This is a genomic window from Streptomyces sp. NPDC056628 (genome assembly GCF_042792555.1).
Lineage (GTDB): Bacteria > Actinomycetota > Actinomycetes > Streptomycetales > Streptomycetaceae > Streptomyces.
Genome location: NZ_JBHTWG010000022.1, coordinates 1 through 57290 on the forward strand (window position 1 = coordinate 1; position 57290 = coordinate 57290).

Annotated in this window: 50 protein-coding genes, 1 pseudogene and 1 riboswitch (1 of these 52 running past the window's edge); of the genes and pseudogenes, 39 read left to right on the forward strand and 12 right to left on the reverse strand. The window is 72.1% G+C overall.

What is annotated here, in order from left to right:
- Positions 1-70: 70 nt before the first annotated feature.
- Positions 71-574, reverse strand: coding sequence for a transcriptional regulator BldD (gene bldD / locus ACFRAC_RS24050; protein WP_004002691.1), 504 nt, complete (start codon positions 572-574; stop codon positions 71-73).
- Positions 575-827: 253 nt separating this feature from the next.
- Between bldD and pyrR the strand changes: the two genes are divergently transcribed.
- The 14 genes from pyrR to ACFRAC_RS24120 all read left to right on the forward strand — a co-directional run bounded on the left by pyrR (position 828) and on the right by ACFRAC_RS24120 (position 17467).
- Positions 828-1400: a bifunctional pyr operon transcriptional regulator/uracil phosphoribosyltransferase PyrR gene (gene pyrR / locus ACFRAC_RS24055; protein WP_382927213.1), complete on the forward strand. Its 573-nt coding sequence runs from the start codon at positions 828-830 to the stop codon at positions 1398-1400.
- Positions 1401-1499: 99 nt separating this feature from the next.
- The gene (locus ACFRAC_RS24060) at positions 1500-2531 is read left to right on the forward strand and encodes an aspartate carbamoyltransferase catalytic subunit (protein ID WP_382927216.1); all 1032 of its coding nucleotides are present in this window, start codon (positions 1500-1502) and stop codon (positions 2529-2531) included.
- Positions 2532-2536: 5 nt separating this feature from the next.
- Complete coding sequence (locus ACFRAC_RS24065) at positions 2537-3823, forward strand: dihydroorotase (protein WP_382927218.1); 1287 nt, start codon at positions 2537-2539, stop codon at positions 3821-3823.
- Positions 3820-4401 carry a hypothetical protein gene (locus tag ACFRAC_RS24070; protein WP_382927221.1) on the forward strand — a complete coding sequence of 194 codons (582 nt, stop codon included), beginning with the start codon at positions 3820-3822 and terminating at the stop codon, positions 4399-4401. Before ACFRAC_RS24065 ends, ACFRAC_RS24070 begins: the two co-directional genes overlap by 4 nt.
- Positions 4398-5540, forward strand: a complete 1143-nt coding sequence (carA, locus tag ACFRAC_RS24075) for a glutamine-hydrolyzing carbamoyl-phosphate synthase small subunit (RefSeq protein ID WP_382927223.1) — start codon at positions 4398-4400, stop codon at positions 5538-5540. The genes ACFRAC_RS24070 and carA overlap by 4 nt, the downstream gene beginning before the upstream one ends.
- Positions 5533-8841: a carbamoyl-phosphate synthase large subunit gene (gene carB, locus ACFRAC_RS24080; protein ID WP_382927226.1), complete on the forward strand. Its 3309-nt coding sequence runs from the start codon at positions 5533-5535 to the stop codon at positions 8839-8841. Before carA ends, carB begins: the two co-directional genes overlap by 8 nt.
- 52 nt (positions 8842-8893) lie before the next feature.
- Positions 8894-10000: a quinone-dependent dihydroorotate dehydrogenase gene (locus ACFRAC_RS24085; protein ID WP_382927230.1), complete on the forward strand. Its 1107-nt coding sequence runs from the start codon at positions 8894-8896 to the stop codon at positions 9998-10000.
- Entirely contained in the window at positions 9997-10836 is an 840-nt protein-coding gene (pyrF, locus tag ACFRAC_RS24090; RefSeq protein WP_382927234.1) for an orotidine-5'-phosphate decarboxylase, read from the forward strand. Before ACFRAC_RS24085 ends, pyrF begins: the two co-directional genes overlap by 4 nt.
- A 287-nt stretch (positions 10837-11123) precedes the next feature.
- Positions 11124-11447 (forward strand): integration host factor, encoded by a 324-nt coding sequence (locus ACFRAC_RS24095; protein WP_003977346.1) that lies wholly within the window; start codon positions 11124-11126, stop codon positions 11445-11447.
- 60 nt (positions 11448-11507) lie between these two features.
- A complete protein-coding gene (gene gmk, locus ACFRAC_RS24100) occupies positions 11508-12101 on the forward strand; it encodes a guanylate kinase (protein ID WP_382927235.1) in 594 nt (197 codons plus the stop codon).
- Positions 12102-12151: 50 nt separating this feature from the next.
- On the forward strand, positions 12152-12424 hold the full coding sequence (gene rpoZ, locus ACFRAC_RS24105) for a DNA-directed RNA polymerase subunit omega (RefSeq protein ID WP_382927238.1): 273 nt from the start codon (positions 12152-12154) through the stop codon (positions 12422-12424).
- 105 nt (positions 12425-12529) lie between these two features.
- Positions 12530-13741 (forward strand): bifunctional phosphopantothenoylcysteine decarboxylase/phosphopantothenate--cysteine ligase CoaBC, encoded by a 1212-nt coding sequence (gene coaBC / locus ACFRAC_RS24110; protein WP_382927241.1) that lies wholly within the window; start codon positions 12530-12532, stop codon positions 13739-13741.
- Positions 13742-13972: 231 nt separating this feature from the next.
- Complete coding sequence (gene metK / locus ACFRAC_RS24115; protein ID WP_361340346.1) at positions 13973-15181, forward strand: methionine adenosyltransferase; 1209 nt, start codon at positions 13973-13975, stop codon at positions 15179-15181.
- A gap of 135 nt (positions 15182-15316) precedes the next feature.
- Positions 15317-17467: a primosomal protein N' gene (locus ACFRAC_RS24120; RefSeq protein ID WP_382927245.1), complete on the forward strand. Its 2151-nt coding sequence runs from the start codon at positions 15317-15319 to the stop codon at positions 17465-17467.
- Between the two features lie 453 nt (positions 17468-17920).
- On the opposite strand, the gene ACFRAC_RS24125 is transcribed toward ACFRAC_RS24120, so the two are convergent.
- A complete protein-coding gene (locus ACFRAC_RS24125) occupies positions 17921-18463 on the reverse strand; it encodes a hypothetical protein (RefSeq protein WP_382927249.1) in 543 nt (180 codons plus the stop codon).
- A gap of 283 nt (positions 18464-18746) precedes the next feature.
- On the opposite strand from ACFRAC_RS24125, the gene fmt reads away from it, so the two are divergent.
- Together fmt and ACFRAC_RS24135 are read left to right on the forward strand one after the other, a co-directional pair.
- The gene (gene fmt, locus ACFRAC_RS24130; RefSeq protein ID WP_382927251.1) at positions 18747-19679 is read left to right on the forward strand and encodes a methionyl-tRNA formyltransferase; all 933 of its coding nucleotides are present in this window, start codon (positions 18747-18749) and stop codon (positions 19677-19679) included.
- A 74-nt stretch (positions 19680-19753) separates the two neighbouring features.
- Positions 19754-21172 carry an RsmB/NOP family class I SAM-dependent RNA methyltransferase gene (locus tag ACFRAC_RS24135; protein WP_382927255.1) on the forward strand — a complete coding sequence of 473 codons (1419 nt, stop codon included), beginning with the start codon at positions 19754-19756 and terminating at the stop codon, positions 21170-21172.
- A 400-nt stretch (positions 21173-21572) separates the two neighbouring features.
- On the opposite strand, the gene ACFRAC_RS24140 is transcribed toward ACFRAC_RS24135, so the two are convergent.
- From ACFRAC_RS24140 to ACFRAC_RS24155, 4 genes and pseudogenes are all read right to left on the reverse strand, one after another.
- Positions 21573-23915, reverse strand: a complete 2343-nt coding sequence (locus ACFRAC_RS24140; protein ID WP_382927258.1) for an ABC transporter permease — start codon at positions 23913-23915, stop codon at positions 21573-21575.
- Positions 23912-24604, reverse strand: a complete 693-nt coding sequence (locus ACFRAC_RS24145) for an ABC transporter ATP-binding protein (protein WP_382927261.1) — start codon at positions 24602-24604, stop codon at positions 23912-23914. The genes ACFRAC_RS24140 and ACFRAC_RS24145 overlap by 4 nt, the downstream gene beginning before the upstream one ends.
- Complete coding sequence (locus tag ACFRAC_RS24150; RefSeq protein WP_382927264.1) at positions 24601-25125, reverse strand: PadR family transcriptional regulator; 525 nt, start codon at positions 25123-25125, stop codon at positions 24601-24603. The genes ACFRAC_RS24145 and ACFRAC_RS24150 overlap by 4 nt, the downstream gene beginning before the upstream one ends.
- 192 nt (positions 25126-25317) lie before the next feature.
- A pseudogene (locus ACFRAC_RS24155) lies at positions 25318-26053 on the reverse strand (MMPL family transporter); the annotation flags it as partial.
- A 134-nt stretch (positions 26054-26187) separates the two neighbouring features.
- Between ACFRAC_RS24155 and rpe the strand changes: the two are divergent.
- The 9 genes from rpe to ACFRAC_RS24200 all read left to right on the forward strand — a co-directional run bounded on the left by rpe (position 26188) and on the right by ACFRAC_RS24200 (position 36240).
- The gene (gene rpe, locus ACFRAC_RS24160) at positions 26188-26874 is read left to right on the forward strand and encodes a ribulose-phosphate 3-epimerase (protein WP_382927266.1); all 687 of its coding nucleotides are present in this window, start codon (positions 26188-26190) and stop codon (positions 26872-26874) included.
- A gap of 79 nt (positions 26875-26953) precedes the next feature.
- Positions 26954-27997 (forward strand): sugar-binding transcriptional regulator, encoded by a 1044-nt coding sequence (locus ACFRAC_RS24165; protein ID WP_382927269.1) that lies wholly within the window; start codon positions 26954-26956, stop codon positions 27995-27997.
- Between the two features lie 71 nt (positions 27998-28068).
- Positions 28069-28386, forward strand: a complete 318-nt coding sequence (locus tag ACFRAC_RS24170) for a barstar family protein (RefSeq protein WP_382927272.1) — start codon at positions 28069-28071, stop codon at positions 28384-28386.
- 119 nt (positions 28387-28505) lie between these two features.
- The gene (locus ACFRAC_RS24175; RefSeq protein WP_382927275.1) at positions 28506-29957 is read left to right on the forward strand and encodes a GuaB1 family IMP dehydrogenase-related protein; all 1452 of its coding nucleotides are present in this window, start codon (positions 28506-28508) and stop codon (positions 29955-29957) included.
- Positions 29958-30261: 304 nt separating this feature from the next.
- Positions 30262-31734 carry an amino acid permease gene (locus ACFRAC_RS24180; RefSeq protein WP_382927278.1) on the forward strand — a complete coding sequence of 491 codons (1473 nt, stop codon included), beginning with the start codon at positions 30262-30264 and terminating at the stop codon, positions 31732-31734.
- A 10-nt stretch (positions 31735-31744) separates the two neighbouring features.
- Positions 31745-32197, forward strand: a complete 453-nt coding sequence (locus tag ACFRAC_RS24185) for an Lrp/AsnC family transcriptional regulator (protein ID WP_062674348.1) — start codon at positions 31745-31747, stop codon at positions 32195-32197.
- A gap of 124 nt (positions 32198-32321) precedes the next feature.
- Positions 32322-33512 (forward strand): MFS transporter, encoded by a 1191-nt coding sequence (locus ACFRAC_RS24190; RefSeq protein ID WP_382927284.1) that lies wholly within the window; start codon positions 32322-32324, stop codon positions 33510-33512.
- Positions 33513-33692: 180 nt separating this feature from the next.
- Positions 33693-34481, forward strand: coding sequence for a carbon-nitrogen hydrolase family protein (locus ACFRAC_RS24195; protein WP_382927287.1), 789 nt, complete (start codon positions 33693-33695; stop codon positions 34479-34481).
- A 43-nt stretch (positions 34482-34524) separates the two neighbouring features.
- A complete protein-coding gene (locus ACFRAC_RS24200) occupies positions 34525-36240 on the forward strand; it encodes a flavin monoamine oxidase family protein (protein WP_382927290.1) in 1716 nt (571 codons plus the stop codon).
- Between the two features lie 61 nt (positions 36241-36301).
- On the opposite strand, the gene ACFRAC_RS24205 is transcribed toward ACFRAC_RS24200, so the two are convergent.
- Positions 36302-36988 (reverse strand): DUF5995 family protein, encoded by a 687-nt coding sequence (locus ACFRAC_RS24205; RefSeq protein WP_382927293.1) that lies wholly within the window; start codon positions 36986-36988, stop codon positions 36302-36304.
- Between the two features lie 173 nt (positions 36989-37161).
- Here ACFRAC_RS24205 and ACFRAC_RS24210 point away from each other — a divergent pair, with 173 nt between their 5' ends.
- The gene (locus ACFRAC_RS24210; RefSeq protein ID WP_382927436.1) at positions 37162-38286 is read left to right on the forward strand and encodes a glycoside hydrolase family 6 protein; all 1125 of its coding nucleotides are present in this window, start codon (positions 37162-37164) and stop codon (positions 38284-38286) included.
- Here ACFRAC_RS24210 and ACFRAC_RS24215 read toward each other — a convergent pair.
- Positions 38268-39677, reverse strand: a complete 1410-nt coding sequence (locus ACFRAC_RS24215) for a uracil-xanthine permease family protein (protein WP_382927296.1) — start codon at positions 39675-39677, stop codon at positions 38268-38270. The genes ACFRAC_RS24210 and ACFRAC_RS24215 overlap by 19 nt on opposite strands.
- Positions 39678-39821: 144 nt before the next feature.
- Here ACFRAC_RS24215 and ACFRAC_RS24220 point away from each other — a divergent pair, with 144 nt between their 5' ends.
- Complete coding sequence (locus ACFRAC_RS24220) at positions 39822-40280, forward strand: acyl-CoA thioesterase (protein ID WP_382927298.1); 459 nt, start codon at positions 39822-39824, stop codon at positions 40278-40280.
- On the opposite strand, the gene ACFRAC_RS24225 is transcribed toward ACFRAC_RS24220, so the two are convergent.
- Complete coding sequence (locus ACFRAC_RS24225; protein ID WP_382927302.1) at positions 40240-41460, reverse strand: MFS transporter; 1221 nt, start codon at positions 41458-41460, stop codon at positions 40240-40242. The genes ACFRAC_RS24220 and ACFRAC_RS24225 overlap by 41 nt on opposite strands.
- A gap of 132 nt (positions 41461-41592) precedes the next feature.
- Between ACFRAC_RS24225 and ACFRAC_RS24230 the strand changes: the two genes are divergently transcribed.
- On the forward strand, positions 41593-42777 hold the full coding sequence (locus ACFRAC_RS24230) for an ROK family transcriptional regulator (protein ID WP_382927305.1): 1185 nt from the start codon (positions 41593-41595) through the stop codon (positions 42775-42777).
- 15 nt (positions 42778-42792) lie between these two features.
- Here ACFRAC_RS24230 and ACFRAC_RS24235 read toward each other — a convergent pair whose 3' ends face one another.
- Positions 42793-43542, reverse strand: a complete 750-nt coding sequence (locus ACFRAC_RS24235) for an SDR family oxidoreductase (protein ID WP_382927439.1) — start codon at positions 43540-43542, stop codon at positions 42793-42795.
- Positions 43543-43932: 390 nt separating this feature from the next.
- Positions 43933-44063: riboswitch (FMN riboswitch) on the forward strand.
- Positions 44064-44209: 146 nt separating this feature from the next.
- Here ACFRAC_RS24235 and ACFRAC_RS24240 point away from each other — a divergent pair.
- The 9 genes from ACFRAC_RS24240 (at position 44210) to ACFRAC_RS24280 (ending at position 51662) form a co-directional block, all read left to right on the forward strand.
- Entirely contained in the window at positions 44210-44827 is a 618-nt protein-coding gene (locus ACFRAC_RS24240) for a riboflavin synthase (protein WP_382927307.1), read from the forward strand.
- Positions 44824-45465 carry a nicotinamide mononucleotide transporter family protein gene (locus ACFRAC_RS24245; protein WP_062674373.1) on the forward strand — a complete coding sequence of 214 codons (642 nt, stop codon included), beginning with the start codon at positions 44824-44826 and terminating at the stop codon, positions 45463-45465. The genes ACFRAC_RS24240 and ACFRAC_RS24245 overlap by 4 nt, the downstream gene beginning before the upstream one ends.
- A complete protein-coding gene (locus tag ACFRAC_RS24250) occupies positions 45462-46826 on the forward strand; it encodes a bifunctional 3,4-dihydroxy-2-butanone-4-phosphate synthase/GTP cyclohydrolase II (RefSeq protein ID WP_382927310.1) in 1365 nt (454 codons plus the stop codon). Before ACFRAC_RS24245 ends, ACFRAC_RS24250 begins: the two co-directional genes overlap by 4 nt.
- Before the next feature lie 25 nt (positions 46827-46851).
- Positions 46852-47337: a 6,7-dimethyl-8-ribityllumazine synthase gene (gene ribH / locus ACFRAC_RS24255; protein ID WP_004002733.1), complete on the forward strand. Its 486-nt coding sequence runs from the start codon at positions 46852-46854 to the stop codon at positions 47335-47337.
- A gap of 34 nt (positions 47338-47371) precedes the next feature.
- Positions 47372-47644, forward strand: coding sequence for a phosphoribosyl-ATP diphosphatase (locus tag ACFRAC_RS24260; RefSeq protein ID WP_003988914.1), 273 nt, complete (start codon positions 47372-47374; stop codon positions 47642-47644).
- A 45-nt stretch (positions 47645-47689) separates the two neighbouring features.
- Positions 47690-48541: an ATP phosphoribosyltransferase gene (hisG, locus tag ACFRAC_RS24265; protein ID WP_382927314.1), complete on the forward strand. Its 852-nt coding sequence runs from the start codon at positions 47690-47692 to the stop codon at positions 48539-48541.
- A 30-nt stretch (positions 48542-48571) separates the two neighbouring features.
- Positions 48572-49027, forward strand: coding sequence for a PH domain-containing protein (locus tag ACFRAC_RS24270; protein ID WP_382927317.1), 456 nt, complete (start codon positions 48572-48574; stop codon positions 49025-49027).
- Positions 49028-49251: 224 nt separating this feature from the next.
- The gene (locus tag ACFRAC_RS24275; RefSeq protein WP_382927321.1) at positions 49252-50577 is read left to right on the forward strand and encodes a hemolysin family protein; all 1326 of its coding nucleotides are present in this window, start codon (positions 49252-49254) and stop codon (positions 50575-50577) included.
- Positions 50574-51662 (forward strand): hemolysin family protein, encoded by a 1089-nt coding sequence (locus tag ACFRAC_RS24280; RefSeq protein WP_382927323.1) that lies wholly within the window; start codon positions 50574-50576, stop codon positions 51660-51662. Before ACFRAC_RS24275 ends, ACFRAC_RS24280 begins: the two co-directional genes overlap by 4 nt.
- A 24-nt stretch (positions 51663-51686) precedes the next feature.
- On the opposite strand, the gene ACFRAC_RS24285 is transcribed toward ACFRAC_RS24280, so the two are convergent.
- Together ACFRAC_RS24285 and ACFRAC_RS24290 are read right to left on the reverse strand one after the other, a co-directional pair.
- Positions 51687-53546, reverse strand: a complete 1860-nt coding sequence (locus ACFRAC_RS24285; RefSeq protein ID WP_382927326.1) for an AAA family ATPase — start codon at positions 53544-53546, stop codon at positions 51687-51689.
- Positions 53547-53977: 431 nt separating this feature from the next.
- On the reverse strand, positions 53978-54655 hold the full coding sequence (locus ACFRAC_RS24290) for a uridine kinase (RefSeq protein ID WP_382927329.1): 678 nt from the start codon (positions 54653-54655) through the stop codon (positions 53978-53980).
- A gap of 194 nt (positions 54656-54849) precedes the next feature.
- Here ACFRAC_RS24290 and ACFRAC_RS24295 point away from each other — a divergent pair, with 194 nt between their 5' ends.
- Entirely contained in the window at positions 54850-55803 is a 954-nt protein-coding gene (locus ACFRAC_RS24295) for a hypothetical protein (protein ID WP_382927330.1), read from the forward strand.
- Between the two features lie 123 nt (positions 55804-55926).
- Positions 55927-57290, forward strand: partial view of an amino acid permease gene (locus tag ACFRAC_RS24300; protein ID WP_382927442.1) — the 5' portion only. It continues 91 nt past the right edge of the window; only the first 1364 of its 1455 coding nucleotides appear in the window; its start codon is at positions 55927-55929; the stop codon falls past the right edge of the window.

Consider the following 57290-nt stretch of genomic DNA (forward strand, 5'->3'; position numbering starts at 1 on the left):
GGCCGGAACCACTGGTTCCGGCCACCCCGGCGGCACGTTTCTGCTGAGAGAACCCAACCCAGGGAAGTGCTCAGCTCTCCTCGGCGTGGGAGACCGCGCGGCGCGCGTCCGCGTCGAGGACACCCCAGCTGATCAGCTGCTCGGTGAGGACCGAGGGGGACTGGTCGTAGATGACGGCGAGTGTGCGCAGGTCGTCCTGGCGGATCGACAGCACCTTGCCGTTGTAGTCACCGCGCTGCGACTGGATCGTCGCCGCGTACCGCTGGAGCGGACCCGCCTTCTCGGCCGGCACGTGCGCCAGCCGCTCCAGGTCCAGGACCAGCTTCGGCGGCGGCTCGGCGGCCCCGCCCGGCGTCGTCCCCGGCAGCAGCTCCTGCACCGGAACGCCGTAGAAATCCGCCAGCTCTGCGAGCCGCTGCACGGTCACGGCGCGGTCGCCGCGCTCGTACGAACCGACCACGACGGCCTTCCAGCGTCCCTGGGACTTCTCCTCGACACCGTGGAGGGAAAGGCCCTGCTGGGTGCGGATGGCCCGGAGCTTGGCCCCGAGCTGTTTGGCGTATTCGCTGGACATATAGCTCCCCGGCACTGGGTCGACGCGACTGGCTTGGCTTCCATGCCGCGCAGTTGGTAACTCACTGTGAGGTTACGCAGCGTTACTCTCATGCGTCAAGCCGAATGGTCCACACCGACGCTTCCGCTTCCGGCGTGGCCGATTGGGCCAGGCGGGTGACAGGAGGTGTACCGGCGGCCTGCTACGGTGGATGGCGCAAACCAGACATCCTTTAAGGTCCGTCCCGTGAGGCGGAGAAGGAGGTCCCTTTCGTATGGACAGGCAGCAGGACACCTCAGCGTCCGACGCCCGGCCCGTGCTTGAAGGCCCTGACATCGCGCGGGTGTTGACCCGCATCGCCCACGAGATCGTCGAACGCGCCAAGGGCGCCGACGACGTGGTGCTCCTCGGCATTCCCACCCGGGGGGTCTTCCTCGCCCAGCGGCTCGCCGCCAAGCTGGAGGAGATCACCGAGCGCAAGGTCCCGGTCGGCTCGCTCGACATCACCATGTACCGGGACGATCTGCGCATGCACCCGCCGCGTGTGCTGGCCCGCACCGAGATCCCCGGTGACGGCATCGACGGCCGCCTCGTCGTCCTCGTCGACGACGTGCTCTTCTCCGGCCGTACCATCCGGGCCGCCCTCGACGCCCTGAACGACATCGGCCGCCCGCGCGCGGTCCAGCTCGCCGTTCTCGTCGACCGCGGTCACCGCGAGCTTCCCATCAGGGCCGACTACGTCGGCAAGAACCTCCCCACGTCGTTGCGGGAGACGGTCAAGGTCCAGCTCGCCGAGGAGGACGGTCGCGACACCGTCCTGCTCGGTGCCAAGCAGACCCCCCAGTAGCGCCGGACGGCGTACGCCGCCGCCGTACGCCCGCTCAGTGCGCCCAGGCGCACCCGTCTGCCCGAAATCCTTCATGAACTGCCTTACGGAGCCTGACAGATGCAGCGTCATCTCATCTCGGCCGCCGACCTCACCCGCGACGACGCCGTCCTGATCCTCGACACCGCCGAGGAGATGGCCCGGGTCGCCGACCGGCCGATCAAGAAGCTGCCGACCCTGCGCGGCCGCACCGTCGTCAACCTCTTCTTCGAGGACTCCACGCGCACGCGTATCTCCTTCGAGGCCGCCGAGAAGCGCCTGTCCGCGGACGTCATCAACTTCACCGCCAAGGGCTCCAGCGTGTCCAAGGGCGAGTCCCTGAAGGACACCGCCCAGACCCTGGAGGCCATGGGCGTGGACGCCGTCGTCATCCGGCACGGCGCCTCCGGGGCGCCGTACCGCCTGGCCACCTCCGGCTGGATCGACGCCCACGTCATCAACGCCGGCGACGGCACCCACCAGCACCCCACCCAGGCCCTGCTGGACGCCTTCACGATGCGGCGCCGGCTCGTCGGCCGGGACGCCGGGATCGGCCGCGACCTCGAAGGGCGACGCATCACGATCGTCGGGGACGTCCTGCACAGCCGGGTCGCCCGTTCCAACGTCGACCTGCTGCACACGCTCGGCGCCGAGGTCACCCTGGTCGCCCCGCCCACCCTGGTGCCGGTCGGCGTCGGGACCTGGCCCTGCGAGGTGTCGTACGACCTCGACGCCGTGCTCCCCAAGTCCGACGCCGTGATGATGCTGCGTGTGCAGCGCGAGCGCATGAACGCCGCCTTCTTCCCGACCGAGCGCGAGTACTCGCGGCGCTACGGCCTCGACGGCGACCGCATGGCCCGGATGCCGGAGCACGCCATCGTGATGCACCCCGGCCCGATGGTCCGCGGCATGGAGATCACCGCCGAGGTCGCCGACTCCGACCGCTGCACCGTCGTCGAGCAGGTCGCAAACGGAGTCTCCATCCGCATGGCCGTCCTGTACCTGCTGCTCGGCGGCAACGAGCCGGCCGTCACCCACACCCGCCCGCCCGTCTCCCTCCACCCTTCCGACGAGCGCTCCGCGCGCACCCTTTTCACGGCCGAGGAGAAGTGAAGACCATGAGCAAGACCCTGATCCGTGGTGCGAGGGTGCTGGGCGGCGAGCCGCAGGACGTGCTGATCGACGGCGGGATCATCGCCGAGGTCGGCAGCGGGCTGAGCGCCGAGGGCGCCGAGGTCGTCGAGGCCGGCGGCAAGGTGCTGCTGCCGGGCCTGGTCGACCTGCACACCCACCTGCGCGAGCCCGGCCGCGAGGACTCCGAGACCGTGCTGACCGGCACCCGAGCGGCTGCCTCCGGCGGCTACACGGCCGTCTTCGCCATGGCCAACACCTTCCCCGTCGCCGACACCGCCGGCGTGGTCGAGCAGGTGTACCGGCTCGGCCAGGAGCACGGCTACTGCGACGTGCAGCCCATCGGCGCCGTCACCGTCGGCATGGAGGGCAGGAAGCTCGCCGAGCTCGGCGCCATGCACGAGTCGGCCGCCGGCGTCACCGTCTTCTCCGACGACGGCAAGTGCGTCGACGACGCCGTGATCATGCGCCGGGCGCTGGAGTACGTGAAGGCCTTCGGCGGCGTCGTCGCCCAGCACGCGCAGGAGCCCCGGCTGACCGAGGGCGCGCAGATGAACGAGGGTGTCGTCTCCGCCGAGCTGGGCCTCGGCGGCTGGCCTGCGGTGGCCGAGGAGTCGATCATCGCCCGGGACGTCCTGCTCGCCGAGCACGTCGGCTCCCGCGTCCACATCTGCCACCTGTCGACCGCCGGGTCCGTCGAGATCGTCCGCTGGGCCAAGTCCCGGGGCATCGACGTCACCGCCGAGGTCACCCCGCACCACCTGCTCCTCACCGACGAGCTGGTGCGCACCTACGACCCGGTCTACAAGGTGAACCCGCCGCTGCGCACCGAGCGGGACGTGCTGGCGCTGCGCGAGGCGCTGGCCGACGGCACGATCGACATCGTCGCCACCGACCACGCCCCGCACCCGCACGAGGACAAGGACTGCGAGTGGGCCGCCGCCGCCATGGGCATGGTCGGCCTGGAGACCGCGTTGTCGGTGGTGCAGGAGACCATGGTGGACACCGGGCTCCTCACCTGGGCCGGGGTCGCCGAGCGCATGTCCGTCAAGCCCGCCGAGATCGGGCGGGCGACGGGCCACGGCCGGCCCGTCTCGGCTGGTGAGCCCGCCAACCTCACGCTCGTCGACACGGCATACCGTGGGTCCGTGGACCCCGCGGGCTTCGCCTCGCGCAGCCGGAACACCCCGTACGAGGGGCGTGAGCTGCCGGGTCGTGTCACCCACACCTGGCTCCGGGGCAAGGCCACGCTCGTCGACGGGAAGCTCACGTGACACCTGCAACACTCCTCGCAGCCGGACTCGCCGCGGACCAGAAGTCGGCCGAGGTCACCGACTGGGCCGCCCGCGTGGGCTGGGTCGTCGGACTCGCCCTCTTCGTGGCGCTCGTCTATTGGCTGATGCGCGAGGGCTGGAAGTGGCGCGGCACGCTCCAGAGCGACCTGCCCGCGCTGCCCAGCGCGCCGGACGACCCGGGCCCGGTGAGACTGAGCATGAGCGGCCGCTACCACGGTTCCACCACCGCCGGTCAGTGGCTCGACCGCATCGTGGCGCACGGCCTCGGCACCCGGAGCCGGGCCGAGCTCACGCTGACGGACGCGGGACTGGACGTCGTACGCCCCGGCGCGGCCGACTTCTTCGTCCCCGCGGACCGGCTGCGCGGGGCGCGGCTCGACAAGGGCATCGCCGGCAAGGTCCTCACCGAGGGCGGCCTGCTCGTGGTGACCTGGGCGCACGGCGACCGGCTGATCGACTCCGGGTTCCGCTCGGACCGGGCGGCGGAGCACACCGCGTGGGTCGACGCCCTCAACTCCATGACCAACGACACCAGCACGGAAGGCGCCGAACGATGACCACCTCCACAAGGGGAGCCGACAAGGTTCCCGCGGTACTCGTCCTGGAGGACGGCCGGATCTTCCGCGGCCGTGCCTATGGGGCCGTGGGGGTGACCTTCGGCGAGGCCGTGTTCTCCACCGGCATGACCGGCTACCAGGAGACCCTGACCGACCCGTCGTACCACCGCCAGGTGGTCGTGATGACCGCCCCGCACGTCGGCAACACCGGCGTCAACGACGAGGACGCCGAGAGCAGGCGGATCTGGGTCGCCGGGTACGTCGTCCGCGATCCCGCCCGCACCCCGTCCAACTGGCGCTCCCGGCGCTCCTTGGACGACGAGCTGCGCGGCCAGGGCGTCGTCGGCATCTCCGGCATCGACACCCGCGCGCTCACCCGCCATCTGCGCGAGCGCGGCGCCATGCGCGTCGGCATCTTCTCCGGCAACGCCCTGCCCGACGACGGCACCATGCTCGCCGAGGTCCGCCAGGCCCCCGAGATGGAGGGCGCCGACCTCGCCGCCGAGGTCGCCACCAAGGAGGCGTACGTCGTCCCCGCGATCGGCGAGAAGAAGTTCACCGTCGCCGCGGTCGACCTCGGCATCAAGGGCATGACCCCGCACCGGATGGCCGAGCGCGGCATCGAGGTGCACGTGCTGCCCGCCACGGCCACCGTCGAGGACGTCTACGCCGTCGCACCGGACGGTGTGTTCTTCTCCAACGGACCCGGCGACCCGGCCACCGCCGACCACGCCGTCTCCGTGATGCGGGGCGTGCTGGAGCGCTCGACCCCGCTGTTCGGGATCTGCTTCGGCAACCAGATCCTCGGCCGCGCCCTCGGCTTCGGCACCTACAAGCTGAAGTACGGCCACCGCGGCATCAACCAGCCCGTGCAGGACCGCACCACCGGCAAGGTCGAGGTCACCGCGCACAACCACGGGTTCGCCGTGGATGCCCCGCTCGACCAGGCGTCCGACACCCCCTACGGCCGCGCCGAGGTCTCCCACGTCTGCCTGAACGACAACGTGGTGGAGGGCCTCCAGCTCCTGGACCGCCCGGCCTTCAGTGTCCAGTACCACCCCGAAGCGGCGGCCGGCCCGCACGACGCCGCCTACCTGTTCGACCGCTTCGTTTCCCTGATGGAGGGCCAGCGTGCCTAAGCGCACCGATATCCAGTCCGTCCTGGTCATCGGCTCCGGCCCGATCGTCATCGGCCAGGCCGCCGAGTTCGACTACTCCGGCACGCAGGCGTGCCGCGTGCTCAAGGCCGAGGGCCTGCGCGTCATCCTGGTCAACTCCAACCCGGCGACGATCATGACCGACCCGGAGATCGCCGACGCCACGTACGTCGAGCCGATCACCCCGGAGTACGTCGAGAAGATCATCGCCAAGGAGCGCCCGGACGCGCTGCTGCCGACCCTGGGCGGCCAGACCGCCCTCAACACGGCCATCTCGCTGCACGAGGCCGGCACCCTGGAGAAGTACGGCGTCGAGCTGATCGGCGCCAACGTCGAGGCCATCAACAAGGGCGAGGACCGCGAACTCTTCAAGGAGGTCGTCGAGGCCGTCCGCGGCAAGATCGGCCACGGCGAGTCCGCCCGCTCGGTGATCTGCCACTCGATGGACGACGTCCTGGCCGGCGTCGAGACCCTCGGCGGCTACCCGGTCGTCGTCCGCCCCTCCTTCACCATGGGCGGCGCCGGCTCCGGCTTCGCGCACGACGAGGAGGAGCTGCGCCGCATCGCCGGCCAGGGACTCACGCTCTCCCCGACCACCGAGGTGCTCCTGGAGGAGTCCATCCTCGGCTGGAAGGAGTACGAGCTGGAGCTGATGCGCGACCGGAACGACAACGTCGTGGTCGTCTGCTCCATCGAGAACTTCGACCCGATGGGCGTGCACACCGGCGACTCCATCACCGTCGCCCCGGCGATGACGCTCACCGACCGCGAGTACCAGACCCTGCGCGACGTCGGCATCGCCGTGATCCGCGAGGTCGGCGTCGACACCGGCGGCTGCAACATCCAGTTCGCGGTGAACCCCGAGGACGGCCGGGTCATCGTCATCGAGATGAACCCGCGCGTGTCCCGCTCCTCGGCGCTCGCGTCCAAGGCGACCGGCTTCCCCATCGCCAAGATCGCCGCCAAGCTGGCCGTCGGCTATACGCTCGACGAGATCCCGAACGACATCACGCAGGAGACCCCGGCCTCCTTCGAGCCGACGCTCGACTACGTGGTCGTGAAGGCGCCCCGGTTCGCCTTCGAGAAGTTCCCGAGCGCGGACTCCACCCTCACCACCACCATGAAGTCGGTCGGCGAGGCCATGGCCATCGGCCGCAACTTCACCGAGGCCTTCCAGAAGGCGCTGCGCTCGCTGGAGAAGAAGGGGAGCCAGTTCACCTTCGTCGGCGAGCCCGGTGACAAGGACGAGCTGCTGCGTGAGGCGGTCCGGCCCACCGACGGCCGCATCAACGCGGTCATGGGGGCCATCCGCGCGGGCGCCACTCCCGAGGAGGTCTTCGACGCCACGAAGATCGACCCGTGGTTCGTCGACCAGCTCTTCCTCATCAAGGAGATCGCCGACGAACTCGGCGCGGCCCCCGAGCTGACCCCGGACCTGCTGGCCGAGGCCAAGCGGCACGGCTTCTCCGACACGCAGATCGCCGAGATCCGCGGCCTGCGCGAGGACGTCGTCCGCGAGGTGCGGCACGCGCTGGGCATCCGCCCGGTCTACAAGACGGTCGACACCTGCGCCGCCGAGTTCGCCGCGAAGACCCCGTACTTCTACTCGTCCTACGACGAGGAGAGCGAGGTCGCGCCGCGCGAGAAGCCGGCCGTCATCATCCTGGGCTCCGGCCCCAACCGCATCGGCCAGGGCATCGAGTTCGACTACTCCTGCGTCCACGCCTCCTTCGCGCTCAGCGACGCCGGGTACGAGACCGTGATGGTCAACTGCAACCCGGAGACCGTCTCCACGGACTACGACACCTCCGACCGGCTGTACTTCGAGCCGCTGACGCTGGAGGACGTGCTGGAGATCGTCCACGCGGAGCGGCAGGCCGGTCCGGTCGCCGGTGTCCTGGTCCAGCTCGGCGGCCAGACCCCGCTGGGCCTGTCGCAGGCGCTGAAGGACAACGGCGTGCCGATCGTCGGCACGTCCCCCGAGGCCATCCACGCCGCCGAGGACCGCGGGGCGTTCGGCCGCGTCCTCGCCGAGGCGGGCCTGCCCGCCCCCAAGCACGGCACCGCCACCACCTTCGCCGAGGCCAAGGCCATCGCCGACGAGATCGGCTACCCGGTCCTGGTGCGCCCGTCGTACGTCCTCGGCGGACGCGGCATGGAGATCGTCTACGACGAGACCCGGCTGGAGTCCTACATCGCCGAGTCCACCGAGATCAGCCCGTCCCGGCCGGTCCTGGTCGACCGGTTCCTCGACGACGCCATCGAGATCGACGTCGACGCCCTGTACGACGGCGAGGAGCTGTACCTCGGCGGCGTCATGGAGCACATCGAGGAGGCCGGCATCCACTCCGGCGACTCCGCGTGCGCGCTGCCGCCGATCACGCTGGGCGGCTTCGACATCAAGCGCCTGCGCGCCTCCACCGAGGCCATCGCCAAGGGCGTCGGGGTGCGCGGCCTGATCAACATCCAGTTCGCGATGGCCGGCGACATCCTGTACGTCCTGGAGGCCAACCCGCGCGCGTCCCGTACGGTCCCCTTCACCTCGAAGGCGACCGCGGTGCCGCTGGCCAAGGCCGCCGCCCGGATCTCGCTGGGCGCCACCGTCGCCGAGCTGCGCGCCGAGGGCCTGCTCCCGGCGAGCGGCGACGGCGGCGAACTCCCGCTCGACGCGCCGATCTCCGTCAAGGAGGCCGTGATGCCGTGGTCGCGCTTCCGCGACATCCACGGGCGCGGCGTCGACACCGTCCTCGGCCCGGAGATGCGCTCCACCGGCGAGGTCATGGGCATCGACAGCGTCTTCGGCACGGCGTACGCCAAGTCGCAGGCGGGCGCGTACGGCCCGCTGCCCACCAAGGGCCGCGCGTTCATCTCGGTCGCCAACCGCGACAAGCGCTCGATGATCTTCCCGGCGCGCGAGCTGGTCGCCCACGGCTTCGAGCTGATGGCAACCTCCGGCACCGCCGAGGTCCTCAAGCGCAACGGCATCAACGCCACCGTCGTACGCAAGCAGTCGGAGGGCACCGGCCCGAACGGCGAGAAGACCATCGTCCAGCTCATCCACGACGGCGAGGTCGACCTCATCGTCAACACCCCGTACGGCACGGGCGGCCGCCTCGACGGCTACGAGATCCGCACGGCGGCCGTGGCGCGCTCGGTGCCGTGCCTGACGACGGTCCAGGCGCTCGCCGCCGCCGTCCAGGGCATCGACGCCCTCACCCACGGGGACGTGGGCGTCAGGTCGCTCCAGGAACACGCCGCACACCTGATCGCGGCCCGCGACTAGCAGCCGACGAGGGGGACACCGGAAACGGTGTCCCCCTCTTCATGAGGGAATCATGTACAAGATCTTCTTCACCTGCTTCTTCCAGCGGATGGACCCGGAGCAGGCCCACCACCTGGCCTTCCGGTGGATCCGCCTCGCCGCCCGCGTCCCCGTGCTGCGCACGTTCGTCGCCGCCGCGCTCGCGCCCCGCTACAAGGAGCTGCGCACGGAGGCCCTCGGGCTGCGCATGCACGGGCCGTTCGGGCTCGCCGCCGGCTTCGACAAGAACGCCGTCGCGATCGACGGCATGGCGATGGCCGGCTTCGACCACGTCGAGATCGGCACGGTCACGGGGGAGCCCCAGCCCGGCAACCCGAAGAAGCGGCTGTTCCGGCTCGTGCCGGACCGCGCGCTGATCAACCGCATGGGGTTCAACAACGACGGCTCGCTGGCCGTGGCCGCCCGTCTGGCGTCCCGCACGCCGGTCTTCCGGACCGTCGTGGGCGTCAACATCGGCAAGACGAAGGTCGTGCCCGAGGCCGAGGCCGTCGGCGACTACGTGACGTCGGCCGAGCGGCTGGCGCCGTACGCCGACTACCTGGTCGTCAACGTGTCGTCGCCCAACACCCCCGGCCTGCGCAACCTGCAGGCCACCGAGTCGCTGCGGCCCCTGCTCACGGCCGTCCGCGAGGCCGCCGACCGCGTGGTGCCCGGCCACCGTGTGCCGCTGCTCGTCAAGATCGCGCCGGACCTCGCCGACGAGGACGTGGACGCCGTGGCCGACCTCGCCGTGGAGCTGGGCCTGGACGGCATCATCGCCACGAACACCACCGTCGCCCGCGAGGGCCTGGGCCTGACCTCCGAGCCCTCCCTGGTCAAGGAGACCGGCGGGCTCTCCGGAGCGCCGCTGAAGGCACGCTCGCTTCAGGTGCTGAGGCGCCTCTACGCGCGCGTGGGCGACCGGATCACCCTCGTGGGCGTCGGCGGCATCGAGAACGCCGAGGACGCCTGGCAGCGCATCCTGGCGGGCGCCACCCTGGTCCAGGGCTACAGCGCCTTCGTCTACGAGGGCCCCTTCTGGGCCCGCGCCGTCCACAAGGGGCTCGCCGCGCGCCTGCGCACCAGCCCCTACGCCACCCTCGCCGACGCGGTCGGCGCCGACGTGAGGAAGACGGCATGACCGAGCCCTTCGGAAGTCGCCTGCGCCGTGCGATGGACGAGCGCGGTCCCCTGTGTGTGGGCATCGACCCGCACGCCTCCCTGCTCTCCGAGTGGGGCCTGAACGACGACGTGGCCGGCCTGGAGCGGTTCAGCCGCACCGTCGTGGAGGCGACGGCCGACCGGGTCGCCGTGCTCAAGCCGCAGAGCGCGTTCTTCGAGCGCTTCGGCTCCCGCGGCGTCGCCGTCCTGGAGAAGTCGGTCGAGGAGGCGCGGGCGGCCGGCGCGCTCGTCGTCATGGACGCCAAGCGCGGCGACATCGGCTCCACGATGGCCGCGTACGCGGAGTCCTTCCTGCGCAAGGACTCGCCGCTGTTCTCCGACGCGCTGACGGTCTCGCCGTACCTCGGCTACGGCTCGCTGTCCCCGGCGGTGGCGCTCGCCCGTGAGAGCGGCACCGGACTGTTCGTGCTCGCGCTCACCTCCAACCCGGAGGGCGGCGAGGTCCAGCACGCGGTCCGGGCGGACGGCCGGGACGTCGCCGCGACGATGCTCGCCCACCTCGCCGCGGAGAACGCGGGGGAGGAGCCGCTGGGCTCCTTCGGGGCGGTCGTCGGCGCCACGCTCGGTGACCTGTCGTCCTACGACCTCGCCATCAACGGCCCGCTGCTCGCGCCCGGCATCGGCGCGCAGGGGGCCACGCCCGCGGATCTCCCCAGGGTGTTCGGCGCCGCGGTGCGCAATGTCGTCCCGAACGTCAGCCGGGGTGTGCTGCGGCACGGCCCCGACGTCGTGACCCTGCGTGATGCCGCGTCACGCTTCGCCGACGAGGTGCGCGAGGCGGTCGCGGGCGCCTGAGGGCCGGTGACGGCATCGATGTCGGCCGCGGAGTCCTCCGTTGAGCGGTCCGCGGCCGACTTGAGTCTGGATACATCCTCAAATCCGGGGCAGTATGTCTTAAATGTCTGGCCTGACGGAGGCTGACCAGGACTTTTCCGCTGTTCTCGCTGACTCTTGCGGACTTGCCCGCTAGTCTCCGACGAGAGTCAGTGGGCAAGCGTGTTGCTCGTGGCTCCCCAGGTGTGGGGCGACTAGGTTCCTCACCGGTCCGTATCCGACAGTTCGACATCCGAGGTGACGTAGGCGTGGCTCTTCCGCCCCTTACCCCTGAACAGCGCGCAGCCGCGCTCGAAAAGGCCGCCGCGGCTCGCCGGGAGCGGGCCGAGGTCAAGAATCGACTCAAGCACTCCGGCGCCTCCCTTCACGAGGTCATCAAGCAGGGCCAGGAGAACGACGTCATCGGCAAGATGAAGGTCTCCGCGCTGCTCGAGTCCCTGCCGGGCGTGGGCAAGGTCCGCGCCAAGCAGATCATGGAGCGACTCGGCATCTCCGAGAGCCGCCGCGTGCGGGGCCTCGGCTCGAACCAGATCGCTTCCCTTGAGCGTGAGTTCGGCAGCACCGGCTCCTGAGTCCCGGTTCTCCGGGACCTCGGGTCCCGGGCGGTCCGCGATTGCTGGAATAATCGCTGCATGGCTGTAACACCCCGGGGGACGACCCCCGAGCCCCCGGACGCAGGTCCGCGGCTGACCGTGCTCTCCGGCCCCTCAGGGGTCGGCAAGAGCACGGTCGTCGCTCATATGCGCAAAGAACACCCCGAGGTCTGGCTCTCCGTGTCGGCGACGACGCGCAAGCCCCGCCCCGGCGAGCAGCACGGAGTCCACTACTTCTTCGTCACCGACGAGGAGATGGACAAGCTGATCGCCAACGGCGAGCTGCTGGAGTGGGCCGAGTTCGCCGGCCACCGCTACGGCACACCGCGCGCGGCCGTGCTGGAGCGGCTCGAGGCGGGCGAGCCCGTGCTCCTGGAGATCGACCTCCAGGGCGCCCGGCAGGTCCGTGAGTCGATGGCCGAGGCCCAACTGGTCTTCCTGGCCCCTCCCTCCTGGGAGGAACTGGTGCGCCGGCTCACCGGACGGGGTACCGAGCCGCCCGAGGTGATCGAGCGCCGGCTGGACGCGGCGCGGATCGAGCTGGCGGCCGAGCCCGAGTTCGATGTGACCTTGGTCAACACCTCCGTCGAGGACGTGGCGCGCGAGCTGCTAGCCTTGATGGACGTTGTGTGATCGTGTCCGGTCGCCTGACTGAATCTTTCCCATCCATCGGAAGGTAGAGCGTGTCCTCTTCCATCTCCGCGCCCGAGGGCATCATCAACCCGCCGATCGACGAGCTCCTCGAGGCCACCGACTCGAAGTACAGCCTCGTGATCTACGCGGCCAAGCGGGCCCGCCAGATCAACGCGTACTACTCGCAGCTCGGTGAGGGTCTCCTCGAGTACGTCGGTCCGCTCGTGGACACGCACGTCCACGAGAAGCCCCTCTCCATCGCCCTGCGTGAGATCAACGCGGGTCTGCTGACGGCCGAGGCCGTCGAGGGCCCGGCGCAGTAAGTGCGATCTTCAGCTTGCAGCTGACTTTTCCACAGGCCCGGCGGCGCGTCCGCCGGGCCTGTGGTGTGTAGTGGAGTCGTACGCAGCCGAGTGCGGGGAGAGACGGTGGACAAGCCGAAGGTCGTTCTGGGGGTCAGCGGCGGCATCGCCGCCTACAAGGCCTGTGAGCTGCTGCGCAGACTCACGGAGTCCGGCCATGACGTACGCGTCGTGCCGACCGCCTCCGCTCTGCACTTCGTCGGTGCCGCCACCTGGTCGGCCCTGTCCGGCAACCCGGTCTCCACGGAGGTCTGGGACGACGTCCACCAGGTGCCGCACGTCCGCATCGGCCAGCACGCCGACCTGGTCGTCGTCGCCCCGGCCACGGCCGACATGCTCGCCAAGGCCGCCCACGGGCTCGCCGACGACCTGCTGACCAACACCCTGCTCACCGCCCGGTGCCCGGTGGTGTTCGCCCCCGCCATGCACACCGAGATGTGGGAGCACCCCGCCACCCAGGAGAACGTGGCGACCCTGCGCCGGCGCGGCGCCGTCGTCATCGAGCCCGCCGTGGGCCGTCTCACCGGCGTCGACACCGGCAAGGGCCGGCTGCCCGACCCCGCGGAGATCTTCGAGGTCTGCCGCCGGGTGCTGGCCCGGGGCGTCACCGAGCCCGACCTCACGGGCCGGCACGTCGTGGTGAGCGCGGGCGGCACCCGCGAGCCCCTGGACCCCGTGCGCTTCCTCGGCAACCGCTCCTCGGGCAAGCAGGGCTACGCCCTCGCCCGCACCGCCGCCGCGCGGGGCGCCCGCGTCACGCTGATCGCCGCGAACACCCAGATAGCCGACCCGGCCGGCGTCGACGTGGTGCGTGTCGGCACGGCCGTGCAGTTGCGGGAGGCCGTCGTGAAGGCCGCCGCCGCCGCGGACGCGGTGGTCATGGCCGCGGCCGTCGCCGACTTCCGCCCGGCCACGTGCGCGACCGGGAAGATCAAGAAGAAGGACGGCCAGGAGCCCGAGCCCGTCGTCCTGGTGCGCAACCCGGACATCCTGGCGGAGATCGCGGGCGACCGGCCCCGGGAGGGCCAGGTGGTCGTCGGCTTCGCCGCCGAGACGGACGACGTCCTCGCCAACGGCCGCCGCAAGCTGGAGCGCAAGGGCTGCGACCTCCTCGTGGTCAATGAGGTGGGCGAGCGCAAGACGTTCGGCTCCGAGGAGAACGAGGCGGTCGTCCTGGGCGCCGACGGCAGCGAGACCCCCGTGCCGCACGGGCCGAAGGAGGCCCTCGCCGACACCGTCTGGGACCTGGTCGCGCGCCGTCTGGACGGCGCCGTCTGACCCATCCGGGAGGGTGCCCGCCACCCGCCCGATTCGGGCGTGGCGCCTCTGGCCACCGCCGTGTGCGATTGGCAGAATGCCCGTGCCGCAGGTCACAGCCCTCCCGAGAGGCGAGACAGGGGGGTCCGTGACCGGGCACGACAGATAAACTGTCCACGGACGACGCCGGGCGCAGCCCCCGTCCCGTCCGCCAATGATCAGCCAGCAGCCGCTGCAACCCCAGGGAGCGTTGTGTCCCGTCGCCTGTTCACCTCGGAGTCTGTGACCGAGGGTCACCCCGACAAGATCGCTGACCAGATCAGCGACACCATTCTCGACGCGTTGCTGCGCGAGGACCCCTCGTCCCGCGTCGCCGTCGAGACGCTGATCACGACCGGCCTGGTGCACGTGGCCGGAGAGGTCACGACCAAGACGTACGCGGACATCGCGACGCTGGTCCGCAGCAAGATCCTCGAGATCGGCTACGACTCCTCGAAGAAGGGCTTCGACGGCGCCTCCTGCGGTGTCTCCGTCTCCATCGGCTCGCAGTCGCCCGACATCGCGCAGGGCGTGGACGCGGCCTACGAGGCGCGGGTCGAGGGCGACGAGGACGAGCTCGACCGTCAGGGCGCCGGTGACCAGGGCCTGATGTTCGGCTACGCCACCGACGAGACGCCGACCCTGATGCCGCTGCCGATCTTCCTGGCGCACCGGCTGTCCAAGCGCCTGTCCGAGGTCCGCAAGAACGGCACCATCCCCTACCTGCGCCCCGACGGCAAGACGCAGGTCACCATCGAGTACGACGGCGACAAGGCCGTCCGCCTCGACACCGTGGTCGTGTCCTCGCAGCACGCCTCGGACATCGACCTCGACTCGCTCCTCGCTCCCGACATCCAGGAGTTCGTGGTCGAGCCCGAGCTGAAGGCCCTCCTCGACGACGGCATCAAGCTCGACACCGAGAACTACCGCCTGCTGGTCAACCCCACCGGCCGCTTCGAGATCGGCGGCCCGATGGGTGACGCCGGCCTCACCGGCCGCAAGATCATCATCGACACCTACGGCGGCATGGCCCGCCACGGCGGCGGCGCGTTCTCCGGCAAGGACCCGTCCAAGGTGGACCGCTCGGCCGCCTACGCGATGCGCTGGGTCGCCAAGAACGTCGTGGCGGCCGGTCTGGCGTCCCGCTGCGAGGTGCAGGTCGCGTACGCGATCGGCAAGGCCGAGCCGGTCGGTCTGTTCGTCGAGACCTTCGGCACCGCCAAGGTCGAGGCCGAGCGGATCGAGAAGGCCATCGACGAGGTCTTCGACCTCCGTCCGGCCGCCATCATCCGCGACCTGGACCTGCTCCGCCCGATCTACGCCAAGACCGCGGCGTACGGCCACTTCGGCCGCGAGCTTCCCGAGTTCACCTGGGAGCGCACGGACCGCGTGGACGCGCTCCGCAAGGCCGCCGGGCTGTAGGCAGGCGCGCGGTTTCGTCAGGCCGAGGCCCGGTGCCCTTTTCTGGGGGACCGGGCCTCGGCGCGTGCGCGGGGGCGGCCCCGAGGGTGACGGGGGCGCCGCCGGATGTCAGTGGCGTTTGGTAGGAATGCAGGCGTGAGCAGCGAGGACGAGCAGCCGGGAGGCGGCGCCGACGGGGCGCCGCCCGAGCAGCTTGCCCTCATCCGCGAGAGCGTCCGCAAGGCCAAGGTGCCCCGCGCCAAGCCGCGGACCTGGCGCGGCGCCCGGCTCGCCAAGGAACTGCCCGTGGCCCGGGTGCTGGTCGACAAGGGCGTGCTGCACCTCGACCGCTACTTCGACTACGCCGTGCCCGAGGAGCTGGACGAACAGGCGCAGCCCGGGGTCCGGGTCCGGGTGCGGTTCGGCGCCGGGGCCCACCAGGTGCGCGAGGGGCGCCGCGAAGGCGGCGGGCTGCGGGACGGGTTCATCGTCGAGCGCCTTGCCGAGAGCGACTACCAGGGCCCGCTGGCCGCCCTCGCCCAGGTGATCTCGCCGGAGCGCGTCCTCGACCCCGACCTGCTCGCCCTCGCCCGCGCCGTCGCCGACCGGTATGCCGGCAGTCTCGCCGATGTGCTGCAGCTGGCCATTCCGCCCCGGCACGCCCGGGCCGAGGCCCGCACCCTGCCGCCGCCCCCACCGCCGCCCCAGGCGCCGGACCCCGGCCCCTGGCAGCGTTACGAGCACGGGCCGCGCTTCCTGGAGGCGCTGGCGTCGGGGCGGTCGCCGCGTGCGGTGTGGACCGCGCTGCCCGGACCGCAGTGGGCCCAGGAGATCGCCCTGGCGGTCCGCGCGACCCTGGCGTCCGGGCGTGGCGCGCTGGTCGTCGTGCCGTCCGGCCGCTCGGCCGCACGGGTGGACGCCGCGCTCACGGAGACCCTGGGGGAGGGGCAGCACGCGCTGCTCACCGCCGACGCGGGCCAGGAGCGCCGGTATCTCGAATGGCTGGCCGTGCGCCGCGGCTCCGTCCGGGCCGTGGTCGGCACCCGCGCCGCGATGTTCGCCCCGGTGCGCGACCTCGGTCTCGTGGTGATCTGGGACGACGGCGACTCCAGCCACAGCGACGACAATGCCCCGTTTCCGCATGTGCGGGAGGTGCTGGAGCTGCGCGCCGCAGGCGGCAAGTGCGGCTTTCTGCTGGGGAGTTGGGGCTGCACCGTGGAGGCGGCACAGCTCGTCCGCAGCGAGTGGGCCGTCCCGCTCACCGCGGACCGCGAGCGCGCCCGGCGGCTCACCCCGCTGGTGCGGACCGTCGGCGACGGGGACCTCGCCCGCGACGAGGCCGCCCGGGCCGCCCGGCTGCCCTCCCTGGCCTGGCAGGCCGCCCGGGAAGGGCTGCGGCACGGCCCCGTCCTCGTGCAGGTCCCGCGGCGCGGCTATGTCCCCCGGCTCGCCTGCGACCGGTGCCGGGAGCCGGCCCGGTGCCGGCACTGCGCGGGGCCGCTGGAGGCGAGTGGCGGGAGCGGTGCCCTGACCTGCGCCTGGTGCGGGCAGGACACCCCCGACTGGCACTGCCCCGAGTGCGGCGGGTTCCGGCTGCGGGCCCAGGTCGTCGGTGCGCGCCGGACCGCCGAGGAGCTGGGGCGGGCGTTCCCGGCTGTCCCCGTGCGCACCTCGGGGCGGGAGCATGTGCTCGACACCGTGCCGGGGGCGCCCGCGCTGGTCGTGAGCACACCGGGCGCGGAGCCGGTGGCCGAGGGCGGGTACGCGGCGGCGCTGCTGCTGGACGGCTGGGCGATGCTCGGCCGGGCGGACCTGAGGTCCGGCGAGGAGGCGCTGCGGCGCTGGATCACCGCCTCCGCGCTGGTCCGGCCGCAGGAGGCGGGCGGCACCGTGGTGATCGTCGCCGAGGCGACGCTGCGTCCGGTGCAGGCGCTGGTGCGCTGGGACCCGGCGGGGTTCGCCGTACGGGAACTGGCCGAGCGCGCCGAGCTGGGCTTCCCACCCGTGTCGCGGATGGCGGCGGTGTCCGGGCCGCCCGAGGCGCTCGCGGAGTTCCTGGCGGCCGTCGAACTGCCGGGTGACGCCGAGGTGCTGGGCCCCGTGCCGCTGCCGGTCACCCCCGCCGGACGTCCGCGGCGCCCCGGCGGCCCGCCGCCCGGCGAGCAGTGGGACCGCGCCCTGATCCGGGTGCGCCCTGGCAGCGGGGCCGCCCTGGCGGCGGCGCTGAAGTCGGCACGGGCGGCACGGATGGCCCGCGGGGGCGGCGAGACGGTGCTGGTGCGGATCGATCCGCTGGACATCGGCTGAGCGATGGCGGCGGTGGCTGCCGGGCTTGTGCGCCTGAGCCCGGCGCGGGGAGCGTGGTGCTGTCGGCGGGACGGCGAGATGGTGCCGGTGCGGATCGACCGGCTGGACGACGGCTGAGCGATGGCGGCGGGAGGCTGCGGGTCCGTGGGTCCGCGCCCGGTGAGGCGGGGGGCCATGGCACCGTCGGCAGGGCGGTGAGACCGCTCTCGTGCTCATCGACCCGTGGGGTGTCGGCTGAGCGACCGCGGGCGGGGGCGGCGCCGTGCCCGTGTGTCCGCCCCCGGCGGGAAGGCGATCATGAGCACCGGGAAGGCAGGGGAGGCGGCGCTGGCCGACCGGTCGGACATCGGCCGAGCGTCGGCGGCGGCGGGGAACCCGCGCGCCCTGGGGCTCCCGGCCAGGAAGAGGTCTGCCCTCCCGGGTGCGCGCCGGGAGGGCAGAGTCGAGGGGGTGTCAGCCGTTGCGGGGGCCGGGGAACGCCGTGGGCCGGGCCTCGTCGCGCAGGGCGGGGCTCCCGGCCGTCGGCTGGGTCGGCATGGAGCGGGCGGCCGGGACCGTCGGCACCGCCGGCAGGGCGGTGGAGACGTTGACCGTGCGGGTGCCGGCCGCCTCGGCCGTGCGCTCGGCCTCGGCCGCGGCCTGGGCGGCGGCACGGCGTGCGCCGTAGCGGCGGTGGACGGCCTGCTTGGTGACACCGAGGGCGGAACCGACCGCGTCCCAGGAGAAGCCCAGCGAGCGGTCGAAGTCCACGGCTGCCGTGACCAGGGTCTCGACGCTGTCCCGCAGCTCCTGCGCGAGGCGGACCGTCGGCGCGGGGGCGCGCCCGTAGACGACGAAGCCCGTGGACGGGCCCGAGCGGCGCGGGCGGTAGACGTTGCCCAGCTGGGCGGTGAGGGTGCGCAGTGCGTCCACCTGCCGGCGGACCCGCTCGATGTCCCGCACCAGCAAGTGCAGGCTGGCCCGAGCCTGGGCGTCGTGGGTTGCGTGGTCGGCCATGAACAAGCCTCTCGAACCGGCGTGAAAAGGAGAGGGCCGCGATGTCGGCGTCGGCGGCCCGAAGGGGTCAACTCTTTCTTGACCAACGCGGCAGGGCGCCGCTGGTCACGCTGTGGGGGCGTGTGGGCATATGCCTGCGCCCGGCGGAGGGGTGCGCGCCACGGCAGGCCGCAGGCGGAACCGGCTTCCCGAACGGCCGGTGCTCCGGCGTGAGTCAGCGGCCCCCGCACCCATAGACTGGTGCGTCGCCCAGCCGCCCCCGTCCGAGAGGCCCCGCCCACCCATGAAGCTCGTCTTCGCCGGCACCCCCGAGGTCGCCGTTCCCGCTCTGGACGCTCTGATCGCCTCCGGGCGGCACGAGGTGGCCGCCGTCGTCACCCGGCCCGACGCGCAGGCCGGGCGGGGACGGCGGATGGTCGCGAGCCCCGTGGCCGAGCGGGCCGCCGAGGCCGGGATCGAGGTGCTCAAGCCCGCCACGCCGCGGGACCCCGAGTTCCTGGAGCGGCTGCGGGAGATCGGGCCCGACTGCTGCCCCGTCGTCGCCTACGGCGCCCTGCTGCCGCGTGTCGCCCTCGACGTGCCCGCCAACGGCTGGGTCAACCTGCATTTCTCGCTGCTGCCCGCCTGGCGCGGCGCCGCCCCCGTGCAGCACGCCATCATGGCCGGTGACGAGATCACCGGCGCGTCCACCTTCCTCATCGAGGAGGGCCTGGACTCCGGGCCGGTCTACGGGACGGTCACGGAGGAGATCCGGCCCACCGACACCAGCGGCGACCTGCTGACCCGGCTGGCCTTCGCCGGCGCGGGGCTGCTCTCCGCCACCATGGACGGCATCGAGGACGGCACCCTGAAGGCCGTGCCGCAGCCCGCCGACGGCGTCACCCTCGCCCCCAAGGTCAACGTCGAGGACGCGCACATCGACTGGACCGCCCCGTCCCTGCGCGTCGACCGTGTGGTGCGCGGCTGCACGCCCGTGCCCGGCGCCTGGACCACGTTCCGCGGCGAGCGCCTGAAGCTGATCCAGGTGCAGCCGGTGCCGGGCCGGGACGACCTCGCGCCCGGTGAGCTCGCCGCCGGGAAGAACAACGTGTACGTCGGGACCGGCTCCTACGCCGTCGAGCTGCTGTGGGTGCAGGCGCAGGGCAAGAAGCCCATGCGGGCGGCGGACTGGGCGCGCGGCGCGCGCATCGCCCAGGGCGAGCGGGTCGGGGCCTGACCGGGGCACGCCGGGCCCGCGACGGGACGTAGGCTGGTCGTATCTCTCGTCCAGCAATCCGGAGCACCTTTTTCGTGAGTGACACCTCTCGTCGGCCCCGCAGGCCCGGCAAGCCCTACCGTCGGCCTCAGAAGGACCCCGTCCGCATCCTCGCCTTCGAGGCGCTGCGCGCCGTGGACGAGCGGGACGCGTACGCCAACCTCGTGCTGCCGCCGCTGCTGCGCAAGGCGCGCGAGAAGGGCGACTTCGACGGACGGGACGCCGCACTCGCGACCGAGCTGGTCTACGGGACACTGCGCCGGCAGGGCACGTACGACGCTGTCATCGCCGCCTGTGTGGACCGGCCGCTGCGTGAGGTCGACCCGCCGGTGCTCGACGTGCTCAGCCTCGGCACCCACCAGCTTCTCGGGACGCGCATCCCGACCCACGCGGCCGTGTCCGCCTCGGTGGAGCTGGCCCGGGTCGTGCTCGGCGACGGGCGGGCCAAGTTCGTCAACGCCGTGCTGCGCAAGGTCGCCCAGGACGACCTGGACGGATGGATCCAGCGGGTTGCCCCGCCCTACGACGAGGACCCCGAGGACCATCTCTCCGTCGTGCACTCGCACCCGCGCTGGGTCGTCTCGGCGCTGTGGGACTCGCTCGGCGGCGGTCGCGCCGACATCGAGCGCCTGCTCGAGGCCGACAACGAGCGGCCCGAGGTGACGCTGGTCGCGCGCCCGGGGCGGGCCACCACCGAGGAACTGCTGACCGAGGAGGCCGCCGTGCCGGGGCGCTGGTCCCCGTACGCCGTGCGGCTCGCCGAGGGCGGGGAGCCCGGCGCGATCGAGGCCGTGCGCGACGGGCGCGCGGGCGTGCAGGACGAGGGCAGTCAGCTCGTCGCGCTCGCCTTGGCCAACGCGCCGCTGGAGGGTCCCGACCGGCACTGGCTCGACGGGTGCGCGGGACCCGGCGGGAAGGCGGCGCTGCTCGGCGCGATGGCCGCCCAGCGGGGCGCGATGCTGGTCGCCTCCGAGAAGCAGCCGCACCGGGCCGGGCTCGTGGCCCGGGCGCTGGCCGGCAACCCGGGGCCGTACCAGGTGATCGCCGGCGACGGGACGCGGCCCGCGTGGCGGCCGGGCAGCTTCGACCGTGTGCTGGTGGACGTGCCGTGCACGGGGCTGGGCGCGCTGCGGCGCCGGCCCGAGGCGCGCTGGCGCAGGCGGCCGGAGGATCTGGACGGGTTCGCTCCGTTGCAGCGGGGGCTGCTGCGCAACGCGCTGGACGCCGTGCGGGTGGGCGGGGTCGTCGGGTACGCCACCTGCTCCCCGCACCTCGCCGAGACCCGGGCCGTCGTGGACGACGTCCTCAAGCAGCGGCCCGGGGTCGAGCTGATCGACGCGCGCAGCCTGCTGCCGGGCGTGCCCGAACTGGGGGAGGGGCCCGATGTGCAGCTGTGGCCCCATGTGCACGGTACGGACGCGATGTACCTGGCGCTGATGCGGCGCGTGGACTGACACGGAGCGCGCTGTAGCGTCTCGGAGTGAGTGACCGAACTCGCTCGTGGACATGAAGTCCGACGCTCCATCTGTACGGGTAGGTGTCCCCGTGTGACCTTCGGATGGAGAGTTTGCGGCTGCTGCTGAACTCATCGCTCCGTGTTCACGGGGGTCACTGGCCTGGTGCAGTCGAGTCCTGGGCTGACAGGCCGAACAAGTCAGTCACCCCCTGGCAGATCAGCGGCCCTTGACGGAGCCGATGCCGGTCCGGGAGCGCCTGCACGAGGCGCTGACAGTCCACCGACAGCACCGACCGGGCCAGCCCCTCACGCGCGATGCTCGATGCCTGCTCCGGGTGACTCAGCAGGGGTGGGCTCCTCCCGACGGGAGGAGCCCACCTCGGGGGACGTGTGAGGGGTTATTCCGTGCGCAGGCCTTCCGGGCGCATCATCCGCAGCAGCGGCGCCAGGCTGAGCAGTGTGACCACGCCGACCACGGCCGCGCCCACGCCGGTCATGGTCAGGACGCTCGCCCAGTCCATGGCCACCGGCGTACGGGTCATCTTCAGCAGCGCCGAGCCAAGGGTGATACCCACCGATGTGGCCAGGACGAGGCCGAGTCCGACCGGGAGGGCCGTCTGCCACAGCACCGACAGGGTCAGCGTGCGGCGCCGGGTGCCGAAGGCGACCAGCGCGGAGAGCAGCTTCCTGCGCTCGCGCAGTTGCTCCAGTTGGGAGACCAGCAGGCTCGCTCCGATCAGTGCCAGCACGAAGGCGGAGCCGACGAACAGGCCGGTGCGGATGGAGGTGTACTTGACGTCCTCCTGGGTCGCCACCCAACTGTAGGTGTGTGCCAGGGGGTCGATGCGGGCGACGACGTTGCGTACGTACTCCCGTGAGTCCGGCACCGACGGGTCCAGACGCAGGTAGACACCGTCCGAGAACACCGCGGGCGCGGCCTTCTGGGGCAGGGCGGCGGGGGTGACCAGCAGAGTGGTGTAGTCCTGCAGTGAGTCCTTGCGCGCGTTCACCTGCCGAATGTTCGCCGGAACGGTCCAGGGCACCTCGAGGCGGCGCTCGGCGTCGCCGTACGACGGGTCGAGGTAGAGCTGCCGCCCGGGCTTCACCAGGGCGATCTCGGATGCGTTGCTGGGGTCCGAGTAACCGCTCCGCGTTCGCGTGATGAACACGTCACCGTCCTGGCAGGAGGGCAAGGTGGCGAGTTCACGCAGGGCGGCGCAGTCACCCACGGTCAGGTCGTTGCTGTTCTCCGGGTCGCGACGTGCGTCCCCGTACTGGGAGCGGGCCAGGGCCACCGCGGCCAGGACCCCCTTGGTGCCGGTGAATTCGCGCTCGATGCCGGGCAGCGGCTTGGGGCCGAAGTCGACCTCCATCTGGACTCGGCTGGGGTCCTGGCCGGTGCTCTTGGTGTACTGGCTCTGCGTTCCCGCGAAGAGCATCTGCAGCGCGATGGCCCCGGCCACCGCCACGGCGATGCCGTTGACCATGCGGGCGGCAGTGCCGCTGCTCAGCTGCAGTCGTCGCACGGCCAGCTGCCAGGACAGCGGGCCCTTGCCGAGCCGGACGACGACTGCTTCCACGGCCCAGGGCAGCAGGGCGGTGATGCCGATCAGCAGCATCAGGACGCCGCCGATGACGGGGTACTGGTTGAAGTTCCCGTTCTCGTGGCCTTGGCCGATCATCGGGTAGAGCATGGCGACGCCTGCGAGCGGCGGCAGCAGCCGCCACCACAGCCGGCGGCGGCGCTGCTTGGCCGCGCGCACGACCCCGAGGGGTTCGACGGTCACGCCGCGCATCGCGAGGAGTGTGACCAGCACCGCGGCGACCGGCACCGCGACCGCGACCAGCGCGGCAAGTGCGGGAGCGGGGTTGAGGTAGCTGGGCCAGACGCTCACGCCCAGCAACTCGCCGGCGCCCAGCTTCTGGCGGCCGAGCAGGAAGAAGCCGGTGCCCACCGCCAGCCCGAGCAGGGCTCCTGCCAGCGCCTCGCCCGCGGCGATCCGCCGGGTCATGTGGCTGTCGGAGCCGACCAGGCGCAGCGCGGCGAGGCGCCGGTCGCGGCGCTCGCCGCCGAAGCGGACGGCGGCGGCGATGAACACCGCGACCGGCGTCAGCAGTACCACGAACACGACCAGGATCATGAGCAGCAGCACAGGATCGGTCTTCTCGGGCGGCGCGTCCGGTTTGCCGAACTCGGCCAGCCGTGTCACCAGGGAGGAGTCCGTGAGCTTCAGCCCCGAGGCGCCCGCGTAGTAGACCAGTTCGTGCGAGCCGATCAGCCCGCTCTCGCCGATCGTGCCGGTGATCTTGTACGGCAGGCGCTCCCGCAGCAGTTTCGCTTCGTCCGAGGCGAGGAGGTCCTTGAGCGCGGGGGAGACCACCATCTCGCCCTTGCCCGGGAAGCGGTCGACACCGGGGGGCAGCGGCGCCCGCCTGCCCTCGGGTTCGACGAACCGGCCCAGGATGTCGTCGTCGTGCCAGGTGGTGTCGGCGTCGGCGATCAGAAGAGTGTTGTCGGCCCTGGGCGGGACCTTCCGGGCGTACACGTTGGCGTAGCGGGCGTCCTCCACCTTGCTGCGGGAGGCGAACACGTTGGGCATCGCGGTGCACAACAGGAGCAGAGCCACGCCGAGGCCGACGCCGACCGCTGTCAGCGTCAACCGGATCCAGCCCTCGCGGCCGCCGGTGACGGCGAACCGAGCTCCCATGGCCAGGTCTCTGGACCACTGGCGCGAACTCATATGGCACGCTCCATGTCCCGGGACTTGCCGTCGCGTACGACGACCTCGCGGTCGGAGTAGGCGGCCACCCGTGCCTCGTGGGTGACGAGGACGACGGCGGCGTTGGTGGAGCGGGCAGCGCCGGTGAGCAGTTCCATCACGCGCTCGCCGTTGTGGGAGTCGAGCGCGCCGGTCGGTTCGTCGGCGAACAGCACCCGCGGGCCGGTGACCAGCGCGCGGGCCACGGCGACGCGCTGGCCCTGGCCGCCGGAGACCTCGCCGGGCCGCTTGCCCTTCAGGTCGTCGACCTCCAGGCGTTCCATCCAGCCGAGCGCCGCCCGCTCGGCTTCCTTGCGGGAGGTGCCGTTCAGCCTGAGCGGCAGAGCGACGTTCTCCACGCAGGTCAGTTCCGGCACGAGCTGCCCGAACTGGAACACGAAGCCGAACTCGGAGCGGCGTAAGGCGCTGCGCTGGGCGTCGCTCATCGTCGTCACCACGCGCCCGTTGTAGGTGATCGACCCCGAGTCGGGCGGCAGGATGCCCGCGAGGCAGTGCAGCAATGTCGACTTGCCGGAGCCGGAGGGGCCCATGACGGCGACGACCTCGCCGGCGTGAAGGGAGAACTCGGCGCCGTCGAGAGCGTGGGTGTGCCCGTAGGTCTTGCGCAGGTCCTGAGCGGTGAGCAGGGAACCAGGGGGAGAAGTCGTCATCGAGCTACAGCCTCACGGAGTTTGTCGAGTCGGGCGGCGGTCAGCTCCAGCCAGCGCAGGTCCGCTTCCAGGTGGAAGAGGGCGTGGTCGCAGATCAGCTGGTCCGCCAGATCGCCCTTGCGCTTGCGGTCGGTCAGGATGCGCATGCTGCGCAGGTGTTCGGAGCGTTGGGCGTCCAGGATGTCGGCGGCGTCCCGGTGGGTGAGCAGCGCGAGGAGGACTTTGGTGTAGAGGGCCGACTGGAGGTACTCCTCCGGCTTCTGCGGGGTCGCGAGCCACCGCTCTACGTCGGTGATGCCGGCGTCGGTGATCGCGTAGCGCTTGCGCTCCGGGCCGTCGCCGGCCTCGATTCCGTCGACCTCGACGAGGCCGTTCTTCAGTAGCCGGGACATCGTCGAGTAGACCTGGCCGTAGTGCAGCGGGCGGTCGTGACCGAACGTCTCGTCGAAGGCCCGCTTCAAGTCGTAACCGTGTCGCGGGCCGGACTCCAGGAGCCCCAAAAGGGTGTGACCGATGGACATGATCCGCACTCTACACGTCGTGTATACGCGGCGCGTATACGCAGAGTGTGTAGTTCATGGTGAGGGGATACGACGGCGCAGGTGAGGGAGCCGGGCCTTCCGACCGTCACGGTTTGGAAACGGGTCGTCAGCTGCCTCGACTGCGGCACTGTCGCGGAGCAGCGCGAACAGCACGCTGCTCACGTTGTTCCGTGCGAGCAGCACCAGCATGCTCACCACCGCGGTCGCGCCGGACGCGATCACCGCCGGGCCGGCCCGGTGCAGGGCGCGCGCCATCGCCTCGTGGCGGTCGTCGGGGCGGCGCAGTTCCTCCCGGTCACGGGCGACGGGCAGCAGGGCGTAGGCGGTCCCCGCGCCGAACACGAGCACCGTCAGGATGCCCGAGCTCTGGCCGTTCACGGTCGGGCCCCCGAGCCGCCCGAGCAGATGGATGAGGGTCTGCGCGGAGAACACGGCGACGATCACGGACACCAGGGGGACCAGCAGCAGGGACGGACTCCGGTAGATGATCAGCAGCATCACGATGACGACCGTCGTCGCCGCGAACAGCAGTGTCGAGTCGATCCCCTCGAACGCCTCCGCGAAGTCCGCCGAGGTGCCGCCGGGGCCCGTGATGCGCCGGTCAGCCGTTTGAGCTCGGCCGCGTCCTCGGCGATCTCCGCCCGGTCCCGGGCCGTCGGACCGCCGTCACGGGCGGAGACCACGACCGCGGGGATCTGCTCCGGCCGGAAGTTCTCGGACAGGTGCGGGACCTGGGTGGCCTCGGCGGAGCCAGCCCTGCAGCCAGGAGGCCGCGTCGTGTCCCGCGCGTCCGTCGGCCTCTGCGCCAGGGGGCCGTCACGAACAGCACCACCAGCCAGAAGATCAGCACGACCCCCTTCGAACGCCGTCCGCACACCAGGTGCGCCACGCCCCGCGTCCCGGTGATGGCCACCCCCGCAGTCCTCCGACGACCCGGTCGGCCGCCCTGCACGGCACGCGCGGCCCGCCCCCGGCATCCGCCGATCGCCTGAGGTCTGGACCGGGGGTAACAATCGCGCCCGGGCATGGCAGGCTTGGGTCATGGCCGCGCAGATCAACCCCAGCATCCTGTCCGCCGATTTCGCCCGCCTCGCGGACGAGGCGAAGGCGGTCGAGGGAGCCGACTACCTCCACGTCGACGTCATGGACAACCATTTCGTCCCGAACCTCACGCTCGGCGTGCCGGTCGTCGAGTCACTGGCCCGTGCGACGGACACACCGCTGGACTGCCATCTGATGATCGAGGAGCCCGATCGCTGGGCGGCCCGGTACGTCGAGGCGGGTGCCTCCTCCGTCACCTTCCATGTCGAGGCCGCCGCCGCTCCCGTCCGGCTGGCCCGGGAGATCAGGGCCAAGGGCGCCCGTGCCTCCATGGCGCTCAGGCCCGCGACGCCCATCGAGCCCTACGAGGACCTGCTCCCGGAGCTCGACATGCTGCTGATCATGACCGTCGAGCCCGGCTTCGGCGGGCAGGCGTTCCTCGACATCATGCTTCCGAAGATTCGTCGCACCCGTGAGTTGATCGCCAAGCACGGTCTGCAGCTCTGGCTCCAGGTGGACGGCGGCGTGTCCGAGTCCACGATCGAGCGATGCGCCGAGGCGGGCGCCGACGTGTTCGTCGCCGGTTCGGCGGTCTACGGGGCCGACGACCCGGCGGAAGCGGTCCGCGCGCTGCGGGCCCAGGCCGACGAGGCCACCAGGACGGCCGCCTGGGCGTGCGGCCACTGAACCAAGGGAACGTGAACGCCCGCCCATCGGGGCGGATCAAGTGCGCCGGATCTGCAAGGATGAACGGCGAATCCAGAGTGTGAACAGCAGTGAGGAGATCGCCGTGTCGGGTATGTCGGCGGGCCGGTCAGCCATGCGGATGGGACCCGCTGAGCTGGTGCAGGCGGCGGCCATGGCCCGCCGCTTCTACCTCGAGGGGAAGTCCAAGATCCAGATCGCGGAGGAGTTCGGCGTCAGCCGCTTCAAGGTGGCCCGGGTCCTGGAGACCGCTCTCGAACGGGATCTGGTGCGCATCGAGATCCGCGTGCCGGCCGAACTGGACGCCGAGCGCTCGGACGCGCTGCGCGCCCGGTACGGTCTGCGGCACGCCGTGGTCGTGGAGTCCCCGGCCGACGCCGAGGAGACGCCCGACCCGGAGAACCTGGGAGAGGTGGCCGCCGACCTGCTCGGCGAGCTGGTCGACGAGGGGGCCGTGCTGGGCCTGGCCTGGGGCCGGTCCACCATCCACATGGCCGCCGCCCTCAACCGGCTGCCACCGTGCACAGTGGTCCAGCTGACGGGCGTGTACGACGCCGGGACCGCCGAGCGCGGCTCGGTGGAGGCCGTCCGGCGGGCCGCGCAGGTCTCCGGCGGCGACGCGCACCCCATCTACGCGCCGATGCTGCTGCCGGACGCCGCCACCGCGGCGGCGCTGCGGCACCAGACGGGGATCGCCCGGGCCTTCGAGTACTTCGACAAGGTCACGGTCGCCTGCGTCTCCATCGGCTCCTGGGAGCCGGGCATCTCGACGGTGCACGACATGCTCAGCGACGAGGAGCGGGCGCACTACGCCTCGCTCGGTGTCGCCGCCGAGATGTCCGCGCACCTCTTCGACGCCCAGGGGCGCCGGGTCGGCCGGGACCTCGGCGAGCGGTGCATCACCGTCAAGGCCGACCAGCTCCGCCGTATCCCCGAGGTCGTCGCGATCGCGGGCGGGGCGCGCAAGGCGGCCGCGATCGACGCGGTGCTGCGCTCGGGGCTCGTCACCAGCCTGGTGACGGACACCTCCGCGGCGGACGTGCTGATGGCGGCCGGCCCGACGCCGAAGCCGGCGCTCAGCAGGACGGACCCGGACGGGAACTGACAACGCGTCGGAGAGGGGGCGGCCAGGTGCCGCCCCCTCTGCGCATCGACGAACACCGGAGCGGCACTCGTATGACGGAGCTCGTGGTCACGCTCGACCTCGACGGGGTCACGGACAAGGCGGCGCTGATGGACCGCTGCGCCGAGGCGCTGCGGCTGCCGGACTGGTTCGGGCGCAACTGGGACGCGCTGGCGGACTCCCTGTCCGACCGCACCGTCTGGCCCGAGGCCGGCCGGGAGCGGGGCATGTGGCTGGTCGTACGCAACTGGCGGGCCTTTGAGGACGCCCGGCCCGACGAGTGGCGGCTGGCCCGGGAGGTGTTCGCCGAGGCGGCGGACGGCACCCGGGACCTCACCGTGCTGCTCGACCTCGGAGGTTCCTCCAAGTAGGGGTCTGACCTGCTTGGACGATGTGACCGTTCAGGGCGTTCCGGCCCGCATGGGACAATGAAGTACGTGCTCTTCCCCCTGGCTGACCTGTCCGGGGGCCACCTCTGATCGACTGGGATGTGCAGCACGTGCGTTTCCTCAACGACATCCAGCCCCCGTACGACCTGACGTACGACGACGTCTTCATGGTGCCGAGCCACAGCGCGGTCGGCTCGCGGCAGGGAGTGGACCTCGGCGCCCCGGACGGCACGGGCACCACCATCCCGCTGGTCGTCGCCAACATGACCGCCGTCGCCGGGCGCCGTATGGCCGAGACGGTGGCCCGGCGCGGCGGGCTGGTGGTCGTCCCGCAGGACATCCCCATCGAGGTCGTCACGGACGTCGTCTCCTGGGTGAAGAGCCGCCACCACGTGCTCGACACCCCGATCGTGCTGGCCCCGCACCAGACCGTCGCCGACGCGCTGGCCCTGCTGCCCAAGCGCGCCCACAACGCCGGTGTGGTCGTCGACGAGGACCGGCGGCCGGTCGGCGTGGTCACCGACAGCGACCTGTCCGGCGTGGACCGCTTCACGCAGCTCGAGGTCGTCATGTCCCGCGACCTGCTGCTCCTGGACGCGGACATCGACCCGCGCGAGGCCTTCAACAAGCTCGACGCCCACAACCGGCGCTACGCCCCCGCCGTCGACGCCGACGGCCGTCTCGCGGGCATCCTGACCCGCAAGGGCGCCCTGCGCGCCACCCTGTACACCCCGGCCGTCGACGCCGCCGGCAAGCTGCGCATAGCGGCCGCCGTGGGCATCAACGGCGACGTGGGCGGCAAGGCGAAGCAGCTGCTCGACGCGGGTGTGGACACCCTGGTCATCGACACCGCCCACGGCCACCAGGAGTCGATGATCGCCGCCATCAGGACCGTGCGGGCACTCGACCCCCAGGTACCGATCGTCGCGGGCAACATCGTGGCCGCCGAGGGCGTGCGCGATCTGATCGAGGCCGGCGCGGACATCATCAAGGTCGGGGTCGGCCCCGGCGCCATGTGCACCACCCGCATGATGACCGGCGTCGGCCGCCCGCAGTTCTCCGCCGTCCTGGAGTGCGCGGCCGAGGCCAGGAAGTACGGCAAGCACGTGTGGGCCGACGGCGGTGTCCGGCACCCGCGCGACGTCGCCATGGCGCTCGCCGCCGGCGCGTCCAACGTGATGATCGGGTCCTGGTTCGCCGGCACCTACGAGTCGCCCGGCGATCTGCAGCAGGACTCGAGCGGGCGGCTGTACAAGGAGTCGTTCGGCATGGCGTCCGCGCGGGCCGTGGCCAACCGCACCTCCGACGAGTCGGCGTACGACCGGGCCCGCAAGTCCCTGTTCGAGGAGGGCATCTCCACCTCGCGGATGTTCCTCGACCCGGCCCGTCCCGGCGTGGAGGACCTGATCGACTCGATCATCGCGGGCGTGCGGTCCTCCTGCACCTACGCGGGCGCCGCCTCGCTGGAGGAGTTCGCCCAGAAGGCCGTCGTCGGCATCCAGAGCGCCGCCGGCTACGCCGAGGGCAAGCCGCTGCACGCCAGCTGGAGCTGACCGGTCCTCGACCTTCTTGGTACGGCCCCTTCGCCCCGGCACCCCGCCGCATGGGACGGAAGGGGCCGTTCCGCGTCCCGGCGCAACGGTCGAAAGCCCTCGTGCAACGAACACCCGCCCGAGCCCCCGGAACGCAATGATCTTGCGGGTATGCGCAAGGTTGCTGCATTTCACCCGCAACGTCGATGCTCGTAGGCTGTCGCCTCGTACGTGGCGCGGCAGGGACCCCGCTCGGTGGGCCCCCGCCCTCAGGGGATGCCGCCGGTCCCAGCCGCCCTGACCGGCAGCGACAAGGAGCCAGCGCGTGCTCGACCAAGGCGCACCCCCGCAGGACCGAGACCGGACGGCCGCCGCCGCCCCCCGTGGGACCGGCGCGCGCCTGATGCGCCGCAAGCCCGTGGAACACCTGGTCGCGGAGGGTGGCCAGGGCGAGGGAGGGTCCCTGCGGCGCTCCCTCGGACTGTGGCAACTCACCATGATCAGCATCGGTGCCACCCTCGGCACCGGCATCTTCGTCGTCCTCGGCGACGCGGTCCCGGAGGCCGGCCCCGCGGTCACCCTGGCCTTCGTGATCGCCGGTCTCACGGCCCTCTTCTCGGCCCTGTCGTACGCCGAACTGGCGGGCAGCATCCCCGTCGCCGGCTCGTCGTACTCGTATGCGTACGCAACGATGGGCGAGCTGGTCGCCTGGATCTGCGGCTGGTGTCTGGTGCTGGAGTACGGCGTCTCCGTGGCCGCCGTCGCCGTCGGCTGGGGCGAGTACCTCAACGAACTGCTCGACGGGACCATAGGCGTCACCATCCCGTCCGTGCTGTCCTCCGCCCCCGGCGAGGGCGGGGTCATCAACCTGCCCGCGCTGATCGTCGTCCTGCTGGCGATGGTCTTCCTGCTCGGCGGGGTCCGCGAGTCCGCCCGCGCCAACACGATCATGGTCGCGGTCAAGATCGCCGCGCTGGTGCTGTTCTGCGCGGTCGGCTTCACCGGCTTCAAGTCCGGCAACTACGCCGACTTCATGCCGCTCGGCATGGCCGGGGTGAGCGCCGCCGGCGCCACGCTGTTCTTCTCCTACATCGGCTTCGACGCCGCCTCCACCGCGGGCGAGGAGGCCAAGGACCCCAAGAAGGACCTGCCGCGGGCGATCATGCTCTCGCTGATCATCGTGACGGCGCTCTACGTCCTCGTCGCCGGGGTGGCCGTCGGCGCCTGGAACTGGACCAAGTTCGAGGGTTCCCACGCGTCCCTCGCCGCGATCACGAACGACGTCACCGGCCAGACCTTCTGGGGCACCCTGCTCGCCCTCGGCGCGGTCATCTCCATCGCCAGCGTGGTCCTCACCGTCCTCTACGGCCAGACCCGCGTCCTGTTCGCCATGTCCCGCGACGGCCTCGTCCCCAAGGCCCTCGGCAAGGTCCACCCGAAGACCGGCGCCCCCCGCCTCAACACGGTGATCGTGTCGCTGTTCTGCGGTGCGCTGGCCGCCCTCATCCCGCTGGGCAAGCTGGTCGACGCCACCAGCATCGGCACACTGTTCGCCTTCGCGCTGGTCAACATCGCGGTGATCGTGCTGCGGAGGAGGCGGCCGGAGCTGGAGCGCACGTTCCGGGTGCCGTTCGGACCGGTGCTGCCGGCGCTCGGCTTCCTGTTCTGCGTGTACAACATGGTCAGCCTCGACACCGTCACCTGGGTCGTCTTCGGGTGCTGGATGGTCGCCGGACTCGTGTTCTACTTCCTGTACGGGTATCGCCGTTCCCGTCTCGCCCTGCCTGAAGTGAAGTGAACCGCCCGCAGTGCTGAACGATCTCGACGAACGCATCGTGCACGCCCTCGCCGAGGACGCCCGCCGCTCCTACGCCGACATCGGGCACCTGGTCGGCCTGTCCGCGCCCGCCGTGAAGCGGCGCGTGGACCGGCTGCGGGCCACCGGGGCCATCACCGGCTTCACCGTCCGGGTGGACCCGTCGGCCCTCGGCTGGGAGACCGAGGGGTTCGTCGAGATCTACTGCCGGCACAACACCTCGCCGGAGACGATCCGGCGGGGTCTGGAGCCGTACCAGGAGGTCGTGGCCGCGTCCACAGTCACCGGCGACGCGGACGCCGTGGTGCAGGTCTTCGCCTCGGACATGCGGCACTTCGAACGGGTCCTGGAGCGGATCGCCGGGGAGCCGTTCGTGGAGCGCACCAAGTCGGTGCTGGTGCTCTCCCCGCTGCTGCGCCGTTTCTCCTCCGGTTCGCCCGCCTGAGAGCCGCCCCGGCACCTATCATCGGTGTCATGACCTGGCGACATTGATCCACCAGCCGTGCCTCCCGAGGTCCGCCCCGGACGCCGTACCCCCGGTGTCCGAGACGTCCCTGCGGGAAGGCCCCATGACACTCTCACCCCCGCGTGTGCCCACGCCCGGCGTTCGACGCCTGACGGCCACGCTGTACGGCTACGCGTTCCTCGACGACTTCGTCCTGCTCTACCCGGTGTACGCGCTGCTCTTCGCCGACACCGGCCTGCCGCTCTGGCAGATCTCCTCGCTCTTCGCCCTGTGGTCGCTCACCGCTGTGCTCCTGGAGGTGCCCTCGGGCGTCTGGGCCGACACGGTGTCCCGGCGCCGGCTGCTGTGGATCGGCCCGCTGCTCACCGCCGCCGGCTTCGCGCTGTGGGTGACCGTGCCGTCGTACGCCGCCTTCGCCACCGGCTTCGTGCTGTGGGGCGCGGGCGGCGCGCTCGGCTCCGGCGCGCTGGAGGCCCTCGTCTACGACGAGCTGGACCGGCGTGACGCCGCCGGCCGCTACGCGCGCGTCATGGGCCGCGCCCGTGCCGCGCGTCTGCTGGGCACCGTGGCCTCCCTCGGCCTCGCGGGACCCGTGCTCGCCTGGGGCGGCTACCGGGCCGTGGGCGGCGCGAGCGTCCTGGCCTGCCTGGTGACCGCCGCGGTGGCCACCCTGTTCCCCGAGCGGCGTGAGCGGCCTGCCACCGGCCACGGCGGCTGGACCGCGACGCTGCGGTCCGGGCTCGCCGATGTGCGCGGCGACCGGGCCGTGCGCGGCGCGCTGCTGCTGGTCCCCGCCGTCGCGGCGGTGTGGGGCGCGCTGGACGAGTACGTCCCGCTGCTGGTCCGCGACATCGGGGTCCCCGAGGCGGCCGTGCCGTACCTGGTCATGCTGGTGTGGGCGGCCGTCACCGCCGGGAGCCTCCTGGCCGGACCGGCCGAACGCCTCGGCACCAGGGGCCTGGCGGCGCTGCTCGCGGGCGCGGCCCTCGCGCTGGCCGTCGGCGCGGCGTCCCGCACCCTGGCCGGGATCGCGCTGGTCGGCCTCGCCTTCGCCGGCTTCCAGCTGGCCGAGGTGCTCGCCGACGTCCGCCTCCAGCACCGGATCGAGGAGTCCCGCCGGGCCACGCTCACCTCGGTGGCGAGCCTGGGCACCGAGCTCGCCACGATCGCCGCGTTCGGCGGGTACGCCCTGCTCGGCGCGGACCTCGCCCACGGCACCGTCTTCGCGGTGCTGGCCATGCCGTATCTCGTGACGGCGGCCGCGCTGACCAGGGCCCGGACCACCCCGGCGTGACGGCGGAAGGTGCGGGGGGCAGCCCCCGCACCTGGGCCGCGCAACGAATCGCCGCCGACCCGCCCCCGAACGCAACGAACCGCTCACCGGCGCGCAACGGCTCCTTCTTGTCCCTGCCAGCCGGCCGACCGTACCTTCTACATGGCCCCCACAACCACCCTTTCGCCCCGGTGAGGACACATGCGCACCGCCCTGCTCCAGAGCTCCGGCCGCCCCGGCTCCACCGTCGAGAACCTCAAGGTCCTCGACGATGCCGCGGGCCGCGCCGCCGCCGCGGGCGCCGGGCTGCTGGTGACGCCGGAGATGTTCCTCACCGGGTACGCGATCGGCGACGCCGTCGCCCGGCTCGCCGAGCCCGCCGACGGCGCGTACGCCGACGCGGTCGCCGAGACCGCCGCACGGCACGGGCTCGCGATCGCCTACGGCTACCCGGAGCGGGCCGGCGACAGCGTGTACAACTCCGCGCAGCTGGTCTCCGCCGACGGCACCCGGCTCGCCGACTACCGCAAGACGCACCTCTTCGGCCGCTTCGAGCACGACCACTTCACGCCGGGCGACCGGCAGGTCGTCCAGACCGAGGTCGACGGCGTCCGGGTCGGCATCCTGATCTGCTACGACGTCGAGTTCCCGGAGAACGTCCGGGCCCACGCGCTGGCCGGCACCGAGCTGCTGATCGTCCCGACCGCGCAGATGCACCCGTTCCAGTTCGTCGCCGAGTCGATGATCCCGGTGCGGGCCTTCGAGAACCAGATGTACGTCGCGTACGTCAACCGGGTCGGCCACGAAGGGGAGTTCGAGTTCGTCGGCCTCTCCACGCTCGCCGGCCCCGACGGCATCGCGCGCGCTCGCGCGGGCCGCGCCGAGGACCTCGTCCTCGCCGACGTCGACCCCGCCCTCGTCGCCGCCTCCCGCGAGGCCAACCCGTATCTGCGGGACCGCCGCCCCGGCCTCTACGGGTCCCTCGTCTGAACCTCCCCGCTCTTCCCCCGCAGTCGCAAGGAGTCCGTACCCCATGACGTCCACGGTGCCCACCGCCGTCCAGCACGCCGACGAGCAGCAGCCGCCGATCACCATGTTCGGCCCGGACTTCCCCTACGCGTACGACGACTTCCTGAACCACCCGGCCGGCCTCGGCCAGATACCCGCCACCGAGCACGGCACCGAGGTCGCCGTCATCGGCGGCGGCCTGTCCGGCATCGTCGCCGCCTACGAGCTGATGAAGATGGGCCTCAAGCCCGTCGTCTACGAGGCCGACCAGATCGGCGGCCGGCTGCGCACCGTCGGCTTCGACGGCCCCAGCACCGAGGGCCTGACCGCCGAGATGGGCGCGATGCGCTTCCCGCCGTCCTCCACGGCCCTCCAGCACTACATCGACCTGGTGGGCCTGGAGACCCGGCCCTTCCCCAACCCTCTGTCGGAGACGACCCCGTCGACCGTCGTCGACCTCAAGGGCGAGTCGCACTACGCCGAGACGATCGACGACCTGCCGCAGGTCTACCGCGACGTCGCCGCCGCCTGGAACAAGTGCCTGGAGGAGGGCGCCGACTTCTCCGACATGAACCAGGCCATGCGGGAGCGGGACGTGCCGCGCATCCGCGCGATCTGGTCCGAGCTCGTCGAGAAGCTCGACAACCAGACCTTCTACGGCTTCCTCTGCGACTCCGAGGCCTTCAAGTCCTTCCGGCACCGCGAGATCTTCGGTCAGGTCGGCTTCGGCACCGGCGGCTGGGACACCGACTTTCCGAACTCCATCCTGGAGATCCTGCGCGTCGTCTACACCGAGGCCGACGACCACCACCGCGGCATCGTCGGCGGCTCCCAGCAGCTGCCGCTGCGCCTGTGGGAGCGCGAGCCGGAGAAGATCGTCCACTGGCCCTACGGGACGTCCCTGAAGTCCCTGCACGTCGACGGCGCGCCCCGCCCGGCCGTGACCCGCCTGCACCGGGCCGCGGGCAACCGGATCACCGTGACCGACGCGACCGGCGACATCCGCACCTACCGTGCGGCGATCTTCACGGCCCAGTCCTGGATGCTGCTCTCCAAGATCGACTGCGACGACTCGCTCTTCCCGATCGACCACTGGACCGCGATCGAGCGCACCCACTACATGGAGTCCTCGAAGCTGTTCGTCCCCGTGGACCGGCCGTTCTGGCTGGACAAGGCCGTCGACGACAGGGGAAATCCGACCGGCCGGGACGTCATGTCGATGACGCTCACCGACCGGATGACGCGCGGCACCTACCTCCTCGACGACGGCCCGGACAAGCCCGCCGTCATCTGCCTCTCCTACACCTGGTGCGACGACAGCCTGAAGTGGCTGCCGCTGTCCGCGCAGGAGCGGATGGAGGTCATGCTGAAGTCGCTCGGCGAGATCTACCCGAAGGTCGACATCAGGAAGCACATCATCGGCAACCCGGTGACGGTCTCCTGGGAGAACGAGCCCTACTTCATGGGCGCGTTCAAGGCCAACCTGCCCGGCCACTACCGCTACCAGCGGCGCCTGTTCACCCACTTCATGCAGGACCGGCTGCCCGAGGACAAGCGGGGCATCTTCCTCGCCGGCGACGACATCTCCTGGACCGCCGGCTGGGCCGAGGGCGCCGTCCAGACCGCGCTGAACGCGGTGTGGGGCGTCATGCACCAACTCGGCGGCACCACGGACGCCAGCAACCCGGGTCCGGGCGACGTCTACGACGAGATCGCGCCGGTCGAGCTGCCGGAGGACTGACCGCGTACCGCCGCAGCTGGCCAACGTACTGGCGGCCCGGGAACCGCCACCCGGCGGCCGCTCAGTCGCGCAGCGGGGTCAGCAGCATGCGCCCGGCCAGGCCCACGGCCGCGTCCAGCCGCTCGGTGAACTCCGCTGCCAGCTCGGGGAGCCGGCGCAGCGCCCACAGGGCACGCGCCGCCGCCCAGGTGGCGTCCCGCGCCCGCTCCAGGCTCCACGAGCCCAGCAGATGGGTGAGCGGGTCCGCGATCTGGAACAGGTCGGGACCCGGCATCAGCTCCTCGCGGATGTGCTCCTCCAGCGAGATGAGCAGATCCCCCACCCGGTCGAACTCGTCCTCCAGGTCGGTGGGTTCGCAGCCGAGGCTACGGCAGGCGTCCACCACGGCGAGCGCCAGGTCGTGCCCGATGTGCGCGTTGATGCCCGCGAGGGCGAACTGCAGCGGCCGTACGCCCGGGTGACGGCGCATCTGGAACAGGGGCCGCCAGCAGGCGGGCGGACGCCGGGCCTCCTCCGCCGTCTCCACCGCCGTGAGATAGCGTTCCGCGAACCGCACATCCAGGGTGATCGCGGCACGCGCGTCGGGGAACCGCCCGGCGTCGATGTGCCGGTCGACCGCCTCGGTGACGGTGAGGTAGACGCGGTTGAAGACCGCGACCCCGTCGCGCTCGGGCAGCCTCGCGTCGAGGGCGCGCATACGGGAGAGGACGGCGTCCACGGGTGTGGTGAATTGCTCGCATTGCGCCATGGGGGCAGATTCCCAGCTTTAGGCTGACGCGGGTGACGGCGGGCCCGGCGCTTCCCCAGAACGGGGGAACGTGCCCGCCGTGGGGGAGGGGGAGCAGGACGGTGCCAGGCTCACGCGCCCAGCGACTGGCGTCGCGCAGGGCCGAGCGCAAGAGGACCGCACGGCGGAGCGCCCTGGTCGCGGCGGCCTCGGTCGTGGTGGCCGTCGGAACGACGACCGGGCTGATCTCCGCCCTCGACGGCGGGCCGGACTCCACGCAGGCCGGGCCGCCCGAGGAGACGCGTTCCGTGCGTCTCGACGCGCTGCCCGTCGTGCCGTCCGCGTCGCCGTCGCCCACCGCGTCCCCGTCCGCCTCGGCCTCGCCGAGCCCGCTGCGGACGGCGTCCGCGACACCCTCGGGGACGCCGGAGCGGGCGCGGCGCGCGGCCCCGGCCTCCACCCAGCTCTACCGCCACCTCGACTCGCAGGTGCAGGAGTGGGTACGCGGCCACCCCGGGGACCCCCGGTACGGCGTCATCCAGTCCCGGATCGCCGCCCAGCCGGCCGCGGTGTGGTTCGCCGACTTCACGCCGGGCACCATCACCGCCCGGGTCCGCGCGGTCACCTCGGGCGGCGCGGCGCAGGGCCGCACCCCGGTGGTGGTGCCGTACGTGATCCCCGACCGCGACTGCGGCGGGTACTCCGAGGGCGGGGCTCCCGACCTGGCGGCGTACGACGCGTGGATCGACCGGTTCGCGGCCGGGCTGGGCTCCGGTGACGTCATCGTCGTCCTGGAGCCGGACTCCGTCGCCCAGTCCGAGTGCCTCTCCGAGCGGGAGCGCGCGGCGCGTTTCGCGTCCCTGGCCCGGGCCGGCCGGGTCATCAAGGCCGCCGACCCCCGGGCCCGTGTGTACTACGACGCCGGGCACTCCGGCTGGCACACGCCGGCCGAGCAGGCGGGACGGCTCCGGCAGGCGGGCGCCGCCTCGGCGGCGTCCTCCGACGGAGTCTTCAGCAACGTCTCCAACTTCCACACCACGGCAGCCGAGGTCGCCTACGACCGGCGGGTCCTCGACGCCCTCGGCGGCGGCCCGGGGCTGGGCGCCGTCATCGACACCAGCCGCAACGGCGCCGGTGCGCCGGCGGGCGGCGAGTGGTGCGACCCGTCGGGCCGCAAGCTGGGCCGGGCGCCCACCCTCGCCACCGGCGAGGCCCGGATCGACGGTTATCTGTGGGTGAAGCTGCCGGGGGAGTCGGACGGCTGCAAGGGGGAGCCCGGCACGTTCACCGCCTCCTACGCCTACGAGCTGGCGCGCTGAGGGCCCTCGCCGGCGGCGTTCCCCTCGTCGTACGACGACGTGCCCTCGTCGAGCAGCGGCTGCTGCGTCTTGAGGTGGGCCGGGGCGAACGCCCGCAGTGCGTGGTAGCCGGTGATGACGACGAGCGTGCCCAGCGCGATGCCGCTCAGCTCGAAGGTGTCGGTGATCTTCAGCGTCACGTTGCCGACGCCGATGATGATGCCCGCCGCGGCCGGCACCAGGTTCAGCGGATTGCGCAGGTCGACCTCGGCGTTGATCCAGATCTGCGCGCCGAGCAGGCCGATCATGCCGTACAGGATCACGGTGATGCCGCCGAGGACGCCGCCGGGGACGGCCGCCACGACCGCGCCGAACTTGGGGCAGAGCCCGAAGAGGAGGGCGAAGCCGGCGGCGGCCCAGTAGGCGGCGGTCGAGTAGACGCGGGTCGCGGCCATCACGCCGATGTTCTCGGAGTACGTCGTGTTGGGCGGGCCGCCCACGGCGGTGGACAGCATCGAGGCGGCGCCGTCCGCGGAGATCGCGGTGCCCAGCTTGTCGTCGAGGTTGTCGCCGGTCATCTCACCGACGGCTTTGACGTGCCCGGCGTTCTCGGCGACCAGGGCGATGACCACCGGCAGCGCGACGAGGATCGCGGACCACTGGAACGACGGGCCGTGCAGATCGGGCAGGCCGATCCAGTCGGCCCGGGAGACGCCGGACAGGTCGAGCCGCCAGTGGTCGGTGACCTTGCCGCTCGCGTCGACCGAGTGGATACGGCCGAAGACACGGTCGAACACCCAGGACAGGCCGTACCCGACGACGAGACCGAGGAAGATCGCGATACGGGACCAGAAGCCGCGCAGGCAGACCACGGCCAGACCGGTGAACATCATCACCAGCAGGGCCGTCCACTGGTCCTGCGGCCAGTAGGTGGAGGCCGTCACCGGGGCGAGGTTGAAGCCGATCAGCATGACCACCGCGCCGGTCACGACTGGTGGCATCGCGATGTGGATGATGCGGGCCCCGAACCGCTGTACCGCGAGACCGACCAGGAACAGCGCCGCACCGACCACGAGGACCGCGCCGGTCACGACCGCGCTCGACCCGCCGTCCGCCCGGATGACGGCCGCGACGCCCACGAAGGACAGCGAACAGCCGAGGTAGCTGGGCACCCGGCCGCGCGTGGCCAGCAGGAAGATCACCGTGGCGACGCCGGACATCATGATCGCCAGGTTGGGGTCGAGTCCCATGAGGACCGGCGCGACGAAACTGGCGCCGAACATCGCCACCACGTGCTGGGCGCCGAGCCCGACCGTGCGCGGCCAGGACAGCCGCTCGTCGGGGCGGACCACCGCGCCGGGCGCCGGAGTGCGTCCGTCTCCGTGCAGTTTCCAGCGGACGCCGAGATCCATGGTGCTGTATCGCTTTCGTCGTGCGAACGAGGGGTCCGGACCATTGTCCGGTACACGGACCGGACCGCCGACCCGGGGCCGCCTCGGCTTCTGAGCGTCCGCTTAGGATGGCGGGGTCCTCTCGTCCGTCCCAGGAGTCCCGCCGTGACCGCCGAAGCCCTGCCCCTGTCCGCCCCGTCCCACGGCCGGCTCGTACCCGTCACCGTGCACTTCGACGACCTCGACGCGCTCGGGCTGCTGCACAACGCCCGCTACCCGTTGATGGTCGAGCGGGCGTGGACCGAACTGTGGCAGGAGCACGGCGTCCGCTTCGAGGGCGACTGGGTGGCCGCGGGCGACGCCTGCAACGCGGTCAAGGAACTGCGCATCACCTACGAGGCGCCGGTGACCAGGCCCGGCGCCTACGCCGTGCACCTGTGGCTGGAGCGCCTGGGCACCACCGGGCTGACGTACGGCTTCCGGTTCTGCTCGTCCGACGGCTCGGTGACCTACGCGCACGGCAGCCGGGTGCTGGTCCGGCTCGACGCCCGGACGCTGCGTCCGGCGCCGTGGAGCGAGGAGTTCAGGGCCGTGGGCCGGGAACTGCTGCGTCCGGCCGGCTGACCTTCGGGCGGTCGCGGTCGGCGGTGCGCAGGACGCCCGCGAACACCGCGAGACCCGAGGCGAGCAGGGTGACCAGGCAGAACGACACCACCAGGCTGGTGAGCTGGGCGAGCCCGCCGATCGCACCGGGCGCGACCAGCCCCGAGGTGTAGGTGATGGTCGCGACGCCCGCGATGGCCAGCGAGGGGTTCGAGCCGCTGCGGCCCGCCGCCGCGAAGCACAGCGGCACGACCACCGCGATCCCGAGGCCCAGCAGCGCGAACCCGGTCATCGCCAGGGCCGGGGCGTCGGAGACGACGACCAGCAGCCCGCCGAGCGTGGCGAGGACGCCGCTGGCACGGACCGTGCGCACCGAGCCGAAGCGGTCCACCACCCGGTCGCCGGCGATCCGGGCGATCGCCATCGTGAGCGTGAAGCCCGTGGTGCACGCGGCGGCCAGCCCCGCCGAGGTGTCCAGCTGGTCCCGCAGGTACACCGCCGACCAGTCCAGGCTCGCGCCCTCCGCGAAGACCGCGCAGAACCCGACGGCCCCGATGAGCAGGGCGGACCGGGGCGGCAACGCGAACCGGGGCGGCGGGTCCTCGTCCTCGGCGGGCTGCAGGTCCAGCACCCACCGGCAGGCCGCCACCCCGAGCACGGTCAGCACCGCCGCCGCGAGCGCGTGGTGCAGCCGGGCGTCCGAGCCCAGGTGCGCCGCGAGGGTGCCGGCCGCGGAGCCGATCAGGGCGCCGGCGCTCCACATGCCGTGCAGCCCGGACATGATCGAGCGGCCGAGGCGATTCTCCACCTCGACGCCGAGGGCGTTCATCGCCACGTCCGCCATGCCCGCCGTGGCACCGAACGCGAACAGGGCCAGGCACAGCGCCGGCAGGTTGGGCGCCAGCGAGGGCAGGGTCAGGGCGAGCGTCCACAGCGCCATCAGCCCGCGCAGCGCGTTGCGGGCGCCGAAGCGGTGGGTGACCCGGCCCGCGATCGGCATGGCGACGGAGGCGCCGAGCGCGGGGAACGCCAGTGCGAGGCCGAGCTGGCCTGCGCTGACCCCCGCGTGGTCCTGGATCCATGGCACCCGGGTGGCGAACGACCCGGTGACGGCGCCGTGCGCGGCGAAGACGGCGGCCACGGCGTACCGGGCGCGCCTGACCTCCCGCAGGTCGTAGACCCTTCCACCGGTCCCACCCATGAAGTGACCCCCTCCCGGTCCGCGCCTCCGTGCGGTCCGGCCGTAAACTATCAGGAACCCTGCCTGATAGATAGGGTGCCGGGACGCCGCCCGCCGCCGCGCGCGGCCCCGCCGATCTGGAAGGATCCCGGCATGCCCGCCGCATCCCCGAGCACCGCCCGGGCCATCAACGACCGGCTCGCCCTGCGACTGCTGCAGCACGAGGGCCCGTTGACGGCCGGTCAGTTGAAGCAGCTGACCGGGCTGTCCCGGCCGACCGTCGCCGACCTCGTCGAGCGCCTGACGGACGCCGGCCTGATCACCGTCGTCGGCGAGGCGGGCGAGCAACGGCGCGGCCCGAACGCCCGGCTGTACGGCATCGTCGCCGACCGCGCCCATCTCGCCGCGCTGGACGTCCGTACCGAGGGCGTCTCCGTGGCCGTGTCCGACCTGGTCGGCACGGTGCTCGCCGAGGCGTCCGTGCCCATCGGCGACGACACCGGGACGGGACCCGCCGTGGAGCGGGCGGTCGCCCTGGTCGAGCGGGCCGTGAAGGAGGCCGGCGCGGACCGGCTGCACACCGTGGGCATCGGCGCCCCCGGCCTGATCGACCCGGCGAGCGGCGAACTGCGCGACTCCTCCGGCCTGCCGCAGTGGCACCGCGGCCTCGTCGCGACCCTCCAGGAGCGGTTCCCGGAGGCCCGCGTCAGTGTCGAGAACGAGACCAACCTCGCCGCCCTCGCCGAACAGCGCGACGGCGCGGCCCGCGACCGCGGCACCTTCGTCCTGCTGTGGCTCGGTCACGGCACCGGCGCCGCCGTCGTCCTCGACGGGGCGCTGCGGCGCGGGGCGTCCGGCGGCACCGGCGAGATCGGATTCCTCCCGGTGCCGGGCACCACGGGACTGCCGTCGGCGACGGACTGCGCGGGGGGCTTCCACTCGCTGGCGGGCTCGGCGGCGATCACACGGCTGGCGGCGGAGCACGGGTTCGCGGCCGGGGAAGCCCACGCACCGGCCGCCGCACGCCTGGTGGCGGAGGCGGCGGCGCACGCCGGCGAGGCCCGGCTGTTCCTCGACGCCCTCGCGGACCGGATCGCGCTGGGCGTGGCCTCGGTCGTCGCCGTCCTCGACCCCGGCTGCGCGGTCCTCGGCGGCGAGGTCGGACAGGCCGGCGGCCCGCTCCTCGCCGCCCTGGTCGAGGAGCGGGTACGGCGCATGTCCCCCCTCCCGGTCGCGGTCCGCCCGAGCACCCTGGGCGGCACGGCGGTCCTCCGCGGAGCGCTCCTGACGGCCCGGGACCGGGCGCAGGAGGTCCTGTTCGCCCCGCCGGGGCGGTGAGGAGGGCGACGCTCCCTAGGACCGGTGACCGAAGCGCCGGTCCAGGTACTCCTCGAACGTCCCCCTGCCCACCGTCTGTTCGGGTGCGAGGTGCCCGCCGGAGCGGAAGGCGCGGTAGGCCCGCCCCCACAGCGGCACGCTCACGACGAGGCGCCTGCGGCCCGTGGCCTTCAGGTAGGCGCGGGTCAGCGAGTCGAAGGTCCGCACCTCGGGCCCGCCCATGTCCGCCACGCGCCCGGCGGGCTCGCCGCCGGCCAGTTCGGTCAGCCGGTCCGCGACCTCGGCGACCTCGATCGGCTGATCCTGCACCCGGGCCGGCAGCAGCACGACCGGCAGTCTGGCGAGGGCGCCCGACACCCGGGCGAGCAGATCGTGGAACTGGGTCGCGCGCAGCACCGTCCAGCCCAGCCCCGACTCCTCGACCAGGCGTTCCACGGCGAGCTTGCCGCGGTAGTAGCCGAACGGCACCCGGTCCACGCCGACGATCGAGATGAAGACCAGGTGGCGCACCCCGGCCCCGCGCGCGGCGGCGATCAGGTGCCGCGCCGCCTCCTCGTCGCCGCCGTTCGGCGAGCTCGCGCAGTGCACCACCGTGTCCACGCCCACCATCGCGGCGTCCAGTCCGGGCCCGCCCTTGCGCAGGTCGACGGCGTACGGCTGCGCGTGCCGGCTGAGCACCCGCACCTCGTGCCCGCTCGCCCGCAGCCGCTCGGTGACGAGCCGGCCGAGCGTCCCTGTCCCGCCGGTCACCAGCATCGTGGCCATCGTGTTCCACCCCTTCGCGACGCGGACGCTCCTGTTGCGGAGCATCCCTCGTCGTCCCTGACGGAGCACCCCGGGGGAGATGTGACATCCGGGGGCGGAAGGGGAGCGCTTGGGGAGACCCGGCGGCGGGCAAGGGCCGTCGTCACCGCCGCCGGGCGCTCTCGTGGGTGCGGCGGGGTGCCGAGTCCCCGCCGCGCACCGCTGACAGTAGAGAGGACTAGACCATAGCGTCAATAGGTATGGACCAGTCGTGAAACTTCCTTGGACGCAGGGGAGTTGAGAGCATCGCCGCCCGCCAGGAAAGTCCAGCGAAGCGTCCTGTGAGTCACCCCACACCCCTCGCCCGTATGGACACCCACCGGTCGTGGCACACTGGGCATGTACCACAAGCAGCGCACTCCGGGGTCGGTGAAAGTCCGAACCGGCGGTTACAGTCCGCGACCCGGTCGCCTCCAGCGACCGGTTGACCAGGTGAAATTCCTGGACCGACGGTTAAAGTCCGGATGGGAGGCAGTGCGCGGCGGGCGAGCCTGTGTGCGCGCCGCCGTACCGGTTCGTCCATGGGGCGGACCCTCGTCCGGCGTCGCCCCGGTGCTCTCGCTCGTACATTCTGTCGTCATCGGCAGCCCCGGAGTCCGTGCCCCTATGAGGCAGGAGGACCCGGGAAGTGTTCACCGGAATCGTCGAAGAGCTGGGCCACGTCACGGCTGTCGAGACCCTCGGCGACGCCTGTCGCTTCCGACTGCGCGGCCCCGTCGTCACCGTCGGCGCCAAGCACGGCGACTCCATCGCGGTCAACGGCGTCTGCCTCACGGTCGTCGACCACGAGGGCGGCGAGTTCACCGCCGACGTCATGGCCGAGACGCTCAAGCGCTCCAGCCTGGGCGCCCTGACCGTGGGTTCCCGCGTCAACCTGGAGCGGCCCACCGCCGTGGGCGACCGCCTCGGCGGGCACATCGTCCAGGGACACGTCGACGGCACCGGCCAGGTCCTGGAGCGCACGCCCTCCGAGCACTGGGAGATCGTGAAGATCTCCCTGCCCGCGGACCTCTCCCGCTACGTCGTGGAGAAGGGCTCCATCACGGTCGACGGCATCAGCCTCACCGTCGTCGACGCCGGACCCGACTTCTTCACCGTCAGCCTCATCCCGACCACCCTCGACCTGACCACGCTCGGCCACAAGCAGCCCGGCGACCCGGTCAACCTCGAGGTCGACGTCATCGCCAAGTACGTCGAGCGGATGCTGGGCGACCGCCTCTCCTCCGAAGGGACGGCCACCCGGTGAACTCGCTGAACTCCGAGGCGTTCACGCTGTTCGGCCAGCACATCCTCTGGTCGGACATGATCGGCAACCTCTTCGGCCTGGCCGCCCTCGCCCTCGGCTGGCGGCGCTCCCTGTGGACCTGGCCCGTGCAGTTCCTCGCCGGACTGATCCTCTTCGGCGCCTTCTTCGGGCACCTCACCGGCAGTGCCGGCAAGCAGGCCGTCGTCATGGTCGTCGCCCTGTACGGCTGGTGGCAGTGGCAGCGCGGCAAGGGCCGCGGCGAGGACGGCCACATCGCCGTACGGTTCGCCACCTGGCGCGAGCGCGCGGCCATGCTCGGCGCGGCCGCCGTCGGCACCGTAGGCGTCGCGCTGCTCTTCAAGGCGTACCCGACCCTGTCCTGGGACCCCTGGCCCGACGCCTACATCTTCGTCGGCACCGTCGTCGCGATGTACGCCCAGGCGCGCGGCATGGTCGAGTTCTGGTTCGCCTGGCTCCTCGTCGACCTGGTCGGCGTCCCCCTCAACTTCGCCAACGGCTACGCCTTCTCCGGCTTCGTCTACGTCATCTACGGCGCACTCGTCCTGTGGGGCATGCGCGACTGGTGGCTGCGCTCCCGCAACGACGCGCGGCCCGTCCTGGAAGGAGCGCCGGCATGACCGCGGCACCGATTCTGTACAGCGCCGAGAGCGCCGAGGACCTGCGGCTCGACCCGATCGAGCGGGCCGTCGCCGACATCGCGGCCGGCCGCCCCGTCGTGGTCGTCGACGACGAGGACCGGGAGAACGAGGGCGACCTCGTCGTCGCCGCCGAACACGCGACGCCCGAGATCGTCGCCTTCATGATGAGCGAGTGCCGCGGGCTGATCTGCGCGCCCATGGAGCCCGAGGAGCTCGACCGGCTCGAACTGCCGCAGATGGTGGCGGACAACACCGAGTCGATGAAGACGGCGTTCACCGTCTCCGTCGACGCCTCCGCCGAGCACGGCGTGACCACCGGCATCTCGGCCTCCGACCGGTCCACCACCCTCCAGCTCCTGGCGAGCGGCACGGCCCGGCCCACGGACCTCGTCCGCCCCGGCCACATCTTCCCGCTGCGCGCCCGGCCCGGCGGCGTCCTCGTCCGCAACGGGCACACCGAGGCCGCCGTCGACCTCGCCCGGCTCGCCGGACTGCGCCCGGCCGGCGCCATCGTGGAGATCGCCGGGGAGGACGGCGAGATGCTGCGGCTGCCCGAGCTGATCCCGTTCGCCCGCAAGCACGGCCTGACGATCGTCTCCATCGCCGACCTCGTCGCCCACCGGCGCGAGGCCGAGCACCCGAAGCCCGTGGAGCCCGCCGCCCCCGACGAGGGCCGGCTCGCCGCCGACTCCACCGTCCGGCGCGAGGCCGAGGTCCATCTCCCCACCGCCCACGGCACGTTCACGGCCTACGGCTACCGCTCCACCGTCGACGGCGTCGAGCACGTCGCCCTCGTCCACGGCGAGATCGGCGACGGCGAGGACGTCGTGGTCCGCGTCCACTCCGAATGCCTCACCGGTGACGTCTTCGGCTCCCAGCGCTGCGACTGCGGACCCCAGTTGGCGGCCGCGCTGGACCGCATCCAGGACGAGGGCCGCGGCGTCGTCGTCTACCTGCGCGGCCACGAGGGCCGGGGCATCGGCCTGATGTCCAAGCTGCGCGCCTACGAACTCCAGGAGCGCGGCCGCGACACCCTCGACGCCAACCTCGAACTCGGCCTGCCCGCCGACGCCCGCGACTACGGCGCCGGCGCGCGCATCCTCGCCGACCTCGGGGTGCGCAGCGTACGTCTGCTGACCAACAACCCCGACAAGTCCGACGCGCTGCTCGCCCACGGCATCCAGGTCAGTGAGCGCGAGCCGATGCCCGTCCAGGCGGGCGAGCACAACCTGCGGTACCTGCGCACCAAGCGCGACCGGATGGGGCACGAACTGCCCTGGCTGGACCCGGAGCCCGCGGTCCCGGCCCCGTCCGCCCTGTCCACCTGCACCAGCCAGTAGAACCACACCGAGGAGACACGAGAACGTGAGCGGCAAGGGCGCACCGGAGCTGTCCGTACGCAATGTGGGTGACCTGCGGGTCGCCGTCATCGCGGCGCAGTGGCACGAGAAGGTGATGGACGGACTGGTCGACGGCGCGCTGCGCGCCCTGCACGACCTGGGGATCGACGAGCCGACCCTGCTCAGGGTCCCCGGCAGCTGGGAGCTCCCCGTCGTCGCCAAGGTCCTCGCGGGCCGTGGCTACGACGCGATCGTGGCCCTGGGTGTCGTCATCCGCGGCGGCACCCCCCACTTCGAGTACGTGTGCCAGGGCGTGACCCAGGGCCTCACCCAGGTCTCGGTCGACACCGGCGTCCCCGTCGGGTTCGGCGTGCTGACCTGCGACACCGAGGAGCAGGCCCTGGACCGGGCCGGCATAGAGGGCTCCAGCGAGGACAAGGGGCACGAGGCGGTGACCGCGGCCGTGGCGACGGCGGCGACCCTGCGTTCAGTATCCGAACCCTGGCGCTGACGAACGGCACATGTGGCATAGGCTGAGCGTCACCATGTCCAAGAAGACGTTCGAGGAGCTCTTCACCGAGCTCCAGCACAAGGCCGCCCAGGGCGATCCCGCCACCTCCCGCACCGCCGAACTCGTCGAGAAGGGCGTCCACGCCATCGGCAAGAAGGTCGTCGAGGAGGCCGCCGAGGTCTGGATGGCCGCCGAGTACGAGGGCAAGGAAGCCGCCGCCGAGGAGATCTCGCAGCTGCTCTACCACGTCCAGGTGATGATGGTCGCCCGCGGGATCTCCCTGGACGACGTCTACGCCCACCTCTGAGCACCACCACCCCACACCACCGAGCGAACGAAGGAAGCCGACCTCATGCTGCGCATCGCCGTCCCCAACAAGGGTTCACTCTCCGGCCCTGCGGCGGACATGCTGCATGAGGCCGGCTACCAGCAGCGCCGCGAGTCCAAGGAACTGCGGATCGTCGACCCGGAGAACGACGTCGAGTTCTTCTACCTCCGCCCCCGGGACATCGCGATCTACGTCGCCTCGGGCCAGCTCGACATCGGCATCACCGGCCGCGACCTGCTGATCGACTCCGGCGCCGACGCCGAGGAGATCCTGCCGCTCGGCTTCGCCCGCTCCACCTTCCGCTTCGCCACCAAGCCGGGCACCGTCGGCGGCGACCTCGCGGCCCTCAAGGGCAAGACGATCGCCACCTCCTACGAGGGCATCGTCGCCAAGTACCTCGCCGACCACGGCGTCGACGCCTCCGTCGTGCACCTCGACGGCGCCGTCGAGACCGCCATCCAGCTCGGGGTCGCCCAGGTCATCGCGGACGTCGTGGAGACCGGCACCTCGCTGCGCAACGCCGGCCTGGAGGTCGTCGGCGACCCGATCATGAAGTCCGAGGCCGCCGTCATCCGCCGGACCGGCGCGGACTCCGAGGACCCCAAGGTGCAGCAGTTCCTGCGCCGCCTCCAGGGCGTCCTGGTCGCCCGGACGTACGTGATGATGGACTACGACTGCCGCGTCGAGCAGCTGGAGAAGGCCGTCGCCCTCACGCCCGGCCTGGAGTCGCCGACCGTCTCGCCGCTGCACAACGAGGGCTGGGTCGCCGTCCGCGCCATGGTCCCGGCCCGCGAGGCCCAGCGGATCATGGACGACCTGTACGACATCGGCGCCCGCGCCATCCTGACCACGGCCATCCACGCCTGCCGCCTCTGACACACCGAGATGTCCTCCGAGAGCCCCGTCATGTCCGAGCTGCCCACCCTCCCCGTCACCTTCCGGCCGGGCCGCACCCGCGCCATCCTGCTCGCCGCGGGCCTCGCGATCTTCGTCGTCATCACGGCGGTCGCGCTGCTGCTGGACAAGCTCGGCCCGGGGGAGCGGCTCAGCTTCGTCCTCACCGGCGCCCTCATGTTCGGCGTGCTCGCCCAGCTGGCGCGCGTCCGGGTGGTCGCCGACGAGGCCGGCGTCACCGTGGTGAACATCGCGTCCCGGCGCCGGCTGGCCTGGGCCGAGATCGTCCGGGTGAACCTGCGGCCCGGCGACCCCTGGGTGTTCCTCGACCTCAGCGACGGCACCAGCCTGCCCGCGCTCGGCATCCAGCCCGGTATCGCCAAGGACAAGGCCATCGCCGACGCCCGCGCCCTGCGCGCCCTCGCCGAGGCCCGTTCCGTCCAGGACCCCGAGGGCCGTCAGGGCTGACCCGCCACCCGTCAGGGCGCACTCGGGGGCGTTCGCCCTGCCGCAAGTGCCCCGGTCTTGATTAATCTGTTGGCGGAGGCGTTTCCACGACGCCTCCGCCTCTCGTGGGTCCGACCGGTCCTTCGAAGGCCCCTCCTACCCGAGGAGTGATTCCCTCCAGCGATGGACGGATCGTCCTGTAGTACCTGCGCCGCCCGCTCCCGACATATCGGGGCGGCGGCATCATGAGTACCCCCCTGCTGCTCCTGGCAGCCGCGTTCCTCCTCATCCTCGCCAACGGCTTCTTCGTGGCCGCCGAATTCGGCCTGGTCACCGTCGAGGCCACGGACGCCGAGAAGGCCGCCGCCGAGGGCGACCGACGGGCCCACCGGGTCGTCGCCTCCCTGCGGGAACTGTCCTTCCAGCTCTCCGGCACCCAGCTCGGCATCACCATCACCTCCCTGGTCGTCGGCATGCTCGCCGAACCGGCCCTGGCCGAGCTGCTGCGCGGTCCGTTCACCGCGATCGGCGTCCCGGAGGGGGCGGTCTCCGGTGTCGCCGTGGTCGTCGGCATGCTGCTGGCCTCGGCCGTGCAGATGGTGATCGGCGAGCTCGTGCCCAAGAACTGGGCGGTGTCGCGGCCCCTGCAGGTCGCGCGCTTCGTCGCCGGACCCCAGCACGTCTTCGCGCTGCTGTTCCGCCCGGTGATCGCCGCGCTGAACTCCGTCGCCAACCGTCTGGTCCGGGCCATGGGCGTCGAGCCCGCCGAGGAGCTGGCGTCCGCCCGCACCCCCGGCGAACTGGTCTCCCTGGCCCGCCACTCCGCCCAGGCCGGCGCCCTGGAGCAGGACACCGCGGACCTCTTCGTCCGCACCCTGTCCCTCGGTGAGCTGACCGCGCAGCACGTGATGACCCCGCGGGTGAAGGTCAGCGCGCTCCAGTCGTCGGCCACGGCCGAGGACGTGGTGAACCTCACCCGCGCCACCGGCCTGTCCCGCTTCCCGGTCTACCGGGAACGGATCGACGAGATCGTCGGCATGGTCCATCTGAAGGACGCGCTCGCCGTCCGTTCGGGTGACCGGCTGCGCACCCCCGTCGGCCGGATCGCCAGGCCGGCCCTGCTGGTCCCCGAGACCCTGCCGGTCCAGCCGCTCCTCGCCCGGCTGCGCAGCGAGCAGCCCATCGCCGTCGTCGTCGACGAGTACGGCGGCACGGCCGGCGTGGTGACGCTGGAGGACATCGTCGAGGAGATCGTCGGCGAGGTGCGGGACGAGCACGACGGGCAGGACCTGCCCGAACTCGCCGCGGCCCCGCCCGAGGACGGCCGGCCGGCCTGGGACGCCGACGGCAGCTGCCGGGTCGACATCCTCCAGCGCATAGGTCTCGACGTGCCCGAGGGACCGTACGAGACCGTCGCCGGCCTGGTCGCCGACCTGCTCGGACGGATCCCGGCCGTCGGCGACAAGGCGGAGCTGCCCGGCTGGCGGCTGTCCGTGCGCCGGGTCGGGCACTACCGGGCCGAACGGGTCCGGCTGGTGCGCACCGGGGCCGTCGTGGAGGTCGCCCGATGAGCGTGCTCCAACTTCTCTTCGCCGCGCTGCTCGTGCTCGCCAACGGATTCTTCGTGGGCGCCGAGTTCGCCCTGGTCTCGGTCCGCCGCAGCCAGGTCGAACCGCTCGGCACGGCCCGCGCCCGCCAGGTGCTGTACGGGCTGGAGCATCTGCCGCAGATGATGGCAGCCGCCCAGTTCGGCATCACCGTCTGCTCCCTGACGCTCGGCGCGGTCGCCGAGCCGACGGTGGCGCATCTGCTGGAGCCGGTGTTCGAGTGGGTGCACCTGCCGGACGGCGTGATCCATCCGCTCACCTATGTCATCGCGCTCGCCGCGGTCGTCTTCTTCCACCTGGTCATCGGCGAGATGGTGCCGAAGAACCTGGCCATGGCGGCACCGGAGAAGGCCGCGCTGTGGCTGAGCCCCGGCCTGGTGTACTTCGCCCGCTTCTGCCGGCCGATCACCGTCGCCCTCGGCGCGGTCGCGCGGGCCGTCCTGCGGCTGTTCCGCGTCGAACCGAAGGACGAGGTCGAGGCGGTGTTCACCAGCGAGCAGCTCAACCGGCTCGTGGAGGACTCCGGCCAGGCCGGACTGCTCGACCCCGAGGAGCAGGAGCGCCTGGAGGACGCCCTGGAGCTGGGCTCGCGTCCGGTGACGGACGTCCTGCTCCGGCGCGAGTCGCTGGTCACCGTCAGCCCCTCGGTCACCCCCGGCCAGATCGTCGCCCTCACCGCCCGCACCGGCTACTCCCGGTTCCCCGTGGCGGCCGAGAACGGCGCCTTCATGGGCTATCTGCACGTGAAGGACGTCCTGGACCTGGAGGAGTCCGAACGGGCGGTGCCGCAGCACGTGTGGCGCCCGATGACGACCCTGCGCTCCGAACTGGCCCTGGACGACGCCCTCACCGTCATGCGGCGGGCCGCCACCCATCTGGCCCAGGTGGCCGACGCGTCCGGCCGGGTCCTCGGCCTGGTCGCGCTGGAGGACGTGCTGGAGCTGCTGGTAGGCGAGGTCCGCGACCCGGCCCACCGGGAGCTGCCGGAGGTACGGGTGACCGGTCCCCGGCTGAGCACGGGCGAACCGGAGGGAGCCCTGGCCGGCTGAGCCGGCCGCACGCCGCGGGACCCGTCAGCGCGCCGACGGGTCCTGCGGCCCCCGCCCCGACAGCACCTCGCCGTAGGCCTGCATCAGATCGGGCAGCCGCAGCGTCGCCAGCTCCTCCCGGGTCAGCGCACCCGGGTAGACCGACAGACGCAGATCCCGGTAGGCGCAGCTCTTCTCGTACAGCGTCCGCAGGAACCGGCCGTTGCCGAGTTCGTCGATCCATCCCTGGTCGACCACGTGCCCGGCGATGGACCGCAGCTCGTCCAGCGCCTCCTCGTCCCACAGGTCGCCGTTCTCGGCGGCGAGCACCTCGCCGATCGCGGTGAGCTCCAGCGGGCGGTACGAGGGGAAGTCGACGCGGGTGGTGAACCGGGAGGACAGCCCGGGATTGGCGGCCAGCAGCCGGTCCATGCCCTCGGGATAGCCGGCCAGGATCACGACCAGATGGTCCCGGTTGTCCTCGGCCCGCTTCAGCAGCACCTGGAGAGCCTCGTCGCCGTAGGCGTCGCCCTTGCCGTAGCCGGTGTTGGACAGCGAGTACGCCTCGTCCACGAACAGCACGCCGCCGAGCGCGGAGTCGATGAGCTCATTGGCCTTCACGGCGGTCTGGCCCAGGTACTCGCCGACCAGGTCGGCCCGCTGCGCCTCCACGAGGTGGTCGCCGCCGAGCAGCCCGAGCGCGTAGAAGACCCGGCCCAGGATCCGGGCGACCGTGGTCTTCCCGGTGCCGGACGGGCCGGAGAAGACAAAGTGCCGCTTGGGCGGCTGCACCGGCAGGCCCTGCCCGGCCCGCAGCCGCGCCATGTTCAGTTGCGCGGACAGCGCCTTGACCTGGCGTTTGACGGGCTTCAGCCCCACCATGCGCTCGAGTTCGGCGAGCGCCTCCTCGAGCAACGCGGGGTCGGTCGGCCCGGCGGGCAGCGGCTGCGACGGCACGGCCGCCTTCTCCCGCACCGCCGGATCCGCCACCGACGGCAGGGGACCGGCCGGCGGCTCGGGGTCCGACAGCTTCAGGTCGCGTCCCTCGACGCCGAACAGCGGGTCGAGCCCGTCGGTGCCGTCGACGTCCTGCCCGAACCCGGCCAGCGTGATCGCGGCCAGGTCGGCGTTGTCGTCGTACCCGTCGCCCTCGGCGATGGCGGCGAGCCGGGCCGAGGTGTCCATGAAGGCCGGGTCGACGCGGTGCACCGCCCGGTACAGGGGGAGTGCCGCCGCCGAGCGGCCGGTGCCCTCGTGCGCCCGGGCCAGCCAGTACCGCAGCTCCTTGCGCTGCGGCTGCTCGCTGCGGCACCGCATCAGCGCGGCCGACAGCAGGGGTTCGGCCTGCCCGTACATCTCCAGGCGCACCCGTGCCATGCCGCCGAACAGACCGGCCTCGATGCCGAGCATCGGATCGTCGAGCAGTGGGTCGGTGTGCCGTACGAGCTGCTCCCAGTCCTTGACCAGGTAGGCCCGGCAGGCGTGCAGGAAGCGGACCTGGTGGTCGGTGTCCACGGGCGGCAGCCCGGCGAGCGCGCGGTCCAGCTCGGGGACGTGCCGTCCGTCCAGCCAGTGCGAGGCGTGGGCCAGCAGCAGATCGCGCGGGCTCTCCAGCACCGGCTGCACCCACCAGCCGAGCCAGTACCAGGAGTTGATCGTACGGCGGTGCCGGGCGCGCTGTTCCCCGAAGCGCTCCCGGTGCCGGAACATCCGCAGCAACGCGGTCGTCGTGTCGACGCGCAGCGCGTGCAGGCCGAGCCAGCCGTCGGCCATCCCCGGATCGATCCGCACCGCGGTGCGGAACTCCTCCTCCGCCTGCGGATACGCCCCCATCGTGTAGGCGTCCACACCTCGCAGCCAGGCGAGGTCGGCCGGGGCCTCGGGGCCCTGCGTGCCGAAGTCCATCACGTCCCCCACAAACCGTGCCCCCCGTCGGTTGGCCGACCGCTCGCCCCCGGCCGCCGGTATTCGAACCGCCGTACCGCGGACCGGAGTTGCCACGGTGCGCAGAGCAGCCGTCCGTACGTCGCACCGAGGGCATCGTACCTGCGACGGCGTGGCGCGCCCCAGGGTGCCGCACAGGCCGTCGGGGGAGGTGGGAGCACATCGGGGGCGTGCGCGGCGGTGACCGAGGGTGATCGGATCGCCCCTCTCGGCGCCCGGGAAACGGCGTCCGGGCAGAACGAAGCCCCCGATCACGGGGGAACAATCGGGGGCTTCGCGTCTGGAGAGCGGTTTCTCATGACCGCATATTGAGAACGTAAGACCTGTACGGCCCTTGGGTCAAGCCGAGTTGGGGCACCCTGGGAAGCCGCCCGGGAGGCGTCTTCACAAGTTCAGCACATTGCAGACGGGTCGTCACGGTGGGTGACCGAGTGGTCCGCTCCGGCGGTCGCAGCAGGCCCGTGAATCACCTGATATCCCGGCGTCCCCTGCCCTTTCTGCCGTACCAGGAGGTCGGCGAAGGGCCGGGACGGGTCCATGGCGAAGTGAGCGCGTTCCGCTGTGACCCAGCCGTCCCAGAACTCCCGCTGCTCCTCCCCGTCGCGGGCCCGGCCGCGGGCCCAGGACTCCTCGGCCGGCAGCTCCATCCACAGCAGCCGGGCGAGATACGGCCGCAGGGCGCGCCGGCCCGCGCCCACCCCCTCCACGACGACCACCGGCTCGGGCGGCAGGGCGACCGGGGGCCCGAAGCGGCGCGCCCGCCAGTCGTAGGGGGTGTAGCGGGCGGTCCCGCCGCGGGTGAAGGGCTCGATCACCTGGGCGGTCAGACGCGCGGTCCAGTCGAACAGCTCGTCGTGGCTGGCGATGTCGTCGAGATGCAGGACCGGGGCGTCGCCGAGGGAGCGCGCCAACTCCGCGGCGAACGTGGACTTTCCGGAACCGGCGTGCCCGTCGACGGCGATCAGGCGGACCGGACCGCAGGACGGGGGCAGCCGGCGGAGCCGGGAGGCGAGCTCGTGAATCGTTCTTCCCGAAGTCGGAGGGAGTACTGGCGCAACGCGTCGGCACATTCTAGTGGGCGGCCGGAACCGAGTCCGGACCGTGATGAGAAAACGTATCGCTTTGAACTACTCCATGTTTTCTCCATTGCCGTCGAAAAACTCCGGCCACCACGGTGAAATCGATGTTCCGGAGGTGGACGACGCTGAGTAGGGTGCCTGGTGAGCGATGGCGAGGTGTCACAACGGGGGATGGGCTGGGACCGATGGCCGCTGGGTTATTCGCAGGGCAGTACGTGTGGCATCCGGCGGCCGACGACCGGGTGCTCGCGCGCGTTTGCGTCGAGGTGCGGGCCGGCCGATATCGGGGCGCCCGCGAGGCTTTGGCGCACACCCGGGGAGACTTCGCGCTGCGTGCCCACCGCTCGCTCGTGCTCGCCTCGGAGGCCGCCGACTCCGACCTCGTGGAGCGCTGGCTGGCCGAGGAACCCGGCCCGGAGGCGATGCTGCTGTGGGCGCGGGTCGCGGTGGTGCGGGTCCTGCGCGCGGCCGACGCGCACGACCCGCGGGCCGAGGCGCTGGAGCGGATCGCGCTGGCCGCCTGCGAACGGGCCGCCAGGGCCGATCCCGCCGACCCCACGCCCTGGGTGGCCAAGCTGGCGATGGCCCGGCTGCACCGGCTGCGGGACGCGGCGCCGAGGGGCCTGCTCACCGCGCCACCCGGGCCCTGGCGGCTGTTCGCCCACATCCTGTCGCTGGACTCCTGGCACCGCGAGGCCCACCACCGATTCCTCGCCTGCTTCTTCCCCCGCCACGGCGGCTCCGTGACCGCAGCCTGGGACGTGGCCGCCTTCCTCGGCCAGCGGGCCCCGGCCGGCTCGGCCCTGGGACTGCTGCCCCTGGTCGCCCTCGTCGAGTGCTACGACCCCACCCGGCTGCTCGCCGACCGCGTCTGGGAGCAGCCGCAGTGGCGCGCCGCGGCGGTCGCCCTGCACCGCGACTGGCTGCCCACGGTGGCCGACTACGCCTTCACTCCGGTCCTCGACCTCGCGTACCTCGCGCACGCCCTGGTCATGGCCCGGCGTGCGGAGGAGGCGCGTACGGCGTTCACGGCCATGGGGCCGTACGCCTCGCGCATGCCCTGGGCCGTCTTCGGCGACCCGGCCGACGAGCTGTCCCGGGCGCGCCGCGCCTGCGGTCTGCCCGTCCCCGGTGCCTGACGGCCTCCACCCCCCACCGAGAGGAAGGTCAGTACCGTGTCCTCACGGATACCGGCCTCGCGTGCCCGGGCGCGCGGGGCAGTGGATCCGATCGCGCTGGACGACGACGCGACCCTGCACGCGATGGGTTATCCGAGAAAACTCACACGTCGTTTTCAGGCGTTCGACAATTTCGCCATATCCTTCACCGTCATCAATGTGGTCGCCGGCATCTTCGCCGGTTTCGGATTCGGACTGGACGCGGGCGGCCCCGCAATTCTCGTCTTCGGCTGGATCGGCGTGTCCGTCGTGGTGCTCTTCGTGGGGGCATCGATGGCGGAAGTCGCCTCGGCCTATCCGACGAGCGGGGCCCTGTATTTCTCCGCGGGGAAACTGGCCCGCCGGCACAAGGGCGCCTGGTCCTGGTACACGGGCTGGCTCAACTTCGTCGGCCAGGTCGGGGGTACGGCCGCCACCGGGTACGCGGCCGCCACCTTCCTGCAGGCCCTGATCGTCCTGCAGTGGCCCGGCTACGAGCCGACCGGCCATCGGACGGTGCTGCTCACAGCCCTGATCATCACGGCGCAGGGGCTCGCCCACACCTACACCGTGCAGCTGGTCGCCGTGCTGAACCGGATCTCCGTGTGGTGGCTGCTGTGCGGGCTGGCCGTCATCGTGACCGCCCTCGTCACCGTGCCCGACCGGCATCAGCCGGCGTCGTTCGTCACGCACGTCGCGAACAACACCGGTTTCACGAGCGGCCTTTACGGCGGCATGCTCGGACTGCTGGTCACCAGCTGGACCTTCACCGGCTTCGACGGCAGCTTCCACATGTCGGAGGAGACGGTCCGGGCGACCGTCAACGCACCGAAAGGGATCACCCGTTCGATAGCCTCCTCGGCGCTGGCCGGTCTCGTCCTGATGTGCGCCCTCGTCTACAGCGTGCGGGACTACGACCAGGTGGCCGCCGCCGACGCGCCCGCCGTGCGCGTCCTGATCGACGGGGTCGGCCCGGCCGCCGCGAAGGCGCTGCTGCTCATCGTGATCGGCGCGATGCTGTTGTGCGGACTGGCCAACCTCACCAGCAACGCCCGGCAGATCTTCGCCTTCTCCCGGGACGGGGCGATGCCGGGGTCCCGGTGGTGGCACTCGGTGTCCCCGCGCACCCGCACCCCGGTCAACGCGGTGTGGCTCGCGGTCGGCTGCTCGGTGGTGCTGGTCCTGCCCGGCTGGTGGTCGCCCACCGCGTTCACCGCCGTCGTCAGCGTCAACGTCGTCGGGCTCTTCCTCGCCTACGGCATCCCGATCCTGCTGCGGCTGCGGCTCGGCGACGCCTTCGAGCCCGGCCCCTGGCACCTGGGCCGCTGGGGCCGCCCGGTCGGGACGGTGGCGGTGACCTGGATCCTGCTCAGCAGCGTCCTGTTCATGCTGCCGCACGTCGCGCCGGTCACCGTGACCTCGTTCAACTACGCACCGGTCGTCCTCGCCGCCGTCCTGGGTGTGGCCAC

Bases quoted from the DNA above. Each gene is read 5' to 3' on its own strand.
- bldD (WP_004002691.1), bottom strand. From the start codon at position 574: ATGTCCAGCGAATACGCCAAACAGCTCGGGGCCAAGCTCCGGGCCATC.
- pyrR (WP_382927213.1), top strand. From the start codon at position 828: ATGGACAGGCAGCAGGACACCTCAGCGTCCGACGCCCGGCCCGTGCTT.
- ACFRAC_RS24060 (WP_382927216.1), top strand. From the start codon at position 1,500: ATGCAGCGTCATCTCATCTCGGCCGCCGACCTCACCCGCGACGACGCC.
- ACFRAC_RS24065 (WP_382927218.1), top strand. From the start codon at position 2,537: ATGAGCAAGACCCTGATCCGTGGTGCGAGGGTGCTGGGCGGCGAGCCG.
- carA (WP_382927223.1), top strand. From the start codon at position 4,398: ATGACCACCTCCACAAGGGGAGCCGACAAGGTTCCCGCGGTACTCGTC.
- ACFRAC_RS24085 (WP_382927230.1), top strand. From the start codon at position 8,894: ATGTACAAGATCTTCTTCACCTGCTTCTTCCAGCGGATGGACCCGGAG.
- pyrF (WP_382927234.1), top strand. From the start codon at position 9,997: ATGACCGAGCCCTTCGGAAGTCGCCTGCGCCGTGCGATGGACGAGCGC.
- gmk (WP_382927235.1), top strand. From the start codon at position 11,508: ATGGCTGTAACACCCCGGGGGACGACCCCCGAGCCCCCGGACGCAGGT.
- ACFRAC_RS24125 (WP_382927249.1), bottom strand. From the start codon at position 18,463: ATGGCCGACCACGCAACCCACGACGCCCAGGCTCGGGCCAGCCTGCAC.
- fmt (WP_382927251.1), top strand. From the start codon at position 18,747: ATGAAGCTCGTCTTCGCCGGCACCCCCGAGGTCGCCGTTCCCGCTCTG.
- ACFRAC_RS24140 (WP_382927258.1), bottom strand. From the start codon at position 23,915: ATGAGTTCGCGCCAGTGGTCCAGAGACCTGGCCATGGGAGCTCGGTTC.
- ACFRAC_RS24145 (WP_382927261.1), bottom strand. From the start codon at position 24,604: ATGACGACTTCTCCCCCTGGTTCCCTGCTCACCGCTCAGGACCTGCGC.
- ACFRAC_RS24150 (WP_382927264.1), bottom strand. From the start codon at position 25,125: ATGTCCATCGGTCACACCCTTTTGGGGCTCCTGGAGTCCGGCCCGCGA.
- rpe (WP_382927266.1), top strand. From the start codon at position 26,188: ATGGCCGCGCAGATCAACCCCAGCATCCTGTCCGCCGATTTCGCCCGC.
- ACFRAC_RS24170 (WP_382927272.1), top strand. From the start codon at position 28,069: ATGACGGAGCTCGTGGTCACGCTCGACCTCGACGGGGTCACGGACAAG.
- ACFRAC_RS24190 (WP_382927284.1), top strand. From the start codon at position 32,322: ATGACACTCTCACCCCCGCGTGTGCCCACGCCCGGCGTTCGACGCCTG.
- ACFRAC_RS24195 (WP_382927287.1), top strand. From the start codon at position 33,693: ATGCGCACCGCCCTGCTCCAGAGCTCCGGCCGCCCCGGCTCCACCGTC.
- ACFRAC_RS24200 (WP_382927290.1), top strand. From the start codon at position 34,525: ATGACGTCCACGGTGCCCACCGCCGTCCAGCACGCCGACGAGCAGCAG.
- ACFRAC_RS24205 (WP_382927293.1), bottom strand. From the start codon at position 36,988: ATGGCGCAATGCGAGCAATTCACCACACCCGTGGACGCCGTCCTCTCC.
- ACFRAC_RS24215 (WP_382927296.1), bottom strand. From the start codon at position 39,677: ATGGATCTCGGCGTCCGCTGGAAACTGCACGGAGACGGACGCACTCCG.
- ACFRAC_RS24225 (WP_382927302.1), bottom strand. From the start codon at position 41,460: ATGGGTGGGACCGGTGGAAGGGTCTACGACCTGCGGGAGGTCAGGCGC.
- ACFRAC_RS24230 (WP_382927305.1), top strand. From the start codon at position 41,593: ATGCCCGCCGCATCCCCGAGCACCGCCCGGGCCATCAACGACCGGCTC.
- ACFRAC_RS24235 (WP_382927439.1), bottom strand. From the start codon at position 43,542: ATGGCCACGATGCTGGTGACCGGCGGGACAGGGACGCTCGGCCGGCTC.
- ACFRAC_RS24250 (WP_382927310.1), top strand. From the start codon at position 45,462: ATGACCGCGGCACCGATTCTGTACAGCGCCGAGAGCGCCGAGGACCTG.
- ACFRAC_RS24260 (WP_003988914.1), top strand. From the start codon at position 47,372: ATGTCCAAGAAGACGTTCGAGGAGCTCTTCACCGAGCTCCAGCACAAG.
- hisG (WP_382927314.1), top strand. From the start codon at position 47,690: ATGCTGCGCATCGCCGTCCCCAACAAGGGTTCACTCTCCGGCCCTGCG.
- ACFRAC_RS24270 (WP_382927317.1), top strand. From the start codon at position 48,572: ATGTCCGAGCTGCCCACCCTCCCCGTCACCTTCCGGCCGGGCCGCACC.
- ACFRAC_RS24275 (WP_382927321.1), top strand. From the start codon at position 49,252: ATGAGTACCCCCCTGCTGCTCCTGGCAGCCGCGTTCCTCCTCATCCTC.
- ACFRAC_RS24280 (WP_382927323.1), top strand. From the start codon at position 50,574: ATGAGCGTGCTCCAACTTCTCTTCGCCGCGCTGCTCGTGCTCGCCAAC.
- ACFRAC_RS24285 (WP_382927326.1), bottom strand. From the start codon at position 53,546: ATGGACTTCGGCACGCAGGGCCCCGAGGCCCCGGCCGACCTCGCCTGG.
- ACFRAC_RS24290 (WP_382927329.1), bottom strand. From the start codon at position 54,655: ATGTGCCGACGCGTTGCGCCAGTACTCCCTCCGACTTCGGGAAGAACG.
- ACFRAC_RS24295 (WP_382927330.1), top strand. From the start codon at position 54,850: ATGGCCGCTGGGTTATTCGCAGGGCAGTACGTGTGGCATCCGGCGGCC.